The sequence below is a fragment of the Enterococcus sp. genome (assembly GCF_032555305.1).
GTDB lineage: Bacteria > Bacillota > Bacilli > Lactobacillales > Enterococcaceae > Enterococcus_A.
On the sequence record NZ_JAWGOQ010000004.1, the window covers coordinates 1 to 57,671 of the forward strand.

54 protein-coding genes, 1 pseudogene and 1 other annotated feature are annotated in these 57,671 nt (G+C 39.7%); of the genes and pseudogenes, 12 read left to right on the forward strand and 43 right to left on the reverse strand.

Going from position 1 to position 57,671, the window contains the following annotated elements; all coding sequences use genetic code 11:
• Positions 1–96 precede the first annotated feature (96 nt).
• Positions 97–1,365: pseudogene (locus tag E6139_RS04290) on the forward strand (heavy metal translocating P-type ATPase); the annotation flags it as partial.
• 124 nt (positions 1,366–1,489) lie between these two features.
• Here the strand turns inward: E6139_RS04290 and E6139_RS04295 are convergent.
• The 14 genes from E6139_RS04295 to E6139_RS04360 form a co-directional block, all read right to left on the reverse strand.
• Positions 1,490–1,717 (reverse strand): thioredoxin family protein, encoded by a 228-nt coding sequence (locus E6139_RS04295; protein ID WP_216409675.1) that lies wholly within the window; start codon positions 1,715–1,717, stop codon positions 1,490–1,492.
• Between the two features lie 19 nt (positions 1,718–1,736).
• The gene (locus E6139_RS04300; protein WP_216409676.1) at positions 1,737–2,726 is read right to left on the reverse strand and encodes a permease; all 990 of its coding nucleotides are present in this window, start codon (positions 2,724–2,726) and stop codon (positions 1,737–1,739) included.
• Positions 2,710–3,057 (reverse strand): ArsR/SmtB family transcription factor, encoded by a 348-nt coding sequence (locus tag E6139_RS04305; RefSeq protein WP_216409677.1) that lies wholly within the window; start codon positions 3,055–3,057, stop codon positions 2,710–2,712. The genes E6139_RS04300 and E6139_RS04305 overlap by 17 nt, the downstream gene beginning before the upstream one ends.
• 218 nt (positions 3,058–3,275) lie before the next feature.
• A complete protein-coding gene (locus tag E6139_RS04310; RefSeq protein WP_216409678.1) occupies positions 3,276–4,046 on the reverse strand; it encodes an ABC transporter permease in 771 nt (256 codons plus the stop codon).
• Positions 4,039–4,974 (reverse strand): ABC transporter ATP-binding protein, encoded by a 936-nt coding sequence (locus E6139_RS04315; RefSeq protein ID WP_316401829.1) that lies wholly within the window; start codon positions 4,972–4,974, stop codon positions 4,039–4,041. Before E6139_RS04315 ends, E6139_RS04310 begins: the two co-directional genes overlap by 8 nt.
• 294 nt (positions 4,975–5,268) lie before the next feature.
• The gene (locus E6139_RS04320) at positions 5,269–6,930 is read right to left on the reverse strand and encodes an FAD-dependent oxidoreductase (protein ID WP_316401830.1); all 1,662 of its coding nucleotides are present in this window, start codon (positions 6,928–6,930) and stop codon (positions 5,269–5,271) included.
• A 14-nt stretch (positions 6,931–6,944) separates the two neighbouring features.
• On the reverse strand, positions 6,945–8,030 hold the full coding sequence (gene arsB, locus E6139_RS04325) for an ACR3 family arsenite efflux transporter (protein ID WP_216409681.1): 1,086 nt from the start codon (positions 8,028–8,030) through the stop codon (positions 6,945–6,947).
• 10 nt (positions 8,031–8,040) lie between these two features.
• Entirely contained in the window at positions 8,041–9,099 is a 1,059-nt protein-coding gene (gene arsB / locus E6139_RS04330; RefSeq protein WP_376716704.1) for an ACR3 family arsenite efflux transporter, read from the reverse strand.
• A 205-nt stretch (positions 9,100–9,304) separates the two neighbouring features.
• Positions 9,305–11,032, reverse strand: coding sequence for an arsenical pump-driving ATPase (gene arsA / locus E6139_RS04335; RefSeq protein WP_216409683.1), 1,728 nt, complete (start codon positions 11,030–11,032; stop codon positions 9,305–9,307).
• Positions 11,033–11,066: 34 nt separating this feature from the next.
• The gene (arsD, locus tag E6139_RS04340) at positions 11,067–11,444 is read right to left on the reverse strand and encodes an arsenite efflux transporter metallochaperone ArsD (RefSeq protein ID WP_316401831.1); all 378 of its coding nucleotides are present in this window, start codon (positions 11,442–11,444) and stop codon (positions 11,067–11,069) included.
• Positions 11,422–11,769 carry an ArsR/SmtB family transcription factor gene (locus E6139_RS04345; RefSeq protein ID WP_137439433.1) on the reverse strand — a complete coding sequence of 116 codons (348 nt, stop codon included), beginning with the start codon at positions 11,767–11,769 and terminating at the stop codon, positions 11,422–11,424. The genes arsD and E6139_RS04345 overlap by 23 nt, the downstream gene beginning before the upstream one ends.
• 254 nt (positions 11,770–12,023) lie before the next feature.
• Positions 12,024–12,254 (reverse strand): thioredoxin family protein, encoded by a 231-nt coding sequence (locus E6139_RS04350; RefSeq protein ID WP_311815403.1) that lies wholly within the window; start codon positions 12,252–12,254, stop codon positions 12,024–12,026.
• A gap of 20 nt (positions 12,255–12,274) precedes the next feature.
• Complete coding sequence (locus E6139_RS04355; protein ID WP_316401832.1) at positions 12,275–13,261, reverse strand: permease; 987 nt, start codon at positions 13,259–13,261, stop codon at positions 12,275–12,277.
• A 16-nt stretch (positions 13,262–13,277) separates the two neighbouring features.
• On the reverse strand, positions 13,278–13,577 hold the full coding sequence (locus E6139_RS04360) for a metalloregulator ArsR/SmtB family transcription factor (RefSeq protein ID WP_316401833.1): 300 nt from the start codon (positions 13,575–13,577) through the stop codon (positions 13,278–13,280).
• A 497-nt stretch (positions 13,578–14,074) separates the two neighbouring features.
• On the opposite strand from E6139_RS04360, the gene E6139_RS04365 reads away from it, so the two are divergent.
• Both E6139_RS04365 and E6139_RS04370 read left to right on the forward strand, forming a co-directional pair.
• A complete protein-coding gene (locus tag E6139_RS04365; protein WP_316401834.1) occupies positions 14,075–15,004 on the forward strand; it encodes a sulfurtransferase in 930 nt (309 codons plus the stop codon).
• Positions 15,004–15,714 carry a TVP38/TMEM64 family protein gene (locus tag E6139_RS04370; protein WP_316401835.1) on the forward strand — a complete coding sequence of 237 codons (711 nt, stop codon included), beginning with the start codon at positions 15,004–15,006 and terminating at the stop codon, positions 15,712–15,714. Before E6139_RS04365 ends, E6139_RS04370 begins: the two co-directional genes overlap by 1 nt.
• A 108-nt stretch (positions 15,715–15,822) precedes the next feature.
• Here the strand turns inward: E6139_RS04370 and rlmH are convergent, their stop codons facing one another.
• Entirely contained in the window at positions 15,823–16,302 is a 480-nt protein-coding gene (gene rlmH, locus E6139_RS04375) for a 23S rRNA (pseudouridine(1915)-N(3))-methyltransferase RlmH (protein ID WP_316401836.1), read from the reverse strand.
• Positions 16,303–16,718: 416 nt separating this feature from the next.
• Between rlmH and E6139_RS04380 the strand changes: the two genes are divergently transcribed.
• Positions 16,719–18,017 carry a S1C family serine protease gene (locus E6139_RS04380; RefSeq protein WP_316401837.1) on the forward strand — a complete coding sequence of 433 codons (1,299 nt, stop codon included), beginning with the start codon at positions 16,719–16,721 and terminating at the stop codon, positions 18,015–18,017.
• A 111-nt stretch (positions 18,018–18,128) separates the two neighbouring features.
• On the opposite strand, the gene E6139_RS04385 is transcribed toward E6139_RS04380, so the two are convergent.
• The 5 genes from E6139_RS04385 to E6139_RS04405 all read right to left on the reverse strand — a co-directional run bounded on the left by E6139_RS04385 (position 18,129) and on the right by E6139_RS04405 (position 21,438).
• Positions 18,129–18,314: a hypothetical protein gene (locus tag E6139_RS04385; protein ID WP_316401838.1), complete on the reverse strand. Its 186-nt coding sequence runs from the start codon at positions 18,312–18,314 to the stop codon at positions 18,129–18,131.
• 194 nt (positions 18,315–18,508) lie between these two features.
• Positions 18,509–19,120 carry a YtpR family tRNA-binding protein gene (gene ytpR, locus E6139_RS04390; RefSeq protein WP_316401839.1) on the reverse strand — a complete coding sequence of 204 codons (612 nt, stop codon included), beginning with the start codon at positions 19,118–19,120 and terminating at the stop codon, positions 18,509–18,511.
• Positions 19,121–19,353: 233 nt separating this feature from the next.
• Complete coding sequence (locus E6139_RS04395) at positions 19,354–19,809, reverse strand: universal stress protein (RefSeq protein ID WP_316401840.1); 456 nt, start codon at positions 19,807–19,809, stop codon at positions 19,354–19,356.
• Between the two features lie 9 nt (positions 19,810–19,818).
• Positions 19,819–20,136: a thioredoxin family protein gene (locus E6139_RS04400; RefSeq protein ID WP_316401841.1), complete on the reverse strand. Its 318-nt coding sequence runs from the start codon at positions 20,134–20,136 to the stop codon at positions 19,819–19,821.
• An 84-nt stretch (positions 20,137–20,220) separates the two neighbouring features.
• Positions 20,221–21,438, reverse strand: coding sequence for a helix-turn-helix domain-containing protein (locus tag E6139_RS04405; protein ID WP_316401842.1), 1,218 nt, complete (start codon positions 21,436–21,438; stop codon positions 20,221–20,223).
• A gap of 159 nt (positions 21,439–21,597) precedes the next feature.
• On the opposite strand from E6139_RS04405, the gene E6139_RS04410 reads away from it, so the two are divergent.
• The 3 genes from E6139_RS04410 to E6139_RS04420 all read left to right on the forward strand — a co-directional run bounded on the left by E6139_RS04410 (position 21,598) and on the right by E6139_RS04420 (position 24,599).
• Positions 21,598–22,113, forward strand: coding sequence for a DUF3237 domain-containing protein (locus E6139_RS04410; RefSeq protein WP_316401843.1), 516 nt, complete (start codon positions 21,598–21,600; stop codon positions 22,111–22,113).
• A gap of 2 nt (positions 22,114–22,115) precedes the next feature.
• Positions 22,116–24,056, forward strand: a complete 1,941-nt coding sequence (locus E6139_RS04415; RefSeq protein WP_316401844.1) for an NAD(P)/FAD-dependent oxidoreductase — start codon at positions 22,116–22,118, stop codon at positions 24,054–24,056.
• A gap of 207 nt (positions 24,057–24,263) precedes the next feature.
• The gene (locus E6139_RS04420) at positions 24,264–24,599 is read left to right on the forward strand and encodes a hypothetical protein (protein ID WP_316401846.1); all 336 of its coding nucleotides are present in this window, start codon (positions 24,264–24,266) and stop codon (positions 24,597–24,599) included.
• Between the two features lie 52 nt (positions 24,600–24,651).
• Here the strand turns inward: E6139_RS04420 and E6139_RS04425 are convergent, their stop codons facing one another.
• Positions 24,652–25,572, reverse strand: a complete 921-nt coding sequence (locus E6139_RS04425) for a nucleoside hydrolase (RefSeq protein WP_316401847.1) — start codon at positions 25,570–25,572, stop codon at positions 24,652–24,654.
• A 125-nt stretch (positions 25,573–25,697) separates the two neighbouring features.
• Complete coding sequence (gene pepV, locus E6139_RS04430) at positions 25,698–27,110, reverse strand: dipeptidase PepV (RefSeq protein ID WP_316401848.1); 1,413 nt, start codon at positions 27,108–27,110, stop codon at positions 25,698–25,700.
• Positions 27,111–27,301: 191 nt separating this feature from the next.
• On the opposite strand from pepV, the gene E6139_RS04435 reads away from it, so the two are divergent.
• On the forward strand, positions 27,302–28,141 hold the full coding sequence (locus E6139_RS04435) for an NAD(P)H-hydrate dehydratase (RefSeq protein WP_316401849.1): 840 nt from the start codon (positions 27,302–27,304) through the stop codon (positions 28,139–28,141).
• 2 nt (positions 28,142–28,143) lie between these two features.
• The gene (locus E6139_RS04440) at positions 28,144–28,578 is read left to right on the forward strand and encodes a thioesterase family protein (RefSeq protein ID WP_316401850.1); all 435 of its coding nucleotides are present in this window, start codon (positions 28,144–28,146) and stop codon (positions 28,576–28,578) included.
• A gap of 52 nt (positions 28,579–28,630) precedes the next feature.
• Here the strand turns inward: E6139_RS04440 and celB are convergent, their stop codons facing one another.
• From celB to E6139_RS04500, 12 genes are all read right to left on the reverse strand, one after another.
• On the reverse strand, positions 28,631–30,007 hold the full coding sequence (gene celB, locus E6139_RS04445; RefSeq protein ID WP_316401851.1) for a PTS cellobiose transporter subunit IIC: 1,377 nt from the start codon (positions 30,005–30,007) through the stop codon (positions 28,631–28,633).
• 16 nt (positions 30,008–30,023) lie between these two features.
• The gene (locus tag E6139_RS04450; RefSeq protein WP_316401852.1) at positions 30,024–30,533 is read right to left on the reverse strand and encodes a hypothetical protein; all 510 of its coding nucleotides are present in this window, start codon (positions 30,531–30,533) and stop codon (positions 30,024–30,026) included.
• 38 nt (positions 30,534–30,571) lie between these two features.
• Positions 30,572–30,886 (reverse strand): PTS cellobiose transporter subunit IIA, encoded by a 315-nt coding sequence (locus E6139_RS04455; protein WP_316401853.1) that lies wholly within the window; start codon positions 30,884–30,886, stop codon positions 30,572–30,574.
• Between the two features lie 13 nt (positions 30,887–30,899).
• A complete protein-coding gene (locus E6139_RS04460; RefSeq protein ID WP_316401854.1) occupies positions 30,900–32,918 on the reverse strand; it encodes a BglG family transcription antiterminator in 2,019 nt (672 codons plus the stop codon).
• A 15-nt stretch (positions 32,919–32,933) separates the two neighbouring features.
• A complete protein-coding gene (locus E6139_RS04465; RefSeq protein ID WP_316401855.1) occupies positions 32,934–33,248 on the reverse strand; it encodes a PTS cellobiose transporter subunit IIB in 315 nt (104 codons plus the stop codon).
• 90 nt (positions 33,249–33,338) lie between these two features.
• Entirely contained in the window at positions 33,339–34,772 is a 1,434-nt protein-coding gene (locus E6139_RS04470; protein WP_316401856.1) for a 6-phospho-beta-glucosidase, read from the reverse strand.
• A gap of 208 nt (positions 34,773–34,980) precedes the next feature.
• Positions 34,981–36,330 (reverse strand): APC family permease, encoded by a 1,350-nt coding sequence (locus E6139_RS04475; RefSeq protein ID WP_316401858.1) that lies wholly within the window; start codon positions 36,328–36,330, stop codon positions 34,981–34,983.
• A 245-nt stretch (positions 36,331–36,575) separates the two neighbouring features.
• Positions 36,576–37,577 (reverse strand): NAD-dependent epimerase/dehydratase family protein, encoded by a 1,002-nt coding sequence (locus E6139_RS04480; protein ID WP_316401859.1) that lies wholly within the window; start codon positions 37,575–37,577, stop codon positions 36,576–36,578.
• A 40-nt stretch (positions 37,578–37,617) separates the two neighbouring features.
• On the reverse strand, positions 37,618–38,823 hold the full coding sequence (locus E6139_RS04485; RefSeq protein ID WP_316401860.1) for a glycine C-acetyltransferase: 1,206 nt from the start codon (positions 38,821–38,823) through the stop codon (positions 37,618–37,620).
• Positions 38,824–39,606: 783 nt separating this feature from the next.
• Positions 39,607–43,098: a MucBP domain-containing protein gene (locus E6139_RS04490; protein ID WP_316401861.1), complete on the reverse strand. Its 3,492-nt coding sequence runs from the start codon at positions 43,096–43,098 to the stop codon at positions 39,607–39,609.
• Positions 43,099–43,413: 315 nt separating this feature from the next.
• Positions 43,414–44,340: an aldo/keto reductase gene (locus tag E6139_RS04495; protein ID WP_316401862.1), complete on the reverse strand. Its 927-nt coding sequence runs from the start codon at positions 44,338–44,340 to the stop codon at positions 43,414–43,416.
• 111 nt (positions 44,341–44,451) lie between these two features.
• A complete protein-coding gene (locus E6139_RS04500; protein ID WP_316401863.1) occupies positions 44,452–44,766 on the reverse strand; it encodes a hypothetical protein in 315 nt (104 codons plus the stop codon).
• Positions 44,767–44,930: 164 nt separating this feature from the next.
• Here E6139_RS04500 and E6139_RS04505 point away from each other — a divergent pair, with 164 nt between their 5' ends.
• Positions 44,931–46,379 carry a helix-turn-helix domain-containing protein gene (locus E6139_RS04505; protein ID WP_316401864.1) on the forward strand — a complete coding sequence of 483 codons (1,449 nt, stop codon included), beginning with the start codon at positions 44,931–44,933 and terminating at the stop codon, positions 46,377–46,379.
• A 9-nt stretch (positions 46,380–46,388) separates the two neighbouring features.
• Here the strand turns inward: E6139_RS04505 and E6139_RS04510 are convergent, their stop codons facing one another.
• The 5 genes from E6139_RS04510 to infC form a co-directional block, all read right to left on the reverse strand.
• On the reverse strand, positions 46,389–48,941 hold the full coding sequence (locus E6139_RS04510; protein ID WP_316401865.1) for an HAD-IC family P-type ATPase: 2,553 nt from the start codon (positions 48,939–48,941) through the stop codon (positions 46,389–46,391).
• Between the two features lie 248 nt (positions 48,942–49,189).
• Positions 49,190–49,318 carry a hypothetical protein gene (locus E6139_RS04515; protein WP_316401866.1) on the reverse strand — a complete coding sequence of 43 codons (129 nt, stop codon included), beginning with the start codon at positions 49,316–49,318 and terminating at the stop codon, positions 49,190–49,192.
• A 136-nt stretch (positions 49,319–49,454) separates the two neighbouring features.
• On the reverse strand, positions 49,455–49,814 hold the full coding sequence (gene rplT, locus E6139_RS04520) for a 50S ribosomal protein L20 (protein ID WP_010747118.1): 360 nt from the start codon (positions 49,812–49,814) through the stop codon (positions 49,455–49,457).
• Between the two features lie 61 nt (positions 49,815–49,875).
• Positions 49,876–50,076 carry a 50S ribosomal protein L35 gene (gene rpmI, locus E6139_RS04525; RefSeq protein WP_316401867.1) on the reverse strand — a complete coding sequence of 67 codons (201 nt, stop codon included), beginning with the start codon at positions 50,074–50,076 and terminating at the stop codon, positions 49,876–49,878.
• A gap of 73 nt (positions 50,077–50,149) precedes the next feature.
• The gene (infC, locus tag E6139_RS04530; protein ID WP_010747120.1) at positions 50,150–50,674 is read right to left on the reverse strand and encodes a translation initiation factor IF-3; all 525 of its coding nucleotides are present in this window, start codon (positions 50,672–50,674) and stop codon (positions 50,150–50,152) included.
• A gap of 27 nt (positions 50,675–50,701) precedes the next feature.
• Positions 50,702–50,830: a sequence feature (ribosomal protein L20 leader region), on the reverse strand.
• A gap of 199 nt (positions 50,831–51,029) precedes the next feature.
• On the opposite strand from infC, the gene E6139_RS04535 reads away from it, so the two are divergent.
• Positions 51,030–52,064: an FUSC family protein gene (locus E6139_RS04535; RefSeq protein WP_316401868.1), complete on the forward strand. Its 1,035-nt coding sequence runs from the start codon at positions 51,030–51,032 to the stop codon at positions 52,062–52,064.
• A 78-nt stretch (positions 52,065–52,142) separates the two neighbouring features.
• Positions 52,143–52,952 carry a Cof-type HAD-IIB family hydrolase gene (locus E6139_RS04540; RefSeq protein WP_316401869.1) on the forward strand — a complete coding sequence of 270 codons (810 nt, stop codon included), beginning with the start codon at positions 52,143–52,145 and terminating at the stop codon, positions 52,950–52,952.
• A gap of 46 nt (positions 52,953–52,998) precedes the next feature.
• On the opposite strand, the gene E6139_RS04545 is transcribed toward E6139_RS04540, so the two are convergent.
• From E6139_RS04545 to E6139_RS04560, 4 genes are all read right to left on the reverse strand, one after another.
• Positions 52,999–53,904, reverse strand: a complete 906-nt coding sequence (locus tag E6139_RS04545; RefSeq protein ID WP_316401870.1) for a magnesium transporter CorA family protein — start codon at positions 53,902–53,904, stop codon at positions 52,999–53,001.
• Between the two features lie 129 nt (positions 53,905–54,033).
• Entirely contained in the window at positions 54,034–54,873 is an 840-nt protein-coding gene (locus E6139_RS04550; protein WP_316401871.1) for a sugar ABC transporter permease, read from the reverse strand.
• The gene (locus E6139_RS04555; RefSeq protein ID WP_410470512.1) at positions 54,873–56,198 is read right to left on the reverse strand and encodes a carbohydrate ABC transporter permease; all 1,326 of its coding nucleotides are present in this window, start codon (positions 56,196–56,198) and stop codon (positions 54,873–54,875) included. The genes E6139_RS04550 and E6139_RS04555 overlap by 1 nt, the downstream gene beginning before the upstream one ends.
• 129 nt (positions 56,199–56,327) lie before the next feature.
• Entirely contained in the window at positions 56,328–57,584 is a 1,257-nt protein-coding gene (locus E6139_RS04560) for an extracellular solute-binding protein (protein WP_316401873.1), read from the reverse strand.
• Positions 57,585–57,671 lie beyond the last annotated feature (87 nt).

The following is a 57,671-nucleotide window of genomic DNA, read 5'->3' on the forward strand; positions in this document are numbered from 1 at the left end:
AGGTTCTTCGTTGACGTCTTGACATGAAAAATCCTCCAGTGTGTTTTTTATTATTCTACACACCTTATTTTTTCTGTCTAGTCTAGTGTAGCCGATTCAGATACAACGATTGCAAAAATCATTCATTTAGTCGAAGAAGCGCAGGGAGAACGTGCTCCCGCACAGGCTTTTGTAGACAAATTCGCAAAATACTATACGCCATTCATAATTATAATGGCTCTATTGATAGTTGTTGTCCCTCCACTATTCTTTGGTGGTGACTGGAATAAATGGCTTTACCAAGGGTTATCCATTTTAGTGGTCGGGTGTCCTTGTTCATTAGTGATCTCTACACCTGTTTCAATTGTTTCCGCCATTGGTAATGCAGCTAAAAATGGTGTTTTAGTAAAAGGCGGTGTTTATCTAGAAGAAATCGGTCATTTGAGAGCAATTGCTTTTGATAAAACTGGGACTTTAACTAAAGGAAAACCTGTTGTGACAGATTTCATTACAACTAACTCTGACACTGATATAAATTATCTATCAATTATTTCATCATTAGAATCTCTTTCTCAACACCCATTAGCTTCAGCTATTTTGAACGAAGCTGATAAAACCAATGTTGATTACAAATCAATAAAGATTGAGGAATTCCAATCTATAACAGGTAAGGGGCTTACAGGGATATATCAAGACATACGTTACTATATTGGAAGTCCTAAACTGTTTTCTGAATCAGTAATTGAAGAAACCGTACTTAAAATGCAATACAGTCAATTTCAAGAACAAGGAAAAACCGCCATGTATTTTGGAACTGCTGAACAAGTCTTAGGAGTAATTGCCGTTGCGGATGAAGTAAGATATTCAAGTGCTGCTGTTATTTCTGAACTCCACAAATTATCTATTGAACATACAATTATGCTTACTGGTGATAATGTTAAGACTGCTGAATCTATTGGTAAGCAATTAGGTGTAACTGAAATAAAAGGAGATCTAATGCCTCAAGAAAAATTAGATTCGATTAAAGCTTTGCGAACAACTTATAATAAAGTAGCAATGGTGGGCGACGGCATTAATGATGCACCAGCATTAGCTGCATCAACGGTTGGTATTGCAATGGGTGGCGCAGGAACAGATACGGCTCTCGAAACTGCTGATGTTGCTCTAATGGGTGACGATTTACAAAAATTACCCTTTATTGTTAGACTTAGCCGCCAAACCCTAAAAGTAATTAAGCAAAATATCACCTTCTCATTAGGTATAAAACTATTAGCTCTACTACTAGTCATACCAGGTTGGTTAACGCTATGGATCGCTATTGTGGCAGATATGGGAGCAACACTTTTAGTAACATTAAACGGATTACGTTTGATGAAAGTTAAATAGCTCAACAAAAAAAAGAAGGCATCTTTATAAGCATGTCTTCTTTTTTATTATACATTTTCATTTTTTTGAACGCTAGTTATTAAGCAAACTATGCGCTATTTAAATATTAAAAATGACAGTCTCTTTATAACCATTTACCAATTTCTTTAGCTTTTGGTACTCTTCCAGAAACTACTACTTTTTCATCAACTACTAATGCAGGGGTACGCATAACACCATATTTTTGAATCTCAATCATATCAGTAACTTTCTCTATATCTGCAGTTTTTCCAGATTGCGTTAAAGCCTCTCTTGCATTTGCCTCCAGGTTTTGACAGTTCTTACATCCGGGTCCTAAGACTTTAATAATCATTTCTATCATCCTCTCATTTTTATATTGGCAACATATTGAATAAGAATCCAATAATAAGAATACCCACTAAACAAATACTAATAAAAGTCGCTAATAATTTTGGCTTTACTACTTTGCTCAACATGATCAACGAAGGTAATGATAAAGTAGTAACTGACATCATGAATGCCATCAAAGTACCAATTGGAACCCCTTTTGCATGAAGAGCTTCAGCAATTGGTAATACTCCAAAAATATCTGCATATATTGGAGCACCAACTAGTGTTGCAATAACTACGGCAAAGGGATTATCTTTACCAAGTATCGTTTGAATAAATGATTCAGGTATCCAATTATGAATAGCAGCCCCGATTCCAACTCCTATCAAGACGTAAGGCCATACTTTTCCTGCTACCTCTTTTACCTGACTTACACCAAAATGGACTCGATCTTTCCATGATAGTTCTTCAACAAAACTAGCCGTATCTTCCATGTTTCTGATATAATCTTGAATTTGGTCTTCCATTGATAGTTTATCAATAGAGCTTCCCCCAAAAATTGCTAACAGTAAACCAACTAATACATATAACATAGCTACTTTTGTACCAAAAAATGACATCAAAAGTATGATTGACGCTATATCTACCATTGGTGAAGAGATTAGAAATGAAAATGTTACACCCAGGGGCAATCCTGCTGATGTAAAACCGATAAAAATAGGAATACTCGAACAACTACAAAAGGGAGTTACTGTTCCTAATAAAGCACCTAAAGTGTTTCCTTTCCAACCTTTAATTCCACCTAATACTTTTTTTGTCTTTTCTGGTGGAAAGAAGGTCTGAATGATACCCATCATGAAAATTAAGACAGACAGTAGAATAAATATTTTGATAGTATCAAAAATGAAAAACTGGATACTGCTTCCTAGTTTGCTGTCTAATGATAATCTAAAAATTTTCTCAACTAAAACTCCAGCCAGATCGTTAAGCCAAGTCATTTTAAACAAAGTATCACTAACTGTTTGCCACATTTTTTTGCACCTCTAGTAAATGATCAAAGTCATTTATCCTCTCTGCATCTTTAAAAAAAATGGAATTTTCTTCCAGGTTCTCAACAATCTTCTCTAATATCCCAATTAAAAAATTATCTTTGCCCAATTCATACTTAACAAATTTTCCATCTTGATAAGAAGTCACAATTTTTTGATCGCGCAGCTTACTTAAATGCTTTGATACTTTACTTTGTGGGGTTTCCATGATTTCTTGTATTTGGCAAACACACAAGGGTCTTTTTAATAGAAGTAATAATATCCTGATTCTAGTTTCATCGGACAATATTTTAAAGTAGTTTACAAAATCCATATTCTCACATCCTCATATGCGTCTATGAGGATATGATATGTGATTATTAGCACATTGTCAATACTAGAATTCATATTTGTATATCGATTTTCCGTAATGTAGCGCTATTTGTACGAAAAAATCTGATATACTGAACTTCAACTTTGCTTATCCTGAGTAAATTACAGAAGCGAGTGGACTCCCCTGTTAATGAGTCCACTCGCTTTTTTGAATTCATTTTAACTTCTTAATCCTCTACCGGTATTAATCAAATAGTAACAAACAGTATAAAGAACTGAAATGAATAGAACAAGGATTGTGATTGAAACGGCTATGGGTACATCGGTCGTCCCTAAAAACCCGTATCTAAACGCTGATATCATATAAACAATCGGGTTGATTTTTGAAACACCTTGCCAAAATGGCGGCAGCATCGAAATCGCATAAAATACGCCACCTAGATACGTTAGCGGTTGTAAAATGAATGTTGGAACGATTGAAACATCGTCGTAAGATTGAGCAAAAACACCGTTTATTAAGCCTGCTAATGAAAACAAGATCGCCGTCATTAACAATGTGAGAATAACAATAATCCATGAATGTACGTTAAGTGGTACAAAAAATAAAGAAACAATCGTTACAAGGGTTCCTACTAGTAAGCTTCTTCCTAGTCCCCCAATAACAAATCCCCAAATGATAATGTGAGTTGGTACTGGCGCAACTAATAGTTCTTCAATATTTTTTTGCAGCTTCTGAGAGAAAAACGACGAAGAAACATTTGCGTAAGAACTAGTGATTGCTGACATCATAATTAATCCTGGTACGATAAACTCCATATAGGTGAACCCGCCCATGTCTCCAATTCGACCACCGATCATTTTCCCAAAAATGATAAAATACAACGATGTCGTTATAACAGGCGGTACTAATGTTTGTACCCAGATTCGTAAATAACGATTGGTTTCCTTAACGGCAAGACTTTTTAACGCGGTAAAATAAAGATTAAGCATTGGTTCCCTCCGAAAGACTTTTTTCTTCTGTGATTTTCAAAAACAGCTCTTCTAAACGATTAGATTTATTACGCATCGATAAAACTTTCATCCCTTGATCGCTGAGCTGATTGAAAATATCATTTACTCCTTGATTTCGTTCAACTTCCACCGATAAAGTCAGATCATCTTCTAAAGAATATGTATATCCTTCTATCTTAGGTGCTTTATTATGAGGTGCAAGGTCTAAAATAAATGTTTCAAACTGTAATTTAGATAGAAGTTCTTTCATACTGGTATTTTCGATCAATTCTCCTGATTGAATGATCCCTATGTTTCGACAAAGCATTTCAGCTTCTTCCAAATAATGAGTAGTCAAGATAATGGTGGTGCCATTTTCGTTTAGTTCTTTTAAGAAGGACCACATTTCACGTCTCAGTTCAATATCCACTCCGGCGGTTGGTTCATCCAAAATTAATAACTTTGGTTCGTGCATTAGTGCTCGAGCGATCATAAGCCGGCGCTTCATCCCGCCAGAAAGCATTCGAGCACGTTCGTTACGTTTTTCCCATAAATTTGATTGCTTCAAATACTTCTCACTGCGCTTCAATGCTTCTTTTCTCGGAACACCATAATAACCTGCCTGATTCACTACAATTTGTTGAACAGTCTCAAATGGATTGAAGTTGAATTCTTGTGGTACAAGACCAATTTGCTGCTTTGCTCTTTCTAAGTCTTTATCAAGATCGTAGTCGAAAACTTTTACCATTCCAGATGTTTTATTGACAAGAGAAGTAATAATACCAATGGTTGTCGACTTCCCAGCACCATTGGGCCCTAAAAGGGCATAGAAATCACCCTCTTCAACCTGGAGATCAATTCCACGTAATGCCTCAACACCTGTTCCATAGATTTTTTTTAAATTCATTATTTCAAGTGCATATTCCATATACTTTTTCCTTTCGTAAAACAATTCTTAAATTAGAAGTCGCTCTAACTTTTATACTGTAAAAAGGCATGTGGTCAATTGACCACATGACCTTATTTTTTCTTACTTTGTCTTTCTTTCCTTTTGGCCAATAAATAGAATACCAAAATTAGCGTAATAAAGTTGATAAATATTCCAATACTAATTGGATAATTTAGTAATTTAGCTAGAATAAATGCCAGTGACATCCCAAATAATCTAGCAACGGCTCTCTTTTCTTCAGACATAAATTATATTACCTCAGCAATTTACTATTTAATCAATATTCTCATAAATTTCTTGATAATTTTTGTTTCCTCCGGAAAGATTGTACACGTGTTTGAATCCTTCGTTTAACAGTATATTTTGTGCAGCATTCCCGGTAACACCTTTATTACAGTACGTAATTGTCAAAACATTCTTGTCTAACTCATCGTAGCGTGTCCTCAAATCAGATAATGGAATATGAATAGCTCCTTTAACCTTTGATTTTTCGAATTGCTTTTTGGATCTTGTATCAATTATCTGTAACTTTTCTTTTCTGTGTTGTCGTTCAATTAACTCAATCGGGGACATCAAAGGCGCTCTTCTCTTCACCGCGTTATCTAAGGCCATTCCAGTATAATGAACGGGATCCTTGGTTGTTGAAAATGGTGGTGCATAAGCTAAATCTAAATCAAACAGTTCTTCCGCCAATGCTCCAAAGGAAATAGCCGTAGCAAGCACGTCGATTCTTTTATCTACTCCGTCATAACCGATAATTTGGGCACCCAGAACTCTACCGCTGCTTTTATCTGCTATTGCTTTGATGACCATTTCTTTGCCATCCATGTAATCAGGTTTATTTGGTTTTATATTGTATAAAACGGCAACTTCTAATCCTTCTTTAAGAGCTTCCTTTTCAGTAAGACCCGTTTGTGCAATGGCTAAATCAAAAAAGCGCAAAATACCGGTTCCTAATATTCCTTTAAATCGTAAAGAGCCACCAGTAATTGTGTCACCAGCAATTCTACCCATCTTGTTCGCAGTCGAAGCCAAGGGACGATAGATTGGTTGTTGAGTAATGCGATTGTAGCTTTCTGCTACATCCCCTACTGCATAGACATTTTTCAAATTGGTTTCCATTCTATTGTCTACTTTAATTGCTCCCGTTTTGCCCAACTCTATTCCTATGGTTTGAGCCAATTCTGTATTTGGCCTTACTCCTGTTGCCAATACAAATAAATCGGCTGATAATTCATTCCCTTTTGAAGTCTTAACAGCAGTTAGTTGTTCTTCACCTACTAATTCAACAACCGTTTCTTTTGGCCTAAAATCAATCTGTTGTTTTGCTACTTCGTTCTCTATTCTGACAGCCATATCCCAATCCAAATGAGACATTGGATGGTTGCCTCGTTGTAGTACCGAAACTGCTATTCCTTGTCTCTGTAATTGTTCAGCCATCTCTAACCCAATATATCCAGCACCTACAATAACAGCTTTTTCCACTTTATTAGTCTTGATAAAATTGTGAATATTTTTACCACTGGAAACATTTTTGATTTGAAATACATTTTCAAATTGTCTATTAGAGAATATAGCCGGTGTATTGTAAATTGAACCTGTTGCAAATACTAATGCATCATAATCATCTGAAAACGGCTTTCTAGTGATCAAATTTAATCCGTAAATACGTTTCTTTTCATGGTCTATTCGTTGTACTTCATGAGAAGTATGAATATCTACGTTGTATCTCTTTTTGAACCACTCAGCATTCCGTGGAGTCAGTTCATCGAAATTTTCAACTTCTCCTCCGACAGCATATGGAATTCCACACACAGAATAAGAGATATCGATATCTTTATCATATAGAACGATTTCCGCTTCTTCCGTGTTTCTTCTCGCTTTTGCAGCAACACTAGTTCCAGCTGCAACAGATCCAATAATTACAATTTTCATAGGTTTCACTCCAATTAATTATACAGATTTTCCATTTTCGTAGTCTCGTCAGACTTCACAAACCAAGACTTTGTGTTATTGGAAATTTTTACTAATAGCAACATGATCGGTACTTCAACCAATACTCCTACAACTGTTGCTAAGGTCGCTCCAGACTGTAGGCCAAAAAGTGAAATCGCAACGGCAACCGCCAATTCAAAGAAATTGCTGGCACCGATCATTCCCGCTGGTGAAGCAATTTCATGAGGTAACTTCCAAAATCTTGACCATCCATAAGCTATAGTGAAAATTAGTAGCGTTTGAATGGTTAGTGGAATCGCAATTAATAAAATATGCGTTGGATTTGCCAGTATTTTTTCTCCTTGAAAAGAAAAAATGATAATCAAGGTTAGCAATAAACCAATGATTGTAACAGAGTCAAATTTCTTTAAAAAGACATCTTCGAAATAGTGCTTACCTTTATTTTTTATTATCATTACTCTAGTAACGAAACCTAGAAGTAGTGGCACTACTACAAAAAGAACGGTTGATAAAAGTAATGTTCCCATTGGAACGACAACATTGTCTACACCAAGAAGAAAAGCGACTATAGGTGCAAATAATATCAAAATAATCAAATCATTGATCGCTACTTGTACCAAAGTGTATGCTGCGTCCCCTTTTGTTAAATAGCTCCATACAAATACCATAGCTGTACATGGTGCAGCCCCTAATATAACTGCTCCAGCAACATACTCTTTCGCTAACTCAACCGGAATAAGATTTTTAAAAACTACATAGAAGAAAAATGCTGATATAGCATACATTGTAAATGGTTTGATCAACCAATTCGTCACACAGGTAACAACTAATCCTTTGGGCTTTTTAGCGGCACTTACAATGCTGGTAAAATCAATCTTCAACATCATTGGATAAATCATTAACCATATTAAAATTGCTGTAGGTATTGATACCTGATAATACTCAAACTTACTTAAGGTATCAGGAACGCTCGGTAAAAATTTTCCAATTAGCACCCCAACAACCATACACACAATTACCCATAACGTCAGATACTTTTCAAAAATACCTAATCCTTGTTTATCATTCTCTGAACTCATTTATTTCCTCCTAATGGCTTGCGCCTTCTTTCGAAAAATATTTTTGTTTAAATTTTAAAGCAACATTCACTAAAGCAATCAAAACTGGAACTTCTACCAAGGGTCCGATAACAGCTGCAAATGCTTCCCCTGAGTTGATTCCAAACACACCCACTGCTACAGCTATTGCCAATTCAAAATTGTTGCTTGCGGCAGTGAAGGATAATGATGCTGCAATCGGATAACTTGTACCCATTTTTTTGGAAAGTAAAAACGAAACAAAAAACATGATTACAAAATAGAATAGTAACGGGATAGCGATACGAACAACATCTAAAGGCAACTCAATCACTTTTTCACCCTTCACTGAAAACATGACGATAATTGTAAATAGCAAGGCAATCAAGGTTATTGGACTGATTTTAGGAATAAACCGCGTTTCAAACCATTCTTTCCCTTTTAATCTGATCAAAACAAACCGTGAACTAAATCCCGCGATAAATGGAATTCCTAGATAAATAAAGACACTTTTCGCAATTTCACCCATCGTAATAGTAATTTTATGCGTTTCTAAACCAAGCCAATTTGGTAATACCGTAACAAAGATATATGCAAACACTGAATAGAAAATGATTTGGAAAATCGAATTAAATGCTACTAATCCAGCAGTATACTCGTTGTCTCCCTGAGCAAGCTCACTCCAAACGATCACCATAGCAATACATCGAGCAAGCCCGATCATAATTAATCCAACCATATAGCTTGGATAGTTGTGCAAAAAAACTACTGCTAAAACAAACATAATAATTGGGCCAACAATCCAATTTTGAACTAGTGAAAGCAAAAGTACTTTCCAATCCTTAAAGACACGCCACATTTCTTCATATTTTACTTTTGTGAGCGGTGGGTACATCATCAAAATCAACCCTATTGCAATTGGAATAGATGTAGTCCCAATTTCTAAATGATTTATTACTTGAGGTATGTTGGGAAAAAAATACCCTAAACCTATACCTGTTGCCATTGCTATAAATATCCATAATGTTAAATATCGATCTAATATAGATAGTTTTTTTGTTACTTGATTCAATTTTTCCATCTCCAGCATCAACAAAATTTTCTATTTCCTCTAACAACAAGTCATAATCTCAAAATTATTCGTTAGTAGGTTGTTTTCATAGTCAAGCAATGGCTTACCCATTGTTATGATAAGCTTTTTTTACTTTACTAAAGCTACCTGCAAATTAATAGATGAACCCCTATATAGAGATTCATCTATATTAAATTCAAAAAAATTAATGAACTAATTCTGCGTCAAAGTTTGGAACCCATTCAGCTACCGCAAAATGTCCATCTGAGAGATCTTTTACTTTGTTAATCCATTCAATCTCATTCGTAGCACGTGCTTTCAAGACCTCGTTGGACGTATCGGTAGCATACATACTTTGATTGACTAACCACCAAGTATGAGCAATTTTCGCACGATCCAAATCCTCATCCAAACGCATCGACTCGTAAACCGGTGTTGTTTCAGGAAGTGTGACCATTAATACTTCCGTTTCATTTCCGTTCTGCAATCTTGGTAATAGCTTTTGAATCGACATTGGTACCTCACCTGAGCTTCTCTCAACTTCTTTTGCATAGCTTTGAGTAGAGTCTAAAAGAAGTAACGTATGTCCCGTAGGTGCTGTGTCAATAACCACAATCTCATTTTCTGATTTATCTACGATCTCCGCAAAAGCTCTAAATACGGCGATTTCCTGTGTACAAGGTGAACGCAGATCCTCTTCTACATAAGCAACATCATCCGCGTCCATCGTCTCGCGAGCTTTTGAAAGAACCTCTTCTTTATAAGCTTCTAGTTCTTTTTCTTCGTCGATATGGCTGATTGAAATTGGTAGGTCATTTGAAATAAATAGGTTCAGATGATCCGCGGGATCAGTTGTCGCCAAATGAACTTTTTTACCTGATTGTGCCAGCTTCTCAGCGATTTGAATTGCAACTGTTGTTTTACCAACACCGCCCTTACCCATCGTAAAGATAATCTTTTTATTCGTACGGATAAAATCACTTACGATTGAATCTAAGTTTGGAAAATCGATTGATTCCTGTTCTTGTTCGTAAACAATCGGTTGTTGATCACTTAATAGAATTTGAAGCTTATCTATACCCGCTACATTATATGGTCGAAGTGGAATATAGTATATTTCAAATTTACTCAATGGTTCAGGCATTTCCTTTAGATCATTTTGTTGCTCAGAATGGATTACTTGAGAAATTGCATCATCAGGATTATATAATAGACCATTTACAACTAATTTTTGGTTCTTAATCCCTAATTTTAGTAATTCCTCAGAAGCACGTTCTGCCTCAAACAAGGGTGCTTTTTGTGGTCTAGTAACTAAGATTAAAGTCGTTTGGGTTGCATCAGTCAGTGTCTCTACTGCTTTTTCATACATATCTTTTTTATCACCTAAGCCAGATAATTGACCCAAACAAGAAACTCCTGTTGTGTTTTCATCTAGGTAATTATTCCATGCAGAAGGTAATTGCAACATTCTTAATGTATGACCAGTCGGAGCTGTGTCAAAGATGACATAGTCATATTGTTCTGCGACTTCCTTATCGGTCAAAAAGTTAGCAAACTCATTAAACGCGGCGATTTCCACTGTACATGATCCAGATAATTGTTCTTCCATATTGATCAGAGCACTATCTGGAAGTACACCACGATATGGACCGACAATACTTTCTTTATACTCTTCCGCAGCCGTAATTGGATCAAAGTTCGCTACTTTTAAGTTATCAATGCCATCAATCGAAGTTGGTTTGTTGGTCAAAGTGGTTTGAAAAACGTCTTGTAAATTTGAAGCTGGATCAGTACTAACCAACATGACTTTATTACCCTCTTGCGCCAAAGATGTTGCCGTCGCACAAGCAGTTGTTGTTTTACCAACGCCACCTTTACCTGTGAAAAATAGATATTTAGTTAATCCCATCTTTTGGGGAATATATTGAAGCATTATATCTCCTCCTTACTTTTCTTGAAGAAGGCTGTTAGCAACAGCCTTCGGACCCACTATTTCCGCCGCAGCAACCGCCAGAGTTACTTGCTGATTGAGTGACAAAATGAACATCACCATATTTTCCAAACTCTTCAATCGTTGGATATGATCCTTCTTTTACGATTTCGCCGTCTAATAATGTCACTGGCAAAATATCATTTCCTTTTTCTTGGAGTAATTTTAAAATTGTTGGTTGATTCACAAACGCATCTGGATCGCTCGTTAAATTATGGCGAGAAGCATCTATTGAATCGATCCCTTCGAAAGTTTCAAAGACTGAGGTCACCATTAATAATTCTTCATCCACTGATGGACCGCAGACTCCTGTTGAGCAGCACATTGCTGGTTCAAATAGTTCCAATTTTTTCATCACTTTTTTCTCCTTTACAATCACAGTTTATTTTTTTACAAATGCAATCATCTTTAGCAGAGAATAATTGCATCATTGAACCCATAAATTGATCGATAAAAGCATCAGTTAATTGATAGTGATGCCAAGTACCTTCCTTCGTTACAAGAACAACTCCAGCTTTCTCCAATACTTTCATATGATGAGAAAGTGTTGGTTGTGTAAAATCAAAATGATCTAAGATATCACAAGCACACAGACTGCCACATGACAAAAGATCGATGATCTTCAACCGTTTAGGATCAGCAAGTGCTTTTAATGTTTTGGACATATCTTCATAATTCATAATTCTATTCCTCCTTACATAGAAACTCATCTATGTTTATAATATAGATGTACATCTATATGCTGTCAAGAGTATTTCTCTTCAATAATCAATTATTTTATTTTGTAATATGTATACTCAAATAGAATTTACTCATAATAAAGAGTGCATCCTATTCCAGTAAAAAGGCTCTTCAAGTCTGATGACTATTTCCCGCTTGAGGAACACATTTTTAAGGACACACTCTTTAAATCTGGTCGTAAACTATAGATCAATTAAGAGAGTAGCTCTTTAATTTCTTTCGCTTTAGGGACTCGTCCTGATACAACTACTTTGTCATCAATAACCAATCCTGGAGTTCTCATTACACCATACTTTTGGATCTCAATCATGTCTGTAACTTTTACGATTTCCGCTTCCTTACCCGATGAATCGAGTGCCTCTTTTACGTTTTTCTCTAGATTTTGGCAATTCTTACAACCTGGTCCTAAAACTTTGATAATCATTTCCTTCATCCTTTCATTCTCTAAATTGGTAATAAATTAAAAGCAAATCCAATAAGTAAAATGCCAACCATACATATACCTATGAATAATGCTAATAGTTTCGGTTTAACAACCTTACTCAACATAATCAATGATGGTAACGACAGTGTGGTAACTGCCATCATAAATGATATTAGTGTCCCTATTGGAACTCCTTTACTGAAAAGAGCTTCTGCAATAGGCAACACTCCAAAGATATCCGCGTAAATTGGTGCGCCGATAACCGTTGCTAAAACGACCGCAAAGGGATTGTCTTTTCCTAGTACAGTTTGAATAAAACTTTCTGGTATCCAGTTATGTATAGCTGCTCCGATACCTACGCCAATAATTACATAAGGCCAAACTTTTCCGGCTACTTCCTTAACTTGTTCAACACCAAAGTGGAAACGATCTTTCCAAGTCAATTCTTCGATAAAGGTTGCAGCGTCTTCCATCTTTCTGATGTAGTCTTGGATCTCATTTTCCATTCCTAGTTTATCAATAATCGTACCGCCAATGACTGCCAAAAACAGTCCGACAATTACATACAGTATTGCTATTTTAGCTCCAAAGAAGGACATCAACAGTATTATTGAAGCAATATCAACCATAGGTGACGAAATCAAAAAAGAAAATGTCACTCCCAATGGAAGCCCAGCAGTAGTAAAACCGATGAAAATAGGAATACTAGAACAACTACAAAAAGGAGTCACTGTTCCGAGTAAAGCCCCTAAGATATTCCCTTTCCAGCCTTTCAAACCACCAAGTATGACTTTTGTTTTTTCAGGAGGAAAAAAGGATTGGATTACTCCCATTGTAAAAATCAAAACGGACATTAGAATGAAAATCTTTATCGTATCAAAGATAAAAAATTGCAGACTACTTCCAAGTTTACTGTCCAAGGACACCCCGAAAAACTCCAACAACCTACCAGCTAAATCGTTCAGCCAGACCATTTTAAAAACTTGATCACTAACCCATTCCCACATCTAATACTCCTCCCAACTAACTCAAAGATTCTTCCACACTTGTTGAAATAGAGAGAATTTCTTCAAGTACACCCACTTCTTGCTTCAAAAAATCTAACTCTAACGAATAATGATGCCAACTTTTGCTCTTTATCACAAAAATGATTCCGGCCTTCTCTAGCACCTTCATATGATGCGAAAGAGTTGGCTGTGTAAAATCAAAGTGCTCTAAGATATCACATGCACATAAACTACCATTTGACAAAAGGTCCACGATTTTCAAACGATTGGGATCAGCGAGTGCCTTTAACATTACGGACAATTCAACATAGTTCATAATGTATATGCCTCCTTACATAGATATCTGTCTATATATAGAATATAGATGATCGTCTATGTATTGTCAACGGTTTCTGTCTTTTTCTTTTTTCGATAATTTATTCTTTTATAGAAATAAGAATAAGTTGGTATTGTAATCAAGAAAACGTTTTTATATACTTCTACATGAAGACTGCCGTAAAAACAATTGGAGGTGAAGGAAATGTTTGCATTGCATCTATGACAATGAGTAATAGACAAACTTAGAGTTTCTAAGAATGTAAATGAATCCTTCCCTCCAAATCTATTCTTTTATTTAATGTGAAATCAATCACTACTAGAGGATTATTCTGGAGAACATACGAATACGTATGTTTCTTTTTTGTGCGTTGAATTATTGTGGGTGGATGTCTTCCGATTTGGAAGGAATCGTTTTTCATTTATTTTTGGTGTTATCGTATTTTTTTATTTGTTGGTTGATTTGAGAAATCAAATCAATACATTAGGAGGATCATTATGAAAAAAATTTTAACATTAGCATTACTGGCTTTAGGATTAACTCTTACAGGATGTGGAAGTTCAAATAATGATACAGACGATTCAACAAAAGAAGCAACTGGTCCTAAAACAACTTTTAAGGGAGAATATACCGTTGATGCAGATTACGTAAAGGATAACCTTGATGATATCATTCTGATCGACGCTCGAGGTGACGATGCTGCTAAAAAAGGGACTGTAAAAGAAGCTGTTCCAATGGCTTGGCAATATCTAGCAGATGTAGAAAGCGGGGCTTCTGGTGACGAAAATTGGGGCTTAGTTTTAGAGCCAAAAAAATTAGCTGAGCGTCTTGGTGAAAAAGGGATCGATAAAAATAAAGAAGTCGTTCTATTCGCTTCTGCTCAAGAAGGCTGGGGTGACGATGGTCGGATCGCATGGGAGTTGCTTGCTGCTGGATATAAAGATGTAAAAATGGTCGATGGCGGTTTCTCAGCACTCAAAGATGCGGGAGTAAAAACGAATAAAGGCGGAACTGAGTTAAAACCTGTCGATGTTGAGATAGATTCTCTGAACCAAGATCATATGATCAAAACAGATGAACTCAAAGCAGACTATGATGATTATAAAATTGTCGATGTTCGTGCGGATGAAGAATACGATGGTGAAGTGTTATACGGTGAAGCAAAAGGTGGCCATCTTCCTGGAGCAATCCAAGTTCGATACACTGATATGTTCAACAAAAATGGTACTCTAAAGAGTAATGAGAAATTAACTAAATTATTTGAAGATGCTGGCTTGTCAAAAGATGACAAAATCGTGACTTACTGTACCGCAGGTATTCGTTCAGCCTACACACAATTAGTAATGGATATGTGCGGATTCAAAAACGTTAAAAACTACGATGGCTCCTTCTATCGTTGGGCTAAAGTAGAAGCTGTTGAAAAATAATGAAGAAGCTGAATAAGAAACAACTAGCCAGAATTATACTAATAATCGTTGTATTAGCGAGTGTCATTTGCTTTATGTACGTCCCTGCTTTCAAATCCAAACTTACTCAAGTATTGATGCTGTTTCGTTCAATGAGTGTCGAAAGTATTATTGGCTATATAAAATCATTTGGTGCTTGGGCAATTCTGATTTCGTTTCTACTAATGATGTTTCAATCAGTAATCGCACCGTTACCTGCATTTTTGATTACCTTTGCGAACGCAGCGGTATTTGGCTGGTGGCAAGGGGCAATTCTTTCTTGGAGCAGCGCAATGGCGGGAGCCCTACTGTGCTTCTATATTGCTCGGATCGCTGGTAGAGATGTTGTAGAGAAAATAAATAAGAACTTTTCGTTACAGAAATTAGATGAATACTTTGACCGATATGGGAAACACACGATCCTTATCTGTCGGTTGTTGCCCTTTATCTCTTTTGATTTTATCAGTTATGCCGCTGGGTTAACGGCGATCAAACCAATACCGTTTCTGATTGCTACTGGATTAGGACAATTGCCAGCTACGATAGTTTATTCTTATGTAGGAAGCAACTTAACCGGTAATAGCCAAAAAGTTATGTTTGGTTTACTGAGTATGTTTGCCTTGTTCATCGGGATTTACGTAATTAAACAGATCTATAATGAACGAAGAAAAAAAGAATCAGCAGAACAATAGAATTAGAGAGGGCTGATTGATTGTATCAACAGCTCTCTTTCATCATTTCTAGCTTCTCACTATCACCTTATAATCAATCCTATACTGTTAAAACTTAAAAAAATATCATCATTTATGATACGGCTCCCCCGTATTAATCCGAAACGCCCGATAAATCTGCTCCACCAAAATCAACCGCATCAGCTGGTGTGGATAAGTCATCTTGCCAAATGAGATTTGCGCATTACTCCGCTTCAGGACTTGATCGCTTAGTCCGAGTGAGCCGCCAATAACGAAGACGAATTGGCTTTTTCCGCCGGTTTGTAGTTTATCTAGCGTAGCGGCGAAGTCTTCGCTGCTGGGATTTTTGCCGTTGATGGCTAGGGCGAAGACGTATTCCTGCTCTTTGATCTTGGCAAGGATGCGTTCGCCTTCTTTTTCTTTGACTTGGATCATCTCGGCATCGCTGAGTTTTTCTGGTGCTTTTTCATCGGGAACTTCGACTAATGTGATCTTGCAATACTTCGACAAGCGTTTCGTATACTCTGAAATTCCTTGAACGAGGTATTTTTCTTTTAATTTTCCCACAGAGATAATTTTGATATTCATCATTCATCCGCCTTTTTCGTTATATTTTTTTCTAGCTATTATACTTTTCCACCGGTCAAAACTGAAAAAAAGGACTATTTCAACTTTTTTCCACGGAGTTATCCACACTAATCACAGGTTTATCCCCAACTTTTGTGGTATTCATTCCCTTTTTACAAGTATTCTTGAATACAAACATACGTTTTCCACCGAGTTATCCACTTTATCCACATTTCTGTGGATAAAAATCTTCAAATAATTAACAAACTTTTTCCTTAGTTTTCCACTAGTACTGTGGAAAACAAGTTTTTTTATCATTTATCTACATTTTCTTACAATTCTTTTTCATAAAAAAGTCAAATCGGTGTAGTAGACTTAACTTACAAAAAAATACTATACTCAATATAGCGTATATCATAATAGAGGTGGAGTAAAATATGATGAGAAAAGATATTACCCCAAAACCTAAGAAGTCTCCAGGCTTCTTTAGACGCTTTGGGATCAGCTTATTAGGCGGTATTCTTGGCGCCGTTCTAACGATTGGCATTTTTTACGTAGCGAATGGTTCGCTGCTTTCGCCAAGTGACCAAAATGCTAGCGGTTCACCGAGTGCCGGCAATACCAAAGTCAGCAACATGAAGGTGGACGTAAACTCTGATGTCACTGAGGCCGCTAGTAAAGTACAGGATGCTGTTGTCTCAGTAATCAACCTACAGAAACAACAATCACAAAGCGGTTTAGGCGGCTTCTCCGACTTTTTCGGTGGAAGCAACAACCAACAATCTGAAGAAGATAGCGGACAGCTGGAAGAAACGTCAGAAGGTTCTGGTGTTATCTATAAGCTGGAAGGCAAGACCGCGTATATCGTCACAAACAATCATGTGGTGGAAAAACAAGATGGACTTGAAGTTCTATTGAAGGATGGAAGCAGAGTCAAGGCAACCTTGGTTGGAACAGATTCTTATACTGACTTAGCAGTCTTGAAGGTAGAGTCAGACAAAGTGGCGAATATCAAACCTGCCGTCTTTGGCGATTCTAGCAGTCTAAAAGTTGGCGAACCGGCAATTGCCTTAGGTTCTCCGCTTGGCTCACAATATGCAAATTCAGTAACTTCAGGGATTATTTCTTCCTTGAACCGTCAAGTAGTCAATCAGAATGAAGATGGTCAGACTATTAATATTAACGCGATCCAAACCGATGCAGCAATCAACCCTGGTAATTCCGGCGGTCCATTAGTTAACATGGCTGGTCAGGTAATCGGGATCAACTCCAGCAAGATCGTTCAAACAGAATCAAATGTCAGCGTTGAAGGGATCGGCTTTGCTATTCCAAGTAACGATGTCGTCAATGTCATTAACCAACTGGAAAAAGATGGCAAAGTAGTTCGTCCGGCTCTAGGGATCACGATGGTCAACCTTTCGGATCTATCAACTGAACAGGTTAGTGAAATCGTCAAAACTCCTAGCTCTGTCACTCAAGGAGTCGTGATCAACAACGTTCAATCTTCTACCCCAGCAGATCAAGCAGGCTTGAAGAAATACGATGTCATCACAAAAATCGATGATACAGACGTTTCGACTGGTTTGGAATTACAATCAGAATTGTACAAACACAAAGTCGGTGATACGGTAAAAATCACTTATTATCGTCAAGATAAGAAAAATACCGTTTCTGTTAAATTGAGTATCGATGCGAACTCATTGAAATCAAACTCACAGCAACAAGGAAATCAATAAGAAGGATAGTTGAACGCCTCTACTTCATAATTGAAATAGAGGCGTTTTTTTGCGCTTTTCACTATATATAAATCAACCCCAAGTAAAAAACGTTCAATTGAGGGTAGCTATCTACCCAAGCGTTCTTCCCTTAATCAATAAAACAAGTAATAACCCGACTATCGCACCTAAAGTGCCTCCTTGAATAAGACCCATTATGCCAAATGTCGTTCCCAAAGCTAATTTTTTTAGTCTAGCATTCATCACAAAACTTAGAATAAGACTAATAACTGACAAAACAAATAATAATACAAGCAAAGCTTTCTCCTCCTCTCGAATAAATAGAGTACTTATTTTGTTTTTAGTTTAGCAGTTTAATAAACAGTGATGAGAATTTTATCCTAAACGGTAGAAAAACTGGCTTAAACGACCTAAACGCTGACAGGAAATCATCTTGTTCACGCAAAAAAATCTCCGTTTTGACAGCCTTTCGACTATCAAAACGGAGATTTTTATTTACCCACTTCAAATTTTTCACCAGTCTTGGCATTTTCATCTAAGACTAGAATGCCCTTCTTCTCTGGCGCATTTGGTAAGTGCAGTTCCTTCGCTGAACAGATCATACCGAAGCTTTCTACACCACGTAGGCTGCCGGGCCAAATCATTTGTCCATCCGGCATCATCGCACCGGGTTTTGCGACAACAACTTTTTGTCCCGCTTCGATATTGGCGGCACCACAGACAATCTGCAGAGTTTCTCCGCCGTCAATCTCTACTTCTGTAATATGCAAATGATCAGAATCAGGATGATCGACACACGTCTTCACATAGCCCACGACAAATTTTGGTGATAGATCTGCCACGAGGCGTTCTTCAAAGCCAGCTAGTTTTAATTGTTCATTCAATACTTCAATATCTTTTTCAGATAATTCTACTTGTCCATTCCCATGGATCGTCAAGTATTCCGAAACATTGAAGAAGTTCCAAGCGACTGTTGTGCCATCGGTTGTTTGAACCCGAGAAACAGCGCCTTTTCGTTCTACCGAATTGTCTTTATTTTCATCGTTTCTGACGATCACCATCAAGGTATCGCCAACATTTTTCTTATTGTACGCAAAAATCACGTTTTTACCTCCAGTCATAGTCCTCTCGTATCTTAACAAATCTAGTGGGACTTTTGCATGAGATTTTTTTCATTTCTAGATAGGCAAACTAGCTTCATCGGCAATAAGCAAAATTTGTAAAAATTTGAAAAGCAATTTTGACAAATTTTTGTCTTATTGCTCAGAAGCTAAACGAGTTTGCATATCCTTAAGATTCATCTTTTCTCCAAAGAAAAAGCTGGGCTAGCCAGCTTTTATTCAGCACTTGGATGAACGACCAAAACATCACACAAGGCCTCTTTGATCACATAGCTGGCAACACTGCCAGTCATAAAGCGTTCAACAGCATTCAAGCCAGATTGTCCTACCATCACTAGATCGATGTCATATCTTTCTGGTAAGGTCTTTGCCATTGCTTCTTTTGCGGAACCATAGGCGATAATTCCTTCTATCTTGTTATAGCCGGATTCTCTTCCGATCACTTTACACTTATTGATCAACTCTTTCGCGTCTGCCGTCAGCTGATCCATGATGTTTTCGTTCAGTGGTGAATAGCTCATGAATGTATAGACCTGATGATCGATCACATTTGCTACATAGACAGTGCCTTGGTTTCTTTTAGCAACAGCCAGCGCTTTTTTGAAGGCCTCCATCGCTTGATCGCTGCCGTCGATCCCGACCAAGATATTTTGATATGATTGTGTGAACATATCAATCTCCTACCCTTCTACTCGTTGCAAAAAGCCAGCGATTTCGTCTTTAGTTTTACGATTTTTATTGACTAGTCGACCTAATTCTTCTCCGTTATTCACCACGACAAAACTAGGGATCCCAAAAATATTCCACTCGGCAGCCACATCGATATACTCGTCTCGATCGACTTGAATAAATTGAAACTGCGGAAATTCTGCTTCGATCTCTGGCATCTGCGGTTTGATAAAGTTGCAATCGCCGCACCAATCAGCAGTGAAGAAGAACACGTTCTTTCCTTTTTCTGCATAACCAGCTAACTCTTCAATACTTTTAGGGATAATCATTCCGTCACGACCTTTTCATTTACTAACCTGATTATACACTTTTCGTTCTTTTTGAGAAAGAAGCTTACTCGCGGACCCAGCAGCTCATTCCAATAGCTCAAGTACGCGAAAAACGAGCTGAAACGTCCAGGCTACTTCAGGGTCATCGATCTCTACTTCGGTCAAATCACGGATTTTGTTTAACCGATAGATTAGGGTATTTCGATGGACATGCAGCGCACTGGAGGTTTTATTGATGTCATTTCTAAGATATAAATAAATTTTGAGTGTTTTTGTCAGCTCTGTTTCATGGAGGCGGTCATAGGCAAATAGGTTTTGCATTTCTTCTGGAACCACATTTTCTTGGCGAAACTCTTTCAACGGGTGCAGTAAAAAGGCTTCCGAGAGAGATTCGGAATAATAGGTACATTGACTGCTTCGATTCAGCAGCCGCGCCGTATCATGAGCCAAATTGGCTTGCTGGATATAGGACTCACGCTGTTCCAAGGAATCGAAGACGGTACTAACTCCGCAATAGCTCTCACATTGACTGATCAAACTCAAAAAGGACGGATTCAAATTGGCTTCCCCTAAATGATGGAACAGCAGATACAATTTCTGCTCCTTTTCATAATAAAGAATATTGGAGCTCTCTTTGACGATCTGACTCTTCATGCGGGAAAAAAGCAGGCTGTCTTGATTTTTTTCTGACAGTACAACGACGCAATAATTTGGCTGAAGCTGGACGATCTCTAGATAGCCTGCTAAAGAAGCCACATCAGCATATGCTTCAGTATCAAAAAATTTCTGCGCCAACAATTCCTTGACTGGATTGATGGCATGGGTCAAACGAAAATTTTTAGATTGCATCAAGATTCCGCAAAATTGCCGCAACAGATTATTCAGCTTGAGAGAGAAATCCAACCGTTTCTCCTCTAAGAACAGGACGCTGACAAAGCCTTCCAGATTATTGTCGATATAGATCGGTCCGCTAGTCTGCGGGTAATCGACACACACGCCCCAATCAATGTACAGAGCTTCATTCGATCCTGTTATTGCTTCCATTAAACCATCATCGATATAAAACTTCATAATCGTATGATCAGTCGGTTCGCCGCTGGAAATAATCTGCTGCCAATAGGGATCATGGATATCCTCGCCGCCAGCATAGGCGATCAAGCGATATCCCGAATCAGCTACGATCAACGGCAGCTGGAATTTTTCATAAGTAAATTGGGCTAGTTCCTCAATCGAACCTCCTTGTGAAATTTTCTCAATTGCTTGATTCGTATATTCAATTAATTCCGCCTCAGTGTATTCCATCCTACTCACCTCCAAAACCGCTATTTATATACTGATTTTAGCATCTCTTGGTGTTTTTGACGATAAAGACCAGAAAAATCATTTATTTTACCAATGGAACGAAACCGCCATCATGTTACGCTTTTTACAAGAACAAAAAAGAAATGGAGGAAAAGAAAAATGACAGAGTTTGAGTTGAACAAGTTTAAGACCGAACACCTTTTTACCTATTCAATTGATGTGGACGCCAACATGTTTATTCAAAAATTGCCGACCGGATCGACGCGTGTGACTGGGGTTATCACTGGCGGGAAGGTCTGGGGACCGAAAGTCAATGGTGAAATTTTACCTGTGGGTGCCGACTGGTCCACCGTTCATCCGAATGGGATCGTAGATGTGGACTGCCGTGCGATGATTCGGACCGATGACGGGGCTGATATCAACATGTTCTATAAAGGACGGATCGATCTAGGTTCTGCCGAAGCGGCGGCGGATTATGCCAATGGCAAGTTTCCACCAGTCATGGGCACCCAACCAATGCCTGTGCTGGACACAGATGATGAAAGATACGACTGGTGCAATCGGATTGCTTGCTTTGGGATCGGAAGAGTTGATTTTACCAACGATCCGATCGTGATCCAATACGATGTTTATCGCTACTATGCGACACCTTTTGCAAAAGATGAGGAGGCATAACCATGAACTACGACACACTTTTTACCCCTTATAAAATTGGAAACATGGAAGTTAAGAATCGGATCGTGATGTCACCGATGGGCACGAACTCCGCGTTTGCCAGCGGTCGAAAAGATGAGCAGGAAATCGATTATTTCGTGGAGCGGGCAAAAGGCGGCGCCGGCATGATCATCTTGGGCTGCCAGCCGCTGAATGAAGAGATCGCACAGGGGTCAATGGAAGGAACGCTGGATTCATTTACTGTTTTACCAGCACTGACTTCTTTATGCGACTCGGTTCATCGTTATGGAACCAAGGTGATCTGTCAAATTACCTGCGGAACGGGGCGGAATGCTTTTCCTGATACTTTAGGCCGTCCTCCGATGTCGGCGTCACCGATTCCTTCCGCCTTTGATCCGAATGTTCCGTGTCGCGAAATGACGAAAGAGGATATTCAAGGAGTCATGGATGGCTTTACCTTCGCAGCTGGTTTAGCCAAAGATGCCGGGTTTGACGGTATTGAGATTCATGCGCATGCCGGTTATTTAGTGGACCAATTCATGTCGCCAGTCTGGAACAAACGCACAGACGAATATGGCGGCTCGCCAGAAAACTTTGCTCGTTTCCCTAGAGAGATCATTCAGGCAATTCGTAAAGCAGTGGGTAAAAATATGCCGATCCTATTTAGAATCTCTTTGGATCATCGCTTTGAAGGTGGACGGACGTTGGAGGATTCACTTCCGTTAATTAAATTATTAGAAGAAGAAGGTGTCGATGCTTTTGATATTGATGCCGGATGTTATGAGACATTAGACTATATCTTCCCGCCTTCTTATCTGGGCGAGTCTTGTACGTCTTATGTCACTGATGCTGCTCGCAAAGCAGTCTCAGTCCCATTATTAAATGCTGGAACACATAACCCTGAGTCAGCCGTTGAGCTGATCCAGTCTGGAACTGCCGACTTCGCGATGTTCGGGCGCGGGTTGATTGCCGATCCCGACCTGCCAAATAAACTCTTGGCTGGGGAACGAGCAGATGTCCGCCCTTGCCTACGCTGTAATGAAAACTGTATCGGCAGAATTTGGAATAATCACACGAAGCTCGGCTGTTCTGTCAATACTCAAGCAATGGAGGAACGGCGCTTCAAATTAGAGGCAGCGGAAACACCGAAAAAAATCGTGATTATCGGCGGCGGCGCGTCAGGTATGGAAGCCGCCCGCGTGGCAAAATTAAGAGGGCACGAAGTCTCCTTATACGAAGCAGGGCCTCGCCTTGGCGGTATGATGCGGGATGTTGCAACGGCTAAATTCAAAGTCAATATTCAATTACTCAGCCAATGGTATGAAAGACAAATGGAAAAACTGGGCATTGACGTTCATCTAAATACCTTCGTGAGCCCTGATAATCCAATCTTGGCTGAATGCGACCAATTTTTTGTGGGCTGCGGTGCCGAAGCACTTGTTCCGCCAATCCCGGGAATCGACTCGCCAAACGTCGCTACCATGGTAGCATGTCATCAGGACGAATCCTTGATCAATGGCGAGAACATCGTTGTTTGCGGCGGTGGTTCGACCGGCTGTGACGGCGCGCTAGAGATTGCCTCAGAGATGAACAAAAATGTGACCATCATCGAAATGAAAGACAGCTGCGCAGAGGATGCCATGTTCATCAATCGTATTTCCTTGATGAATGCTTTAGCTGAAAATAATGTCACTATGATCACTCAAGCGAAAGTGACGAAAATTGATGAAACTGGTGTGTTGATCGAAAAAGCAGACGGCTCGACTGAGAAAGTAGCAGCAGACACGGTCATCAATGCTTTTGGCATGAAACCTGTTTTAACAACCGTCAACAGCATCAAAGAAAAATATCATACAAAGACTCGTCTCCTCGGCGACAGCAACAAAATCGGCAAGATCGGCGACGCTATCCGTGATGGCTTCTACGCCGGCAGTGCCATTTAGCTAATGACACAAAAACAAGAACCAGTGGTCTGACTAGATCACTGGTTCTTGTTTTTGACAGAGCTATCTCTGAGATAATTTCCTATTTTATGCGAAATAATGGCGTATAATTTTCAAATTCGTTTGTAACAATGGTAAAATAAGGCGTACAAACAAAATCGCAGCTAATAAGAAAATAGATTAAATTGAAGCAAGGAGGTTTGTGCTTTGGAAAAGACAAAAAAATTCGCTCAAGGCCTGGCCATCGGTTCAACGATCGGCATCGTCGCTGGCATCGCGGCAAATCACTATTATCGAAAACAACAAACAATGTCTCCAGACAAAGTCTTGGATCAAATCAAAGCAGCTTTTCTAAAGGAAGGTCCGATCGAAGGTTCTTGGATTTCTTTCGACACCGATCACATGCAAAAATTCGCCATCAAAATGGATATTCTTTCTGGCGGGATTACTCGGACAGAAGACGATCACTTGGTCGCTTACGAATTTAAAGCAGATGCCAAAACAGGTACTGTTTTGAGCATTGATCGCATCCTTAATGACTAATAGCGTATGCCGAAAATCGGCATACGCTATTTTTCTCTATTAAGAACCGGTATTACTCTGCTGTTCGTGCAAGAGACTCAACAAACCATTCTTCAAACTGGATTGGATCTACATTGACGGCCACTTCCGCGTTTGCTGGCAAATCCAGATAGTTCTCAAGGTCAATCAACGAAGCGCCATAGGTTAACGAAGTCGCCGTTTCGATCTCGACTCTGGTTGAGACGATCTCAAACATTTCCGGTTCTACGATCAAGGCGATCGCCAAGGCATCATACATATTCAATCCCGCTTCAAAACTGCCGCTGCGGTATTTCGTAAATAATTGATAGATCATTTCCCCGATTTCTCCAAAGCTTCGGATCTTATCCGTCACCTCAGGCATAATCTTGGCTTGATTTCCCACTTCTAACGGCGCAACTTGGATCGGAAGACCACTGTTGAAGACGATCTTTGAGGCTTCAGGATCAGCCGCGAAATTAAATTCCGACAACACGCCGTAATTTCCTCGTCCTAAACTGCCGCCCATTACGACGATTCGATCAATCTTAGCCAAATCCTGCGGATAAAGATGAAGAAACAAGGCGATATCAGTCAATGGACCAATTCCGACTAAAGTGGTCTGCTCTTCTTGATTCACGACTTCGTGCATCGCCTCCACTGCTGTTCTCGAGCTATTCGAAAAAATCGTCGCATCAGGAAATTCATAGCCGTCCATCCCGGACTCTCCGTGAATGTCACTGGCGTTGATCGCATCTCTTAAAAGCGGGCGGGCACTTCCTGAAACAACTTCCGGTGTTTTACGATACAAGGTCAACAGCTTTTCTGTATTAGACTTCGTATGTTCCAAACTGACATTGCCGAAAATCGGGCAAATCAGCTTCACATCCAGCTCTTCGCTGAAAAGCGCTAAAGCTATCGCTACCGCATCATCGATTCCTGGATCAGTGCTCAAAATAACGGATCTTCTCTTCATAATCTGCCTTCTTTCATTGTTAAATAAACCCTTCCAAGAAAGCATACAACAGGTTCACTATTTATGCCAATGAAGAAAAAACTCCCCACAATTAAAAAATTGCGGAGAGTTTCCAATATCAAGCATTATTTTACCAAACGATAGATCGCATCTGCGTAGATCACTGCAGAATTCAAGATGTCTTCAACAGACATGTATTCGTTGGCTTGGTGCATCGTATCTTCAAAGCCTGGGAATTGAGCGCCGTAAGCAACACCGCGTTCTAGTAAACGACCGAATGTGCCACCGCCGATGACTTTTTCTTCCCCTTTGATACCTGTATGTTCTTCAAAAGTATCTAGCAAAGTAGCGACCAATGGATCATCTGCTGGTACATAGTGAGGCAGCATGTGGTGAGCGCCTTCTGTTACCTTCACTTCTGAGCCGAATAATTCTTCTAATTTTGCTTTGATTTCGTCATTTGTCGTTCCTTTAGGGTAACGGAAGTTCAATGTGATTCGGTTATCGTTTTCTTGACCATCTTTGAAGCTGAAGATCCCAGCGTTCATGGTCAACTCACCCATTTTTTCATTGTTGAAAGCAACGCCTAATTTCTTCCCGTAAACATCTTCATGGATATAGTTTGCGCTGTTTTCGATGAAAGCTTTTGCACCTTTTTCGAAGTCATAGTTGTTTAAGAAGACTGCCAAGAAAGTACCAGCGTTTGTTCCCAATTGAGGGCTAGCGCCGTGCGCTGCTTTTCCGTCTAAGTGTAAAGTAACGGTTGAACCAGCAACATCAGCTTTTCCGCTAACTGGATTGTTTTCTACGTAATCCGCGAATTCTTTTGCTAATTTTTCAGCAGCCTCTGCATCGGCAACTTTTACTTCTGCCACTGCATTGCCGGGAACCATGTTTTCACGCAACCCAGCTTCGAAGCTTACTAAAACATAAGAAGTGCCGTTTGTGCCATCGAAGTGAGGGATCATGGTTACATTCCCTTTTTCACCGTTGATGATTGGGAAATACGCATCTGGTGAGAAACCAAAGTCAGGTTTTTCTTCATGTTCGAAGTAGTAGTCCATATCTCCCCAGCCGCTTTCTTCGTCAGTACCGAAGACGAAACGGATTTTTTTAGAGATTGGCAAGCCTAATTCTTTGATGATTTTTACAGCGTAGTAAGCCGCAACTGATGGGCCTTTGTCATCGCTTGAGCCACGAGCGTATAATTTTCCATCACGAATTTCTGGTTCATAAGGATCTGAATCCCAACCGTCACCAGCAGGTACCACGTCTAAGTGACCGAAGATTCCTAGTGTTTCATCGCCATCACCATAATCAAAATGGCCGGCATAGTTGTCGACGTTTTTGGTTGTGAAGCCATCGCGTTCTGCGATTTCAAGCATTTTTTCTAATGCTTCCACCGGTCCAGGTCCGAATGGTGCTTCTTTGGTTGCTTTGTCGTCCTCACGTTCACTTTTAATACGTAATAAAGTGAATAGATCTGCTAATAGATCGTCTTTGCGTGCTTCGACTTCTTTCTTAAAATCGATTGTCATTGAAAGATTCCCCCTTTAATTATAACCACTATAATGATAGCATTCTCTCGACTATAATAAAAATGAAAACTCTTTAATAAATACTAGGAAAGCCGCTCCTTTTTCCCTTATAATGGTACCCATAGTGAATTTTATCCTACTATTTCTATTATAAATGGTAAAATGATTATTTGACGAAAGCGGGTGACTAGATGGTCCAATTGAGCGAAGATATCTTACATAAAGTGATTACGAAGAGGCCCGAGATTTCCCACAAAGGAACTTTTGGACGAGTCGTGTTGATCGGCGGCAGCCAACAGTATGGCGGAGCGATCATCATGAGCGCTGAAGCCTGTGTCAAAAGCGGCGCGGGCCTAACTACTGTCATCACTGCCAGAAAAAACCACACAGCGCTTCATGCTCGTTTGCCGGAAGCGATGGTATTAGATTTCAACGAGACAAACACCATATACCAAACATTAGAAAAAGCCGATGTAATCTTAATTGGCCCTGGATTGGGATTGGCGAAAGAGATGGCACTTTTCTTAAAAGGTGTTGTCAGTAACCAAAATGTAGGACAATGGTTGGTGGTGGACGGCTCAGCGATCACACTTTTCAAGGATTATAATCTGTCATTAAAGTTCCCTGCACAAACCGTCTTCACTCCTCATCAAGCAGAATGGGCTCACTTAAGCGGTCTAAAGTTTGTGGAGCAAACGAATGAGAACAATCGTGCGAAACAAGCACTCTTAGGTGCCAAGATTGTCTTAAAGAGTCATCGCACGACGATCTACGATGAGGCAGTCGCTTATTATCAAAACCCGTTAGGCAATCCAGGCATGGCTACTGGTGGTACGGGCGATACATTAGCTGGCATGATCACTGGCTTTTTAGCGCAATTTGAAAAAAATATTGATACGGTCGCAGCAGCGGTCTATCTTCACAGCTTGATCGGAGATGATTTGGCGGAGGACAATTATGTCGTCTTGCCTACCTCGATCAGTGAGGCGTTGCCTCGTTATATGAAAAAATACGCAAGCGAAAGGAAATAACTATGGAAAAATATCCCGGCTATCAGCGCAAGCCTTTTTATTATGAGACCGATAAGATGGGCATCATCCATCATTCGAATTACATCCGCTGGTTTGAAGAATCCCGTGTTGACGCACTGGCTTTTATGGACTGCCCCTTTGAGAAAATCGAAGCAGACGGCATCATGATTCCAGTCTTAGGTGTCAGCTGCGAGTACAAAGAAATGGTCCGTTTCGGCGATGAAGTATTGATCAAACCAATCGTTACCAAATATACCGGCACACGCCTAGATTTTGAGTATCGTGTCTATAAAGGAGACAAGCTGGTCACAACCGGCACCAGTCAGCACTGCTTCATGTCCTATGAAACCAATCGTTTAGTCCAATTACGGAAAACACATCCCGCGCTTCACGAATTGTTTTTAGAGTATTATGAGACCACCAAAGAAGACATCTAAAAAATAGCCGCCGGCATCCGCCAGCGGCTATTTCATTTATTCGAGTATTGGATTATGCTGAAACACTTTCTCCAGCACTTTCTTCTGAACCGATTGCTTTTTCTTCGCCGACCAATTTCTTATCGTATGCACGAGCAAACGGCAGATAGATCGCGAATGCGGATGCTGCACAGATAACTGCCACTACTGCTGCTTTCCAGTCACCACCGGTACTAATGAAGGCACCCACTCCAACTGGTGAAGGCCAAGGCATGTTCGCGATTACAGGGCGAATCAATTCTAGTTGAATCGCAAAGTAAGCAATTGATGCGGAAACCATTGGCGCTAAGAAGAACGGAATCGCCATGAACGGATTGTAGATCAATGGGATACCGAAGATCAACGGCTCATTGATATTGAACAAACATGGAACAATCGCCGCTTTCCCTAATACTTTTAATTGTTCTGATTTCGCCATATAAACTAAGAAGAGACACAAACCTAAGGTTGCACCTGAACCACCGATTGTTACAAAGGCATTTTGGAACTCACCTGCTAATGGAATATGCGCGCCATCAGCGTTCAAAGCCAAGTTACCTAAAGTAATCGGAGCGATCAATGAAGAAATGATGTTGGCACCGTGGATACCTACGATCCATAATGCGTGGATCAAGAAGTAGATAACCATAACACCGATCCAGCTGCTGGTCATGTTCGTAACGAAACCGAACGGGATAGCGATCAATTGGAAGATATCCGTATTGAATAGGACTAATACGCCTGTGATGATTAGAATAACAAAAGCAACAATGAAAGCAGGAATCAAGGCTGTAAAGGCTCTAGATACACCTTCTGGAACCTGTTCCGGCATTCTGATGACCCAATTTTTTGAGACACACAAACGGTAAAGCTGAACGGCAATAACTGCCATGATAATTCCGGTAAAGATTCCGACTGTTCCCAAACGAGAAACACCGTCGCCGCCGATTGCCCAGCCGTTGATGATGTTTGCTTCAGTATCAGTCAAACGAACCACTGTTCCGTTATCCATCACTAACTGTGGGATAGAAAGGAAGAATGCGAACATTGATAGCAAAGCTCCCGTAATTGGTGCCATGTTCAAATCATCTTCCTCAGCGATGATTTTTGTATATTCATATCCCAAGCCAACACAAAAGTATAATGCCAAAATCCCCATCGTTGTACTGTTGGCTAACATATAAAGGTCACTGAATTTGAAAAATGTCGCGTTGAAGATGTCCTCTAAAAACGGGAAGGTCATTGGCAAAATATTGAACACTAAGAACATCGAACCAACGATCGTAAATGGAATAGCGCCCATACCAGCACCCATGATCCCCCGCACTACTTTTAGTGAAGCGATTTTTCCCATTGGGCCCATCAAGTTTTTCTCTAAGAAAGCAAAGACTTTATTATTTGATCCGTCCATTTTTTAATCACCCTTTTTAATTATTTAGTTTGCTGAATTCTGTAATATATGAAGCATGCTTATCTTTTTGACTATAAATGCTGCTGATTCGTTTCAAAATAACTGCTGATAACAAAATACCGGCTAACAAAATACAACTGACAAACCCTTTGCTCGTGGAATTATTTTTGAAAAATGGAAAGACTTGTTCGAACCCTAAATTGGTCAAAACAGACACCAATAAAACAACATTTGTTATCGCTTGGGTTATCTGATACAATCGATGCCCTTTTAACTGGTCGCGAACATCATCTGATGGATAGCCGTACAGACGTAAATGCTCTGCAACAGCCGGGACTGAAAGTACAAGTAATCCCAGTGGCAACAGTGCCCAAGCGCTTTTACTCATTGCTAGCGAAAGCAACCAATAGATATTCGTAAAGAAAAAACCGGCTAATAAATACCTAAGTAAAAGGAAGCGATTATAGCGAAAATTCTTCAGTGCCGTGTCCTTTTTTAATTGACTAGCAGTTTTTTTATCCATCATCTGTTCTCCTCTTTTTCCTAATAATGAATGGCGCCTTACTACGATACTTTCCGATATAATGAAAGCATTTCGATTGCAACTTCCCGTAAGGTCATGGTGGTCATCAAGTGGTCTTGCGCGTGCACCATGATGATCTCCATTTCAATTTTTTCTCCACTGGCATATTGCTGTAAGAGTTCGGTTTGTGCTTTATGTGCTTTGACTAGTGAATCATTCGCCTCGTTCAAATGTACATCTGCTTCTTCGTAGTTTCCTTCACGCATACTTTTGAAGCCTTCATGTACAAGTGTCCGGGCATCCCCACTACTCAAAATAATTTCAAATGCTGCTTCTTGTAATTTTTCTGAGTCCATTGTTTTTCTCCTTCTACTCTCTTTTTTCAAATTGATCAATAAACGCTTTTATAAAGTTATCAAAAGTATTACTGAAGGCTAAGGTTTTTCTGAAGTGATCATTCTCCATGATCTCAACCAACATTTGACTAACCTTTTCAATCTCAAACTTCCCTAATTTATCCGGTGACAGCAAGAAAACCAACTGAATATTCTGACATCCATCGCCCCAAACAATGCCTTCTGGTGCGACCGCAACAGCGACATGCCCTTCTTTGGTCAATGCTTCGATTGGATGAGGGACCGCCATAAATTCAGAAAATACGACTGAACTGTATGATTCTCGCAGTTTTAACTGGCTCAAAAAGCTTTCCTGCAAATCCGTGTCTTCAACTACTTCGATTTTGCTGATCAATTCCTTTAAGACCGCGTCTTTAGTAGATTGACCATCCACAAAATAGAACAGCTCCGGTTTGAAACTTCGCTTAATTAATTCAACTTGTTCTTCGACCAATTCTTTTTGCTCATGTTCTTTTCGACTTGAGAATTGGCCACCCTTATTACTAGATATTTCATGATTGATCTTCTTAATGTCTTCTTTTCCTAAGAAAACACTGACATTGACGATTGGTGCATTTAAGACGATATTGCCTAGATTGATCGAAGAGATGATCAAATCGATTTGACTTAAATCCTGCTCGGCGATTTCATAATAACTAATGACCTTTTCAATCAAGATTCTGGAACCGAACTCGCGCTCCAAACGATTTTTGATCATCTGTGAACTGCCTAATCCAGTCGCGCAGATAACTAACACATGAGTCTTTTGTTCATTAAAGTAGCGTTCAACCGCTGCTGTTATATGAATCGCTAGATAGGCCCATTCTCCTTCCGTCATTTGATACGACTTGAACACTGGCATTTTTGAAAAGTAGTTAACCGTCAGTTCAAACAAATCAGGATATTGTGTCTTGATTTCCTCCAGCAATGGATTCTCGATGCTGGAATTATTTTGCAGCCTGGTTAACAGCGGGATAAAGTGAATCATCAATCCATCAATCAAAATCGTGTCGTGCTCTAAATCAAATGGTGTGTCCTGATCAATGACCTTCAATGTTTCTAATAATTGCATTCGGATCTCGTCTTCCGTAGCATCTGCCTTTTTAAAGATCGTTTTGGCGGTAATCTTGTTCTTCAAGTGAAGGGCGATAAAATCCGCTTCCTCTGAAGAGAAGGTGATTCCCATCGCATTTTCGATTCTGGCTAAGATTTTTAAGGCCGTTTGATACTCCACCGATTCTTCCTCAAAAGACATCGGCGCTTGGATGTCCATTAGAAAACCATTTTGGATCCGTTTGATCGCCAGACCAATATGAAGGACTAAATTATAAACGATGAAATCTGAAAGCTTTAACTGTGATTCTCGGCATTCATCTAAAACAATAATGACAATTTCTTCAACACTGATGCCTTCTAGCAAATTCGCGTACATTGAAAAGGCAAATAAATTGTCATGCAAACGCTCCATAAAGAAATAATTCATAATGAAATGACGGATGTTTTGCTCATTTCCAACAATGAAGATTCCTTTATTGCTTTTACTTTGAAGTTCGATTTGGTAAGGTGTGATCAGTTTTTTTATTTCAACTAGATCGTTTGATATGGTTGAGCGAGAAACAAACAGTTCATCAGCGATTTCATCTACATAGACGGCACTCTGTTCAAAAAACAAGCGGTTTAAAATGTAATACTGTCGATCATTTGATTCCTGAATCGTCGTAATATCCCTAGAAGTCGCTTGATCTTTGACTTCTGCAAGATAAAACTCGTCAAATTTCTTCGCATCCTCAATTTTCAACTGGTACCCATTTCCTTGCTTTGCCTCGATCGTAGCGACTGCTTCTTGCTTTAAAGCATCCTCCAGCAGATGAAGATATTTTCTAGCTGTTCGATTGGAAACATCAATTCCTGAAGCAATCTCTTGACTCGTCAAATAAGTATGCTTTTGGTCAAATAATAATTTAAGGATTTGAGTTTCTCGCTTGCTCAACATCTCTATCAGCCCTTACTAAATATTTTCAAGAATGACGTTAGATAATTTGTCAATCCCCATTGGAATCGGAACGTATGCTTGCGGTGGAATGTTTACGATCGGTTTATCAACTTTACTCGCTGCTTTTGCTAAACTATCGAAATACATTTTGGTTTGCGGACTAACGAGATACAAATCATATTCGTCTTTTGCAATAGTAGTAGCTCCTTGAGATTGAGAAGTCGCATCGACTTGAATCTCATTTCCTTTTCCTTGTAAAGCCTCTGTTGTTTTTTTTGCAATTACTGATGAAGACATTCCTCCGGCACAGATAATCAATGCTTTTTTCATCGTTTTTTCCTCCCTATTTATCCTATTTTTTACCCGTTCACTACTCTTCTATTATTTTAACGTATAGCTGAAGTAGATCGGGGCCGATTTTTATTCTAATATTTCACCATTTGAAGAAATCACCTGTTTGAACCAATCAAATGAATCCTTCTTGCTGCGTTCTAAAGTTCCATTGCCTTCATTGTCACGATCAACATAAATGAAGCCATAACGTTTTTTCATTTCTCCCGTTCCGGCAGAGATCAAATCGATACATCCCCAAGGCGTATATCCCATTAAATCCACACCATCTTCGACAACCGCTTTTTTCATTTCCTTGATATGATCGCGGAAATAATCAATACGATACGAATCATGGACACTGCCGTCCGCTTCTTTTTCATCGATGGCACCGAAGCCATTTTCGACGATAAACAATGGTACCCGGTAATGATCAGTGAACCAATTCAATGCATAACGGAGACCTTCAGGATCGATCTGCCATCCCCAGTCAGAGATACCGATGTATTCATTTCTGACAAAATCTCTTTGCTCATGGTAGTCAAAGTATAGATTGTCTTCTTTATGCTTGATGGCATAGGACATGTAATAACTAAAACCAATATAATCAACCGTTCCTTTTACCAGTTCTTCCAAGTCTTCTGATGTTATATCTAAATCATAACCTTTTCTAGCAAAGTATGTCATCATATAACCCGGATAGGCACCATGCACGTGAACATCTGTGAAATAATAGCGTTTTTCCATTGCCTTTTGCGCCATCAATACATCCGCTGGTTTGCATGTCGCTGGATAGATCGGACACATGGCGATCATACAGCCAATTTCAAAATTAGGATTGATTGCTTTACCGATTTGAACGGCTTTGGCGCTAGCTACCAATTCATAATGTGCGGCTTGATACATAATCCGCTCACGGTCATCGCCTTCTTTATAAGCGATTCCTGAATTGGTAAACGGGAAAAACTGATCGTCGTAATTGGCTTGATTGTTGATTTCGTTAAAGGTCATCCAATATTTGACCTTGTCTTTGTAGCGTTTGAAGCAAACCTCTGCAAAATTCACAAAAAAATCGATCAGCTTGCGATTGGCAAAACCGCCATACTCGGTTACTAAATGATACGGCAATTCAAAATGCGATAGTGTTACGACGGGTTCGATACCATACTTCAAGCATTCGTCAAAGAGATCATCGTAAAATTTTAAACCTGCTTCGTTGGGCTCTTGCTCGTCCCCTTTTGGAAAAATCCTGCTCCAAGCAATTGACGTTCGGAAGCACTTGAAGCCCATCTCAGCAAAAAGTGCGATGTCTTCTTTGTAACGATGATAGAAATCGATGCCCTCGTGGTTCGGATAATACTCTCCTTCAAGGACACCTTCAGTGATTCTCCGTGAAACGCCAGGACCACCGACGGTCATTACATCTGCAACACTGACACCTTTTCCGCCTTCTTGCCAAGCCCCCTCAAGCTGGTGGGCTGCTACTGCACCTCCCCACAAAAAATCTTTTGGAAATCCTGTCATACATTTACCATCCTTTCCTTTACTAACCACATCATAATAGATAGCGTTTACATTGAGAACACAGACAATTACCACAACGATGTGGCAATTTCCTGGCTACGGTAATTTATATAGAAGAAAGATGACCTATTTACTGGTTTTAGACGAAAAAAAACACCTAAAACAGAAGTCTGTCTTAGGTGTATAAACTCGTTCATCTACTAGATGTTTAGTTGTATTTTTTCTTTAAGTAAATGTAGAAAGGAATCCCCAATGCGGTAATTGCAATACCGATCATTGCTAATGAGAATTGGTTGATCAGAGTCATCACTAAGATGAACACCCCACCAATGATCGCGATGATTGGAATGATTGGGTAAAGCGGCACTTTGTAAGGACGAACCAAATCTGGTTCTGTTTTTCTTAATTTGATGACTGCGATAAAGACTAATGTGTAGAAGATCCAGATAACGAAGACTAACATATCCGTTAACATATCGAATCCACCGACCATCATCATGCCGATCGCAATGACTAATTCCAATAGACCAGCGATATAAGGAACATGATTCTTGTTTAATTTCACTAGTTTATCAGAGAATGGTAATTGTTTTTCAAGACCCATTGTATAAGGTAGACGCATACCTGTCATCGTGTAGCCGTTGATCGTTCCGTATACAGAGATCAGGATACCGATCGTGACTAATTTACCACCCATGCCGCCAAAGATTGTTCCAGCGACATCCATCGCCGCATTTTCGTTTCCTGCTAATTGAGACATATCAATGGTACGTAGGAAAGCGAATTGGACTAATAAGTAAACGACCATAATTCCTAAGATCCCGCCAGCAATCGCCCGAGGCAAATCACGTGCTGGTTTCTTCAATTCGCCGGCGATATTTCCGACATGAATCCAGCCATCATAGGCGAACATTGTTGCCAATAGCCCTGCACCTAATGCTGGGAAGAAGCCGCCAACGTTGGCACCTGCTTGAACTGGCAGCAAGCTGACAGTAACATCTCCTTGGCGCATCAAGCCGAAGATCACGATCAACGCTAAAGGAACTAACTTACAGACTAACGTGATTGATTGGAACATTCCGCCGGCTTTTGAGCCAAGGAAGTTGATCAGCATGATTGATGCTGCTGCGACGATCGCGATCGGAATGATCGTTGAATCGCTCATACCGAATAAATTCTTAAACTGCGTTGCGAAAATGATTGCTAAAGCGGCTACATTTGCTGGGAAGTAGATGACTACTTGTGCCCATCCAAGTAGGAAACTCCAAAATTCTCCATAAGCGCGTTCAATATAGCGCAGCATCCCGCCAGTTTCTGGAATCGCTGCTGCTAATTCCGCACCAGTCAATCCGGCACAGACACTGATTAATCCGCCTAGGAACCAAGACAACATGTGTAAGCTGGTTGATCCTGTTACTGCAGCAACACTGGCTGCTTTAAAGAATACCCCTGCACCGATTACGGTACCCATTACTGTCGAAAGGGCTGGGAAGAAGGTCATCGTTCGTTTCAGTTCACCTTTTTGTGAACCCACAAGTTCTTGTTGGTCGACTGCCATATTTTTTCCTCCTATAATTTGAAGCGAGTGTTTGTTCACTTCTTAACATGGTTTCTAAAACAAATAGTGGAAGTTATTACATAAACGAAATAGAACAAATAATTGCTATACACCAAGTATTTAACAGCTATCCCTATTTGTTCGGACATTATTTTAACATGGAGGAAGAAAAAGGGAAACGTTATTTAAAACATTTCCTTTTTTCTTATTCCCTCCTCATGTTCTGTTAAGAAACCTTCACGATTTTATGAATTTACTTTATCAAAAGACACCTTTGTTTCTACGCCTTCTGCCTTAAATTTTTCTGATAATCTTTCTAACATTTCATCCGTCATTTTATCTAAATCAAAGTTTGGACTGAAGTCCCATTCTTTGCGTGCATCGCTGTCATCGATCGAATTAGGCCATGAATTTGCGATTCCTTGACGTGCTGGATCTACGTCATATTTCAATTCAAAATCAGGAATCCGGCGACGAATTGATGCCGCAATTTGTTCTGGTTCAAAGGACATTGCAGTGATGTTGAATGAGTTGCGATGCTCTAAGCGATCCGCATCTGCATTCATTAACTTCACGATTCCTTCAATTGCATCGTCCATATACATCATGTCCATATAGGTTCCTTTGTCGATAAATGATGTGTAGGATTTGTTTTTTAAAGCTTCATAATAAATGTCTACGGCGTAATCTGTTGTACCGCCGCCAGGTTCTACTTTATATGAGATTAAGCCAGGGAAGCGAACGGAACGGCTATCAACACCATACTTATCATGGTAGTAATTTTCTAATAATTCACCCGCTACTTTGGTCACTCCATACATGGTAGTAGGGTGCATTACGGTATCCTGCGGCGTATTGTCTGGTTCGCAATCTGGTCCATAAGCCGCGATCGATGATGGTGCGAAGAATTTTGTATTAGGTCCAATTTCCCGAGCCACTTCTAACGCATTCATTAACCCAGTCATATTCAAGTTCCAAGCAAACGCGGGACGTTTTTCAGCAGTGGCAGAAAGTAATGCTGCTAAATGGATGATCGTATCTACTTCATAGCGTTTAGCCATGTCCAAAAAGCTGTCGTAATCGGTTACATCTAATTCTTCAAATTGACCATTTTCAACAACTGGACTTCCTTCAACCGTACGAATATCGGTTGAGATGACATTTTTTACCCCTAGATCTTTGCGTAGTCTTTCTGTTAATTCTGAACCAATTTGTCCTAATGCGCCTGTGATCAATACTTTTTTCATGAATGTGACTTCCTCTCTATTTATCCTAAAATTTGATTTTTTATTGAACAGTTTCTTTGATGATACCTAGTTCTTTTCCAACTTTTTCATAAACCTTGATCGCGTCATCCAGCATTTCTTTTGTGTGTCCAGCGTTCGGCATATTCCGTACGCGGCCTGTTCCTAATGGTACAGTTGGGTAAACGATTGGTTTCGCATAAACGCCGTTTTCGATCAATTTCTTAGAAAATTCTTGGGCTAATTTTTCATCACCTACAATAACTGGTGTGATTGGTGTTTCTGAATGACCAATATCATAGCCGATCCGTTTCAATTCTGATTTGAAATAGTTGGCATTGTCCCAAAGTGTATCGACATATTCAGGATGTTCTTCAATCAAATCGATCGCTTTGATACAAGCACCTGCAGCTCCCGGTGTTAATGAAGTAGAGAATAAGAACGGACGTGCTTGCGATTTCAACCAAGTGATCAATTGTTTGGTTCCAGCTACATAACCGCCGACAACGCCGATTCCTTTAGACAAGGTTCCCATTTGGAAATCGATATGATCCTGCATCTCAAAATGTTTAACAGTTCCGTGACCGTGTCCCATTACGCCAGTTCCATGTGCATCATCGACATAAGTGATGACATTGTATCTTTCACAGATTTCGACGATTTCAGGAATCTTCGCTACGTCGCCGTCCATTGAGAAGACGCCATCTGTAATGTACATTACTTTGTTGTATTCGCCGCTTTCAGTTGCCGCTTTCGCTTTCGCTTCTAAGTCTTCCATATCTTGGTGGTTGACGCGGATGATTTTCGCACCTGATAAACGACAACCATCAATGATTGATGCATGGTTCAATTCGTCAGATAGGATCGCATCGCCTTTTTTCATGACTGCTGAGATCGCTCCCATGTTGCAGTTAAAGCCTGATTGGAATGCGATGGCTGCTTCTGTACCTTTGAATTCTGCTATTTTTTCTTCTAATTTTTGGTGAATGTCTAAAGTTCCGTTGATTGTCCGAACCGCTCCGGCACCGGCTCCGTAATGTTTCGTTGCTTCCACATCTGCTTCGATCAATTCAGGTCGAGTAGCAAATCCTAGATAGTTGTTAGAAGCCAAGTTGATCATTTTTTTATCATTGACTGTAATGATCGGACCATTACTTCCTTCCAAAATATCGATGGTGTTGAACAATCCTTTTTCTTTTAGATCTTCCAAGTTCGTTTCTAGAAATTGGTCAAGAACTTTTGAACTCATAGCAATTCTCCTCCGTACTAATTATTGTGCAATCAAAAACTGTTATTTTTTGTTCAAAAAATTTGAACAGCTTATTTATTTGGTTGCGCTTTCCTTGTTTACATCCTTAGTCTATCCGCAGTTGATAACGTTTACAACTTTAACACTCGACAATTCTTTGAATTATAATAAAAGTTAGAAACTTTCTAATTGATTTTATTTAATAATCGATTATTTAGTTTTTGGGTTGGCCAATTCGATCCCGCTTTAAACGTAAAAAACTTCAAAACAAAACGCAGCTTTTTCACAATGTTTCGAATTATTGCAGTTCAGCTTTTCTACACGAATTAGAAACGCTTACAAACCAACCGTTAATCCCCACCATTAGCACGCGCTTTTTATCACAATGAAATTTATTTGCGTCAATCAATAACAAAAAAAATAAATATTTTGGCTCCTCTGCGTCTCTAATCATTTTCAAATAAACCGAAAAATCGTTTTCATATAAAAACGCGATTTCATATTTTTTGATTGATTTCATCAAAAAATAAATGAAATTTCTGTAAAAAAGAGCTTTTTGAATCGTCGAGACTCGCTATTCATCTTCATCGCTAATCTGATAATTAATGATCCAGTTCAATCCGATTGAGCGATTTGCTAAACGTTATTTTCAAAGCAAAAATCCTAAACGTCCGATTGATTCGAACGTTTAGGATAGTTACAGGTTTCTATACTATTTTTGATTTAGTCAACAATCAAACCATTTAGCAAGGACTGTCTGCTAATTTGACAGGATAATAATTATTAGTCAAATTTTCTTCTCTTACCAATAATCACTCCGGCCATCCCGATAACTGCGATTCCTAAAAACATCAGGATTGTTGCATTTGTCGTTTCTTCACCGGTTTTTGGAAGAATTTTTCCACTGCTTTCCGGATTATTTTTTGAAACAGTCTCTGCTGCAGAATAATTTTTAGCTTCTGGATAAGCCTTTACTTCATCTGCTTGCTTTCCACCAGTACCAGCTCCGCTATCAGCAGCCAGATTAGTGCCGCCTGCTTGTTTTTCTTCTTTTATATAAACATACGTAATCGTTTGTTCCTTGGCTTGGTATTCTCCCTTCGCATTTTTGGGCGTTTCTTTTATTTTCCAGCCAGAAATTTCTTTACCAGTCGTTTCATACTTATCACCGATTTTTCCGATTTTCTGTTCTGTTGGAGATAGCTCATTTCCTGCTTCATCCGCATATCGTACGTTTATTATTCCTTTATTACTATAAATATAGGTAATTGTTTGCGGCTCAGCGGCATAAATTCCCGTCTTATCTTCAAGCGGTTCCTTCAGCACGTAACCTGCAAACTCTTTCCGCTTAGTGTGGTACTCAGAACCAATAGCGCCATTCAGAATGATCGAGTCGGCTAATTTTTCTCCCGAATCGCTGATATAATTTACGACTACCTGACCAAGTTTCTTCCGATAAATGACCGTAATTTCTTGATCTTGGATTGTGTACAAACCTGTTGTGACACCCTGAACCTCTTTAATCACATAATTTTCTATTTCCTTGTTCAATAGATTTAATGGAATTATACTGCCAGCAGGCTGATCACCAATAAAATCATCAGCTAGCTTTTTCCCTTGTTCATCTTGATAGTGAATCGTTACCTTACTATTCACCACGGGTTCAGCATCTTTTTTATAAATATATGACACTTTAGTGATTCCTTCACTATATTTACCAGCTTCATTGCCTTTAACTTCTTTAAAGGTATATCCTGTTATCTCTTTCTTCGATGTCTGGTATTCTTTTCCAATTTCGTCAATGGTTACTTCGCTATTTTGGATTGGGTGACCGGCTTCGTCTTGATATTCAACAACCAATACTCCTTTAGCTTCGCCATCTCCTTTTTTCGCGTAAATCAGGGTTACTTCCTGATCTTGAGTCAAATACCTGCCGCTAGCATTTCCGACAATTCCTTTTAATACATAGTCATCAAAAGGCTTCACTTCCACTGAGTAATAATCATCAACTGAACCTTTCAGCTCAACATCTGTCGTCAAAGGCGTGCCATCTTCTGTCTGATAATGAACGATTACCTTCCCTTGTTCTGCAGGATTCTTTGTATACACATAAATCACTTTGGTAATTCCATTCGTATACTTTCCTGTCGCCGAGCCAATTATTTCTTTCAATTTGTAGCCAGAAACGTCTTTTTGTACAGTGCTGTACTCACTGCCCACTTCACCCACGGACACCTCATCGCCAAGTAAAGGTTTTCCTGCTTCATCTTGATATTGAGTCAACACGGTTCCTTTTTCTTTGGTTACTTTCGTATAGATCAGGGTAATTTCTTTCGCTTCATCACTAAAGAAACCAGTAATCGAATCCCCATCCTTAACGCCGGCAAATACATAAGCATCAATCTGTTTAATTTGCGCATGGTAGCTGGTGCCTAATGATCCAGTTAATGTTTCATCAGGGCTGATCTGAACCAAATTTTTGTTCTCATCATAAGTCATATAGTGCACGATAACTGGCTCTGATTTTTCCCAAACCGCATATAAGGTTTCATTTCCTTTTGGTATCGTAATAGATTGCCCGACAGTCAAATCTGCATCTGGCTCCTTCGCTGCTTTATCTTTCGACCAGCCAGCAAACTCATAGCCATCGCGAGTCGCTTTCAAATCAACTCCCGCCGGAATGGTTTGGTTTAAATCTTTATAGCCCACTTGGTAATAGGTGGTCGGCTGCGTTTCTTCATAGTAAACTGTTCCATCGTAATTAGAGAGCGGAGTTCCAAAATCAAAAATTCCGCCGTTGCTGTCATATTTGATCCAATCAATCTCAATCGAACCAATATCTGCTGTTGCTGTCCGCGGAAATCCGCGTTGATCCTCATTTACTTCTCGCAAGTTTGTCACTTGATCATCCGCTAGTTTTTCAGGTGCAATTGGAACAGTTGGCAGAACAATCGAGTCGCTCGCGGTTCCAGCTTTGATGTTATTATAGTTATCTACCAATCCAACCGGTGCTGTTCCAAATGCATCCTGCATCGTTACGGAGCTTGCCGTTCCATTATCGTAGCCTAGATTCGTTTCAATATTACCTGCTCCGTCCACTGTAGCATCGGCAACATTCTTTTTGCTGTCATTTCTTGCTTTGTTTCCAGCAAAAAGATTATTGGCATAACGACCTGCAGACAGGTTGGTCAGATATCCTGAACTGCCGATCGCTCCACCATCATAGGCTGCTTCATTTTCGACAAACGTATTATTAACATAATCAACCACCGCTCTTCTTCCCTCTAAAGGACTACCATTTGCATACGTTTGAATTGCGCCACCACTGTTGGCGGAAAAATCTTTTCCTAAAGCTTTATTTTGATAGAAGGTATTGTTTTTAAACATGGCCGCGTTTTTAATAGCTGCATTGGTTTGGATTAACACTGCACCACCATCGTCACCAGCGATATTTCTGACAAATGAATTTCCATCAAACTGGATGTCTGTTCCAACGACTGTATTAAAAAGTGCAATTGCGCCACCATCTGCTAACTTAGTTCCACCGCCTGTCGCGTTCTCGACCGCTTTGTTGCCTTCAAAATAATTATTTTTAAAAATAAACTTAGCCGCAGACCCTGGCTGGAAGAAATAAATCGCGCCACCTTCACCTCCAACATTGCCGGTTCCGACCTGCAGTGTTTGATTGGCGATAAATTTAGAATTGCGGACCTCAAAGTTCGAGTTATAGCCTTTACTAGCAATCGCACCACCAGAATAGCCTGAAGCATTGTTGACATTATTAGAAAATGTACTATTCGTAATCGTTGTATTTCCAGCTGTATAAAAAGCACTGCCATCCTCATTGGATCGGAAATTATTTACGATTGTATTATCCAAAATAAAATCGCCTTTATACCCTGCGACAAATAATGCTCGCGCAGAATTTCCCAACCCTTCTAGGTTGAAATTCTTAAGCTTCAAACTGGAATCGGCCGTTCCGGTCCCAGCACCATACGTAAATAGTTGCTTTCCTGTTGTAGACTGAATAGTTTTGCCATTCCCGTCTACTTCTATTTGATATGGCGATTCAACCAGCGTAATGGTCGCATCAATATCAGATGGGAAAGCTTCTCCTATCGTTATATTTCGATTTTCTGAAGCGTTTTTTACTGCATCTTGCAGCTCATTCACTGTATTCACCGTCACCTCATCTGCCGAAACAGTTTGACCTGCTGCTAAAAACAGAGTCCCAATAAATAAACCAAATAAAACAATCGCCTGATATTTTTTCATTTCAATCATCCTCTCTCAAAAATGCTTTTTGATAGCTTTCCTCTTATTAACTGATGCTAATTATTGATTTCCTTTCCTTATTTCAAAAAGCTCAAAATCTATTTTCCTCGTTCATTGATTCGTTAGAAAATTTGTTCCGGTTTAACTAGTTGATCTGATAGCGCATGATTATGCACCTTAACTCTAACGATAAAACAGTGAGAACAAGCGTCAGTTTTTTCTTTTTTTTTGAGAGAGTTTGACCTCTTAGCAGTTTAAAAACAAAAAAACAGGCCTACTTATAAAAGCAGGTCTGTTATATTTACTATTCCATATTTATGGTAAATCATTTCCAGCTGCGAAGTATACGTCGTACCATTCTTGTTTCGTTAAGGTAACATCGCCGCCTGCCGCACTTTCTTTGATCCGCATCGGATTCATTGTACCTAAGATGACTTGCATATTTGCTGGGTGACGCAGAATCCAAGCAGTCGCGATCGCATTTTTATTGGTATTATATTTTTTCGCTAATTTGTCTAACAAGGCATTCAACTCTGGGAATTTGTCATTATCAACAAAAACCCCCTCGAAGAATCCGTATTGGAATGGTGACCACGCTTGAATCGTCACACCTTTACGACGAGAAAATTCCAACACGCCACCATCATGATCAAATGAACGTGTATCTGTCATGTTCGTGTGCATGCCATAATCAATCATGCCTGTATGCATAATCGAGAACTGCAATTGATTGATCAATAATTTTTGATCCACATGTGATTGTAGTAGCTTAAATTGTTCAGGGTTAAAGTTTGATACACCAAAGTGACGGACTTTTCCGCTGGCTTGTAGGATATCAAAAGCTTCCGCGATTTCTTCTGGTTCCATCAATGGATCAGGGCGATGCAGCAAATAACTGTCTAAATAATCGATCTCCATCCGCTCCAAAATACCATCAACAGAATCCAATAAATGTTGCTTAGAAAAATCATAGCGCTTCTCATCACCAGTGACGATGCCGCCTTTTGATTGAATAAAGAATTTGTCACGAGAGATGCCCGCTTCTTTCATAGCAGCAGCAAAAACCAATTCTGATTTTCCATCTCCGTACATATCTGCTGAATCAATAAAATTGATTTCACTTTCTAAAGCCGCCTCTAAAGCTTCTGCGGCTTTGGTTGGCGTTAGCGCTGCCATTCTCATGATTCCGAGAGCAATTGCGGAAGTTTCCCAATAACTGTTGCCGATTTTTCGTTGTAACATTGTGTCCATCCTCTCTGAAAAACATTTTTTCTTACCTATAGAAGTATAGACTATTTCGATGATAAAAAAAATCCCTAACTCTTGTGAACAGGAATTCCATTTTACTTTCTATTAACTGTTCGGCTGTAGCACATCAAACACTTCGACACTTACCTCAGTATGCTTGATATCAGGTGCAAACCAGATCGCATTCCATTCTGGCAAGCTGCGTTCAAAGCTAGTCCGTTCCTCATAGGCTTCGCGTGAATCATAATAAATATCTAAAACGATATAGACATTGTCACCTTCCACTCGTTGAAACATCTCAATTTTTTGATTCGTGACATCCGATTGAAATTTCGGATTGCTGCCTGATTCAGCAAATTTTTCCATCAACTCCGGCAAATCCTTTTTGGTAGTTCGATAGGTAAATACAACTTTGATCATTGTCATTCTCCTTTTCACCGTCCTCAATTAAATCAATACGAGGATATCATTATATCCTATTATATCTGAATGACTTGACTGCAAAAAATGAAAAGTCCTAACAGCTGCTGCTTGACCCGCCCGACCTTTCTTTCGTATGCTTGTTTTCGAAGGAGGATTCCTCTATGTATTCAATGCTGAAAAAAATCATCACTGAAAAAGATATTTATCGTCAGATTTTACTTTTAGAACAGCTTCTTAATCACTCCCAGCTGACAGCCAAAGAGTTGGCCGGAAAGATCGGTACCACAGAACGAACGATTTTCTCTGATTTGCAGCTGATTCGAAGCTATTTACCGGAGAGTTGGGAAATAGACTCTGACAACAATGGCATTCGTTTGGTTTCGTATGAGCAGTCATTGACCAATGAGCTTTGGGAAGCCTTCTTGCCTCATTCCGTGAGCTTGCAGCTAATCAAGCAACTGTTTTTTAATAAAGAATTGAATGTTCCTCGCTTTCTTGATGACACGGGTGTCTCTTATGAAACCCTCAAACGCCAGCGAACAAAGATCAATCGCCAATTGCAGCCGTTTAATATCAAAATTCGTTTGACCGCGACAAGCGCTTATTTATTAGGAGAGGAAAGTGCTATCCGAATCTTTTATCACCGCTTGTTACTGCCATTTACCCATAACAATTACTTTTTTGAAGATTACTCCATCCACGAAGAGCATTATTTATACTTTTTAACAAAAGAGCTTATAGAGGATCTGGCGGTCGATACAGAACAAATCTTTGGAATCTGCTGGTTTTTTATCAATAGTATTCGCATCAAAGCTGGCTGTCAGATCGATAATTTTACTTTTGAAGCAAACGATCCCTTGTTTACGCTCTATGCTCCGTTTTTAAAAAAACTATACGAAAAGGAAGGCGTGTACCTGCAGGATGAAGAAATCTTTTTCGCCTTTTTCTGCTTTTTGGAAAGCTGGAATTATAATAATCCGCTAGGAAAAGACGTGAATCAGATATTGACCAATGAATATCCCCAGTTGCGTGAAAAAGCGCAACAAACCGTTCAAGAAATCGCCGATGATTTATCACTGCAGGTGTTGCTCCAAACAAATTTACCGATAAATATTCTACTGTTATTATTAAAATATGCAGAATCGCCCACTCTATCGAAACAGTTTCAATTAGAATACCAAGAATTATTAGTTCAGCGAAATCAAGACTATACTATTTTAAGTGAAAAAAGCATCGAGCTTTTCAACAGTCTGCCGCAATTTTCTGCCATTGGCGATACCACCTATTTTGTCAATCTTTTCTCTTTGTTGAGTCAACAGGCGATCTTTACAGTCCAGCCATATACGAGAACCGTTTTCTTTGTTTTTCAAGGAGAGCCTGCCTGGAAAACTTTTCTACAGCAAGAATTGGCTGACCGTTTAGGGAAACGAGTCAATCTCGTTTCCCTAGAGCACTCTCAACTCAAAGATTTGAAGTTTCAAACCGATGATTTGATTGTTTCCAATATTCCGTTGGATTCGCTGCCGGTCCCAGTGAGCTATATTTCGACTATTCCAACAAAAAATGAGCTCAGCCAATTGACTGAACTCACTTCACATTCCTATCTTTAGCCAAAACGGTTAGTCATTTTGGTAACGACTGACCGTTTTTTCTTTTCTTTGAAAAATTCCTTTACTAATTCTCTTCTCGATTTCAACAACGAAGAACAGCAGCAGTGCATTTCCTAAAATGACTAATTGTTGCGTTAAACTAAGTGCCGTTGTACCAATCAGCTGCTGTGCCAGTGGCAAGAAAACAACACCTAATTGAAGGGTGAAGAGGATTCCTAATGAAATAAACAAGAATTTATTTTCAAAAAAGCGGCGATTGATGGCCGGATCAAGTAACTCCCGACAATTAATCATGTAGACCGCCTGTCCTAGAACAATGCTCTGTAGAAGAATCGTCTGCTGCAAAGCCGCACCTTCAAAACGCAGGGACAAGAAGTAGGCAGGGATCATGATCAACAAGGAGACATACAAAATTCTAAAGAAGCTGTAGCCTGATAATATTCCCATCTTCGTGTCTCTTGGTGGACGATTCATCGTATCACGATTCGCCTTTTCAAAGCCCAATGCATAAGACAACGTAATCGTCGTTACCATATTGACCCACAAAATTTGGATGGGCGTTAACGGCAATGGACGATTCATTAGTAAAGCCAAAATCACGATCAGTCCTTGAGCTAACGCGGTTGGTAAAAAGAAATTAATGGTCTTTTGCAAATTATCAAAAATTCTGCGACCTTCTTTAACAGCTTTTACGATTGTGTAAAAGTTATCATCGGCTAATACCATATCGGCCGCCTGTTTACTTACTTCGCTACCTTTGATGCCCATTGCGATACCAATATCGGCCTGTTTTAAAGCTGGCGCATCATTGACCCCGTCACCAGTCATTCCGACGATTTCTTCTTTTTTCTGCAGCGCCGTAACAATTCTCAGCTTATGATCCGGCGTCGTCCGAGCAAATACATCAACCTGTCCAACCACTTCCGTCAATTCCTCATCAGACATCCCGTCAATGTCGGCGCCTTCTAAGATTTTGGATGTATGCTTCAAACCAATTTGTTCACTGATTGCTTGGGCAGTTGCTTTATGATCCCCGGTGATCATTTTAACGGAGATACCTGCTTGTTGTGCCTGTACCACTGCTCGAATAGCGCTCTCTTTCGGCGGATCAATGATTCCCGCCAAACCAGCGAAGGTTAACCCTTCTAGGGACTCATGGGTCAGTTCGGCAGATGAGACTTTTTTGTAGGCAAAGCCTAAAACTCGCTGTCCTTTTCTCGCCAGTTCCAATCCATTTTTTTCCCATTTTGTTTTTTCTTCCGTCGTTATTTCTGCTTTTTCCAGCAACACTTCAGGAGCACCCTTAACAAAAATCACTTGCCCGTCATTCTCATCATGCATCGTCGCCATGTATTTGTAGCTTGAGCTGAAAGGAATTTTCGCTACAACTGGTTTCAATTGCTGCTTTTCTTCCGCTACATAGTTTAACAGAGCCAGTTCTGTTGGATTTCCGTGGATCTCTTCAATTTTCTGATCATCCTGCGTTTTTAACTCCTGACAATTATTCATAATCTCTTTTACTAACGGCAGCTCTTCCGTTACGACCTCTTGAACAGTCATCTCATTTTTCGTCAGCGTTCCTGTTTTATCCGAGCAGATTACCGTCATCGAACCTAATGTTTCAACAGCTGGCATGCCTTTAATGATCGCATTTTCATCCGCCATTTCTTTGACGCCCATCGACAGGATCATCGTCAAGACAGCTGGCAGACCCTCTGGAATCATCGCAACAATCAAAGCAATGCTTGCAGAGAACATCAAGCTCCAATCCATTCCATACCTAAAACTTGTAAAGAAGAGCAGGAAAACAATCAATGCTAGAATTCCTCTAAAGATTTGTTTGTTCAGCTGGTGCATTTTTTTAACCAAGGGTGTTGTTTGGGCTTGAATCGATTGCAGCGCGTGGTTGATTTTTCCGATTTCGGTACTATCTCCCGTCTCCACAACGACGCCTCGGGCAGAACCGGTTTGTACAAGTGTCCCTGAGAAGGCCATATTTACCTGATCGCCAGCCAACGCATCCTGTTCAATTGCCCCGGCAGACTTTTCAACTGCCTCAGATTCTCCAGTCAAAATTGATTCTTCCACAGTTAAGTCATGAACTTCGATCAAACGCAGATCTGCCGGAATGACGTCACCCGCCTTCAAGATTACGACATCGCCTTGGACTAATTCTTCTGAATTCAGCTTAAGCGGCTGGTTCTCATTTAATACGGTGGCTTCTTGCCCCATCATTTGCTTCAAACCATCCAATGATTCTTCCGCCCTGCGCTCCTGCCAGTATCCAACGAAGCCATTGACGATCACTACTAGGAAAATAATGCTGCCCTCTACCGCTTCACCCGTCGCAAATTTCAATAGTGCTGCGACGATCAAGACGATCATTAGCAGATCCGTAAAATGCTTCCCGATTTTGCGCCATAGCTTGACCTGCTCCTTTTCCTCCATTTTATTCGGTCCATTATTTTTTAAACGTGCTTGCCGTTCCTGTTTGGTTAATCCAGTGATTTGTGCTTCGACTTTATTTAAAGTATCTTCAATTGATAATTTATACCACTTCATATGTATTCCTCCATTTCATTCATTTGATACCTTAAGTATACGGAGAAATAACATTTTATAAGGTCGATAATTTCATGGAGGTCTGAAATTATTGCGCTGCACAGCTGACTCATTGCAAAGAAGAAGTTTTTATAGGCATATCATTTGAACGATTTAGCCGCTTTCTAACAATTACTACTGCGAAAAGCAAGACGGACAAAAAAAGCCGCGCCCCAAAAGGAAGCGCAGCTGCTCACAACTGATTTTGATTAGTGTAAAAAGTTTTCCAGATCATCGCCATACTCATCAATTTTCTTAGTAGTAAAAATTGTACCAGCTACTAAAATTCCGCCTACAACAAGTGTACTAGCAACCATAAACTTAAATACTGATTTCATTGTGCTTACCTCCTAAGATTTTTTACTAATGATTATGATTTAACAATAGCACAAGTAATTCAATGTATCTTCTAATATGCTTAGGAGCTTTTCCAAACAAAAAAACCCCGCTGCGATCAGCGAGGTCGAATGTTCATTATTTAGCTAATGAATCTTTTGCTTGGTCAGCTAGTGCAGTGAAAGCAGCTGCGTCGTTAACTGCTAAGTCAGCTAACATTTTGCGGTTGATTTCGATACCGGCAACTTTAAGACCGTGCATTAATTTTGAGTAGCTCAAGCCGTTCATACGAGCTGCAGCGTTGATACGTGCAATCCACAATTTGCGGAAGTCGCGTTTCTTTTGACGACGATCGCGGTATGCGTAGTTGTATGAATTCATTACTTGTTCTTTAGCTGTTTTAAATAGAGTGTGTTTAGAACCGTAGTAACCTTTAGCTAGTTTTAGTGTCTTTTTACGACGTTTACGAGTTACAGTTCCACCTTTAACACGTGCCATGTTTAATTCCTCCTAATAAATAAATCATTGAATTTTTTAAGTTGTAAAGCGGGTTGCGCAATTATTTCATGCGTGCCAATTGTTGGCGGATACGTTTGTAATCGCCTTTAGCTACCATAGACGCTTTACGTAATTGACGACGTTGTTTTTTTGTTTTACCGTGGAAACGGTGACTTGTAAATGCGCGGAAACGTTTTAAACCGCCGTTACCTGTGCGTTTTACACGTTTTGCTAAACCGCGATGTGTTTTTTGTTTTGGCATGACTAAAATTCCTCCTACTTTTCATTTCGCATACTCTTTAACCAGAGTCAAAGAAGCATTCTCAAAATTATTGCTAGTCTTTCTTCTCTTTCGGTGCAAGCACTAAGAACATGCTACGTCCGTCCATCTTCGCTTTTTGTTCCACTGTCGCGATATCGGCAGTTTCTTCAGCTAAGCGATCAAGAACTTTTTGACCAATATCTTTGTGGGTAATGGCACGGCCCTTGAAACGGATCGAAGCTTTGACTTTGTCGCCTTTTTCCAAGAATTTACGTGCATTACGAAGTTTTGTATTAAAATCGTTCACGTCGATTGTTGGGCTCAAACGAACTTCTTTAACGTTGATCACTTTTTGTTTCTTACGTGCTTCACGTTCTTTTTTCTGTTGTTCGAAACGATATTTTCCATAGTCCATAATACGCGCTACGGGTGGTTTCGCACCAGGAGCTACTAGGACTACATCAAGGTTTGCTTGTTCAGCAATTTTTAGGGCTTCTACTTTTGACTTAACACCTAATTGTTCGCCGTCTTGTCCGATCAAACGTACTTCACGTGCACGAATGCCGTCGTTAACCATCATATCCTTTGCTATGGTCATTCACCTCCAAATTTTTTGAGAGAAAAAAAGCGAATAAAAAAACGAGTTCTTTACGAACCCGCACGTAGTCTGACTCATCAAAACGATTCGTCATTAACTATCTAGCCCAGCGAGATGTTCGCGTAAGGCGAGAAGCGGGTGCTTCTGCTTTCATTTCTCAACTCTACTAGTATACAAGGTGTTTTCCAGATTGTCAACCTCTTTCTCTCTATTTCTACTCGTTTTCAGAAACTTTCTGTTGAGTTTTCTTTGGTTTGTGTGCTAACCTATAGATGGATGCCATTTTACGTTTTGCTACAACAGCAAAGAATACATAGCTTGAACACCCAAATACATAAAAAAAGGAAGTGATAGGATGGAACAATCCTTCTTTAAAGAATTGATTCATTACAACAAACCAAAGGAATCACCCGCTCGCTTGATCGTTGCCGGACTTTGTATGATCAGCGTTTTATTCACCGGCTATTTATCCCACCAGCTTGCAATCTCTAGCTTCGGCTCTATCGGTATTTTCACCTTTCTCTATTATCAAAGACTTCCGTTAAAACAAATGATGTCACGTTTAACAATAGTAGGTACTTTTTTGACTGCCGCCAATTTCCTTGGAATGCTCTCGACTCATGTCTCTTGGACCGCTCCGATCGTAGTCGCTAGTGTTGGTTTTTTAGGACGTTTTTTCTTCCGACTCTACGGCATCGCAAAACCGGGACCTTTTTTTATTGTCATGGTCACCGCAATGGGTGTCAGCTCGAATGTACCCCTGGCTAAAATCCCCGTCATGAGCGGTTACTTTTTCATTGGCGTATTGTTCTCCTTGGTCGGTGCTTTTATTATGCATTTCATAGAAAAGGCCCCTCTTCCTTTAGGAGAAGAAAACAAAACACTAAAGGAACGAATTAATGAAGACCCCGCAGTAGTCATTGACAGTCTCTTATACAGCGGAATTCTATTTTTTGCAGTCTATCTAAGCATGGGGTTACAATTAAAAAATCCTTACTGGCTTGTTGTCTCTTGTGCCGCTATTTTACAAGGCGATAATTTGCGTGCGATGGCGCATCGGAATGTTCAACGCATCTTCGGTACAATCATTGGTTTAGCAATTGCCGCATTTCTGCTCAATTTGCCTTTATCCATTTTTGAAAACCTACTAATAATCACCGCCTTATTTGTAACGGTAGAATATTTTGTAAAACGTAATTATGCGATTGCCCAATTCTTTAGCACGCCGATGTCACTGATGCTTTCCATGTTAGTGAAGCAGCAATATCTTTATACGTTGATCCAATTTCGCTTTCTCGGCATTGTGATCGGAAGCTTGTTAGGATTGCTTGCAGCTTGGATGATGAGTACCAGCTTGGACTTTTATAACCGAAAATTCCATGCGAATTAAATACCGCGATCAGAAAACCGAGTGACCTCACTCGGTTTTTGCTATAATGAGGTCATGAAAAATGAAGGAGGCTCTTCTATGTACCGATTGATTGCTTGCGATTTGGATGAGACACTGTTGGACAAAGGTCGGCATGTTTCAAAAAGAACGCAAGAAACAATAAAAATGGCCGAAGCGCAAGGCCTAGTATTCGCTCCGGCGACTGGTCGCGGATTTTATTCAATTAAACAAACACTAGAGGAATTGGACGCAGCAGACAAAGCCAAGCATTATATGATCGGCTTTAATGGCGGTGTGGTGGTAGAAAATCAAGGTCCCACAATCATCAAAGACTTTCCGATGGATTACGAGATTTTAGCTCGTTTGTTTGAATTCGCTTCAAACTATGAGGTAGCAATTCACCTTTATACCTTTGAGCAAACCTACGTCTATCACAGCAACCCTGACGAGGATGCGTATTTGACCACGATCCCACATGAAAAACGACTGGATGATGACATAAGTTTTTTGAAGGACCAGACCTGCTACAAAGCGTTGTTCCAAAATTTGGATCGCAGCTATTTGGAAAAATTAGAACAAGAGCTGCCCGCTGATCTTCATGACGCATTAGAAATCAGCTACTCCTCTAATCGTTACATCGAATTTAATCCCAAAGGTGTCGATAAAGGAGCCGCTTTGCGGACATTGGCTGATCATTTAAGTATTCCTATAGAAGAAACGATCGCCATTGGAGATAACACAAACGACCTAGCAATGATCCACGCAGCCGAATTAGGCATCGCTGTGGCGAATGCCGTACCCGCTGTAAAAGAAGCAGCACAGCATACAACGATTGCCGATCATGAGCAAAGTGCTGTAGCAGAAGTCATTGAAACTTTTATACTATAAATAATGGCAAAAAAAGCGAAACGATCAGCAAAAGATCGTTTCGCTTTTAGCGTATTCTGCGCCACAAAATCAAGATCAACCACACGGATAATCCAAGACTGATAACTAAGGTAATCACCCAGCCTATTTCAGAATGAGTAAAGGGCAGCGGCATATTCATCCCGAAAAAGCCAGTCACAATTGTCGGAATCGTCAACAACAACGACCAAATCGTCAAAATTTTCATCGTATCATTCAAGTTGTTGTTCAACAAATTATTGTACGTGCCGGATAGCTGATCCAAAATCTCACTGGATAATTTCGTCATCTCTACCGCCTGCTTGGCCTCGATCAACGCATCATCCAACTCTTCTTTTTCCTTATCTGTAAAGCTTGAAAAAATCGCTTGAACCTTCACCTGTTCTAAAAGAACCGCATTTTGCTTCGTAGCAGTCACTAAGTATACGAGCCCTATTTCCAAATCAGACAATGCCAATAAATTTTTATTCGTTGTTTTTTCTCGCAATTTCTTGTTCAACTGAATCCGTTGACTATCTACTTCTTCGACTAATGGAAAGTAATAATCCGAAATCAGAAACAATGTATGAAACAGCAAACTCGCTGTACTTTGATTCGATTCATTCGCCAATAAATTCTCAATAATATTCTCGACGTAAGCCGTCCGCTCGTTCACAAAAGAGAAGAAATAATGATCCTTCAAAATGAACGCCATTGGACTCGTTTCATAATGATTATCCTTTTTCAACAAGTTAGGTACATTGAAAATCAGCAGCAACGCTTTTTCCATCGGATCATATTCCACTCGTGCCCGTTCATTATCATCCAGCGCATAGGTCAGCATCTCATCGCTAATAGAAAAATCTTCTCGTAATTTCTTTACTTCATGGGATTGCGTACTATCCACATTGATCCATGAACACATCTCTTGATTAAATGTTTGTCTGCTGTCCATTAGAATCCTCCTGGTCTAGATCATTCTAATCCAGTATATCAAAAAACAGCCCTTTGGTAATTCAATGCTGCCCAAATATAAGAGAAAAACAGCAACGAATCACTTCGTTCCTGCTCCCCTCGTCTCTATCTATCCCTTCACACCACCAGCAGTAATGCCTTCAACATAATATTTCTGCATCACCATGAACAAAAGCGTGATCGGAATCGCGATAATTACACAGCCCGCTGTAAAAGGCATAAACCACTGATTGATCTTGTCCGGCTGCAGCATCGTAAATAGACCAATCGCAACAGTGTATTTCTGTTTTTGCTGCCCTAAAATTACTTGAGCAAAAATGAAATCCATCCAAGGTATCATGAATGTCATCAATGCCGTGTACACGATGATCGGCTTAGATAAGGGCAAGGTGATTTTAAAGAAAATATCTTTTTTCGTAGCACCATCGATCATCGCAGATTCATCCAACGAATAAGGAATCGTATCGAAAAAGCCCTTCGCAATATAAAAACCAAGTGCAGCGCCAGCAGAATAGACAATTACCAGCGCAATTAACGTGCCATCCAACTCCATCGCTTTTAAAATATAATACACAGCAATCATACTCATGAACCCAGGAAACATATTTAAAACCAATGCTAGTTTTAAAAAACGATTGCGAAACTTAAATTTGATCCGCGAAACAGAGTAGGCAATCGCCACTGTAATAAATGTTGAAATGAGACACGTAGCGATCGCTACAATCAACGTATTAAAGAACCAACGCATAAATGGATAGGAGTTATTACCGAATAGCATTTTGTAATTTTCTAATGTGAAGGTTTTGGGGATAATGTAATTAACCGACATAGCCCCTTCTCCGCGAAAACTAGTCAGGACAACCCATAAAATCGGAAACAACCAAATCACCGAAAGAATGATTAGCAAAACATAGACAAATGCCAGCGTGCGCTGTTTTTGCTTTTTCATTATTGCAATCCCCCTTCAAAAGATTTCGAGCGAGTGTACGCTAACAAACTAAAAATGGCGCTCAATACAAAGATGATGATCCCGATTACACTAGCCAAATTGTAATCACTAGCGACGACCGTCAATTTATAGAGCCAGGTTACTAACAAATCCGTATCCCCAGCCTGATAAAGAGCTGAGTTATTGGGTCCACCACCTGTCAGTAGATAAATGACATTAAAATTATTGATATTGCCAATAAATTGCTGGATTAAATTCGGTGTCATGATCAGTAAAATCTGCGGAAATGTAATGGAGCGGAAAATTTGGAACTTGCTTGCTCCATCGATTTCTGCCGCTTCGATCTGTTCAGTCGGCAGGTTCATAATAATTCCTGTCGCTATCAACATCGTCACCGGAATCCCTACCCACATATTGACAAAAATAATTGAAAATTTCGCCCAGGTACCGTCACTTAAAAACGGCAAGGCATTAGAGATGAATCCCCATCTTTCTAACAGAGCATTCAACGGGCCCCAGTCAGCCAATAAATTACGCATAATCAATAAAGAGACAAATTGCGGCACCGCCATGGTAATCACAAAAATCGTCCGAAAAATCTTTTTCCCGCGCAATCCTTTTGTATTGATCAATAGCGCTAACAAAATCCCAAAGAAGAAATTTGTCGCTGTGGCTACAACCGCCCAGATCATTGTCCAAGACAATAAGGGCATGAACGTATCTGCCATGCGTCCTGTTAACACATTGCTGAAATTTGCTAAGCCAACCCAATCAAACAAATGCCCAGGAGGCAAATGATTGTGATCGTAATTCGTAAAGGCAATCCCTATCATGTACACCAAAGGTAAGATCGTAAACAGCAGAACACCGATCAACGGAATAATCATCAATGTCATATGGAAACGACCGTTAGATAGTGTTTTCAGATCTTCTTTAAAACTCGGGATCTTTTTATGCGCCTTATTCAACACAAATAGCTTACGCGTACTCTTCAAGCTGCACCAATATACATAGAAAAAGATGCCGCAGAAAATGATCGCTGCTAACCCATAGATCATCAGCAGCATGGAATTATCGCCTTCTACAGAAACCTTCATTCGGATTCCATCGATTGTCTGCCATTGCATCCCTTGAGTATTCGTTCCTAATGTGATTAAGCCAATAATCCCTGGAACAATCTGATAAATACATGCAACAATAAATGCTATTTCAGCCAGTAAGAATAAAAGCCCTTTAAAAATTTGCTTGTTTAACAAATTGCTCAATCCCATAACCACAAAGGATAGCTTTGTTTTGAGGTCACCTTCTTTGAACACTCGTTTCATCGAAATTTCTTCGCCGTAGCTCTCGGCTATTTCCATCGACAAAACCTCCCTTTTCAGAAATGATTTTTTAGTAAGTAAAAACGATTTCGGAGCAAAAAGGATACTTCTTGCCCCGATAATCATTCATGTCTATTTTTCGCCAGAGATATCCTTCACTAGCTGGTCCAGTTTCGCTTGGTATTGATCGGGTTTGATTTTCCCATTATAGGTATCACTCAATACAGCCGCAGATGATGTCCAGAAATTAGTCATTTCAGGAATCTTCGGCATAACCACAGAGTAATCCGATCCGCTCATCGTCACTACAGCTTTGGCCAACTCATCATTTGCCACATAATCTGCTTGTTGAATTTTTGTGTTGGTTGGAACAATATTTCTTGTTTCATCTTTAAACTGCGCTTCTTGAACTGCTTCACTAGATAAATAAGAAGCCAGCTTATAATCAGCAGCGATTTTTTTCGAATCACCATCAGCCGGGGCTTGGTTTACTGCATAAAGCTTCACACCTAAGAAGGCTTTTTGTTGAACTTCATTATCGCCAATCGTGATTTTTGGATAGACAGCAATTCCTAAATTGTCTTTTCCAATGGCCTCTGTGGCTTTCTCTTTATCCCATGGGCCGGATTCGAACGCGGCAATCTTTTCGTTCTCGAATTGCGAAATATAATCATCCCCTACATTTACAAATCCAGGATTGTCTTTCTGATTCGCGATCCATTGAAGAACGGAAACACCTGCAGGATTGTTCCAATCCGTACCCTTCACATCTTCTCCGTTATCACCAAATAGCTTATCGCCCACCGACATGAATAATGGTCCAATTTTATAAGCATCCACAGCCTTCAAATTCGCACCAAATGTCGCATCTTTCGTGATGTTCTCATAGGATTTTACTTGGTCCTCATTCAACATTTTTTTATTGTAGTAAAGAACTTGTGATTCAACACCGTATGGGAACGCATACACTTTATCTTTGTAAGTAGCTCCCACTAACGCTGTCTCAGATTGTTCTGCTTTGATCTCATCTGCGTATTTTTCAGGAATTTCTTGGATCACTCCTGAGTCCACTAATTGGCCTAATTGATCATGTGGCAGAGCAAAAACATCTGCAGCAGAGGAAGGATCCTTTTTCACGTTTTCCTGCGCCTTAGCATCTTCTGTTTCGACAACCTTTACACTAATATCTGGATTTTCTTTTTCAAAATCCTTTAACACATTGGTGTAGAATTTTTTTGAATCAGTAGTGACCCATAATGTGATATCTGTTTTATCGGATGAACCAGAGGCTTTCTTTTCATCTGATCCTGATCCACACGCGGCCAACGTTAAGGCAGCTGCTCCTAACACAACTCCAGACAGTACATATTTTTTCAACTTGCTTTTCATTTCGCTTCCTCCTGCGTAGTTTGATTTTTTGCTACAGGCTACATTATGCAACCGATTGCGTTTAATTGCAATAGAAAGCGCTTATTT

Excerpts from the sequence above, each read along its gene's own strand:
- E6139_RS04450 (WP_316401852.1), bottom strand. The coding sequence starts at position 30,533 with ATGATGGATAAAAAAACTGCTAGTCAATTAAAAAAGGACACGGCACTG.
- rlmH (WP_316401836.1), bottom strand. The coding sequence starts at position 16,302 with ATGAATATCAAAATTATCTCTGTGGGAAAATTAAAAGAAAAATACCTC.
- E6139_RS04370 (WP_316401835.1), top strand. The coding sequence starts at position 15,004 with ATGAAGAAGCTGAATAAGAAACAACTAGCCAGAATTATACTAATAATC.
- E6139_RS04435 (WP_316401849.1), top strand. The coding sequence starts at position 27,302 with ATGGTCCAATTGAGCGAAGATATCTTACATAAAGTGATTACGAAGAGG.
- E6139_RS04415 (WP_316401844.1), top strand. The coding sequence starts at position 22,116 with ATGAACTACGACACACTTTTTACCCCTTATAAAATTGGAAACATGGAA.
- E6139_RS04355 (WP_316401832.1), bottom strand. The coding sequence starts at position 13,261 with ATGTGGGAATGGGTTAGTGATCAAGTTTTTAAAATGGTCTGGCTGAAC.
- E6139_RS04360 (WP_316401833.1), bottom strand. The coding sequence starts at position 13,577 with ATGAACTATGTTGAATTGTCCGTAATGTTAAAGGCACTCGCTGATCCC.
- E6139_RS04410 (WP_316401843.1), top strand. The coding sequence starts at position 21,598 with ATGACAGAGTTTGAGTTGAACAAGTTTAAGACCGAACACCTTTTTACC.
- E6139_RS04320 (WP_316401830.1), bottom strand. The coding sequence starts at position 6,930 with ATGAAAATTGTAATTATTGGATCTGTTGCAGCTGGAACTAGTGTTGCT.
- E6139_RS04305 (WP_216409677.1), bottom strand. The coding sequence starts at position 3,057 with ATGGATTTTGTAAACTACTTTAAAATATTGTCCGATGAAACTAGAATC.
- E6139_RS04365 (WP_316401834.1), top strand. The coding sequence starts at position 14,075 with ATGAAAAAAATTTTAACATTAGCATTACTGGCTTTAGGATTAACTCTT.
- E6139_RS04475 (WP_316401858.1), bottom strand. The coding sequence starts at position 36,330 with ATGGCAGTCGACCAACAAGAACTTGTGGGTTCACAAAAAGGTGAACTG.
- E6139_RS04395 (WP_316401840.1), bottom strand. The coding sequence starts at position 19,809 with ATGTTCACACAATCATATCAAAATATCTTGGTCGGGATCGACGGCAGC.
- E6139_RS04400 (WP_316401841.1), bottom strand. The coding sequence starts at position 20,136 with ATGATTATCCCTAAAAGTATTGAAGAGTTAGCTGGTTATGCAGAAAAA.
- arsD (WP_316401831.1), bottom strand. The coding sequence starts at position 11,444 with ATGAAAAAATTGGAACTATTTGAACCAGCAATGTGCTGCTCAACAGGA.
- E6139_RS04380 (WP_316401837.1), top strand. The coding sequence starts at position 16,719 with ATGATGAGAAAAGATATTACCCCAAAACCTAAGAAGTCTCCAGGCTTC.
- E6139_RS04505 (WP_316401864.1), top strand. The coding sequence starts at position 44,931 with ATGTATTCAATGCTGAAAAAAATCATCACTGAAAAAGATATTTATCGT.
- E6139_RS04550 (WP_316401871.1), bottom strand. The coding sequence starts at position 54,873 with ATGAAAAAGCAAAAACAGCGCACGCTGGCATTTGTCTATGTTTTGCTA.
- E6139_RS04460 (WP_316401854.1), bottom strand. The coding sequence starts at position 32,918 with ATGTTGAGCAAGCGAGAAACTCAAATCCTTAAATTATTATTTGACCAA.
- E6139_RS04440 (WP_316401850.1), top strand. The coding sequence starts at position 28,144 with ATGGAAAAATATCCCGGCTATCAGCGCAAGCCTTTTTATTATGAGACC.
- E6139_RS04310 (WP_216409678.1), bottom strand. The coding sequence starts at position 4,046 with ATGCTTAATCTTTATTTTACCGCGTTAAAAAGTCTTGCCGTTAAGGAA.
- rplT (WP_010747118.1), bottom strand. The coding sequence starts at position 49,814 with ATGGCACGTGTTAAAGGTGGAACTGTAACTCGTAAACGTCGTAAAAAG.
- E6139_RS04470 (WP_316401856.1), bottom strand. The coding sequence starts at position 34,772 with ATGACAGGATTTCCAAAAGATTTTTTGTGGGGAGGTGCAGTAGCAGCC.
- E6139_RS04350 (WP_311815403.1), bottom strand. The coding sequence starts at position 12,254 with ATGATTATCAAAGTTTTAGGACCAGGTTGTAAGAATTGCCAAAATCTA.
- E6139_RS04465 (WP_316401855.1), bottom strand. The coding sequence starts at position 33,248 with ATGAAAAAAGCATTGATTATCTGTGCCGGAGGAATGTCTTCATCAGTA.
- E6139_RS04405 (WP_316401842.1), bottom strand. The coding sequence starts at position 21,438 with ATGGAATACACTGAGGCGGAATTAATTGAATATACGAATCAAGCAATT.
- E6139_RS04490 (WP_316401861.1), bottom strand. The coding sequence starts at position 43,098 with ATGAAAAAATATCAGGCGATTGTTTTATTTGGTTTATTTATTGGGACT.
- E6139_RS04295 (WP_216409675.1), bottom strand. The coding sequence starts at position 1,717 with ATGATTATTAAAGTCTTAGGACCCGGATGTAAGAACTGTCAAAACCTG.
- E6139_RS04515 (WP_316401866.1), bottom strand. The coding sequence starts at position 49,318 with ATGAAATCAGTATTTAAGTTTATGGTTGCTAGTACACTTGTTGTAGGC.
- E6139_RS04555 (WP_410470512.1), bottom strand. The coding sequence starts at position 56,198 with ATGAAACGAGTGTTCAAAGAAGGTGACCTCAAAACAAAGCTATCCTTT.
- E6139_RS04510 (WP_316401865.1), bottom strand. The coding sequence starts at position 48,941 with ATGAAGTGGTATAAATTATCAATTGAAGATACTTTAAATAAAGTCGAA.
- arsB (WP_216409681.1), bottom strand. The coding sequence starts at position 8,030 with ATGAGTTCAGAGAATGATAAACAAGGATTAGGTATTTTTGAAAAGTAT.
- E6139_RS04455 (WP_316401853.1), bottom strand. The coding sequence starts at position 30,886 with ATGGACTCAGAAAAATTACAAGAAGCAGCATTTGAAATTATTTTGAGT.
- E6139_RS04480 (WP_316401859.1), bottom strand. The coding sequence starts at position 37,577 with ATGAAAAAAGTATTGATCACAGGCGCATTAGGACAAATTGGTTCAGAA.
- E6139_RS04425 (WP_316401847.1), bottom strand. The coding sequence starts at position 25,572 with ATGAAGAGAAGATCCGTTATTTTGAGCACTGATCCAGGAATCGATGAT.
- infC (WP_010747120.1), bottom strand. The coding sequence starts at position 50,674 with ATGACCATAGCAAAGGATATGATGGTTAACGACGGCATTCGTGCACGT.
- E6139_RS04345 (WP_137439433.1), bottom strand. The coding sequence starts at position 11,769 with ATGAATTATGAAGATATGTCCAAAACATTAAAAGCACTTGCTGATCCT.
- E6139_RS04300 (WP_216409676.1), bottom strand. The coding sequence starts at position 2,726 with ATGTGGCAAACAGTTAGTGATACTTTGTTTAAAATGACTTGGCTTAAC.
- celB (WP_316401851.1), bottom strand. The coding sequence starts at position 30,007 with ATGGACGGATCAAATAATAAAGTCTTTGCTTTCTTAGAGAAAAACTTG.
- E6139_RS04540 (WP_316401869.1), top strand. The coding sequence starts at position 52,143 with ATGTACCGATTGATTGCTTGCGATTTGGATGAGACACTGTTGGACAAA.
- E6139_RS04500 (WP_316401863.1), bottom strand. The coding sequence starts at position 44,766 with ATGATCAAAGTTGTATTTACCTATCGAACTACCAAAAAGGATTTGCCG.
- E6139_RS04315 (WP_316401829.1), bottom strand. The coding sequence starts at position 4,974 with ATGGAATATGCACTTGAAATAATGAATTTAAAAAAAATCTATGGAACA.
- E6139_RS04495 (WP_316401862.1), bottom strand. The coding sequence starts at position 44,340 with ATGTTACAACGAAAAATCGGCAACAGTTATTGGGAAACTTCCGCAATT.
- arsA (WP_216409683.1), bottom strand. The coding sequence starts at position 11,032 with ATGCTTCAATATATTCCCCAAAAGATGGGATTAACTAAATATCTATTT.
- E6139_RS04535 (WP_316401868.1), top strand. The coding sequence starts at position 51,030 with ATGGAACAATCCTTCTTTAAAGAATTGATTCATTACAACAAACCAAAG.
- E6139_RS04545 (WP_316401870.1), bottom strand. The coding sequence starts at position 53,904 with ATGGACAGCAGACAAACATTTAATCAAGAGATGTGTTCATGGATCAAT.
- rpmI (WP_316401867.1), bottom strand. The coding sequence starts at position 50,076 with ATGCCAAAACAAAAAACACATCGCGGTTTAGCAAAACGTGTAAAACGC.
- E6139_RS04485 (WP_316401860.1), bottom strand. The coding sequence starts at position 38,823 with ATGAGTTCAAAAGTTCTTGACCAATTTCTAGAAACGAACTTGGAAGAT.
- E6139_RS04560 (WP_316401873.1), bottom strand. The coding sequence starts at position 57,584 with ATGAAAAGCAAGTTGAAAAAATATGTACTGTCTGGAGTTGTGTTAGGA.
- pepV (WP_316401848.1), bottom strand. The coding sequence starts at position 27,110 with ATGACAATCGATTTTAAGAAAGAAGTCGAAGCACGCAAAGACGATCTA.